Genomic DNA, 57,671 nt, shown 5'->3' with positions numbered 1-57,671 from the left:
TGCGTACCTTCGAGCTGGTGAATCCACACGACGCACCGGCGACGTTCTGGGTATTGAATATCGACTCCATGTTTTTCTCTGTGGTGCTGGGACTGGTGTTCCTGGTGCTGTTTCGTAAAGTTGCGAAGACAGCCACCAGCGGCGTGCCGGGAAAAATGCAGGCCGCGATTGAACTGGTTGTCGGCTTTGTCGATGACAACGTTCGCGACATGTACCATGGTAAAAGCAAAGTAATCGCACCGCTGGCTCTGACGATTTTCGTCTGGGTCTTCCTGATGAACTTCATGGACCTGCTGCCTATCGACTTGCTGCCCTATATCGGTGAGCACTTCTTAGGTTTGCCAGCGTTGCGTGTTGTGCCTTCTGCAGACGTGAACATCACGCTCTCAATGGCACTTGGCGTATTTATTTTGATTCTGTTCTACAGCATCAAGATGAAAGGCATTGGCGGCTTTACTAAAGAGCTGACACTGCAACCCTTCAATCACCCGATTTTTATTCCGATCAACCTGATCCTTGAAGGTGTGAGCCTGTTGTCCAAACCGGTTTCCCTGGGTCTGCGACTGTTCGGAAACATGTATGCGGGTGAATTGATTTTTATCCTGATTGCCGGTCTGTTGCCGTGGTGGTCACAGTGGATTCTGAATGTGCCCTGGGCCATTTTCCACATCCTGATCATTTCGTTGCAGGCTTTCATTTTCATGGTCTTAACGATTGTCTATCTGTCGATGGCATCTGAAGAACATTGATTTTTTTCTCAACACTACTGCGTTTTAACTGAAACAAACTGGAGACTGTCATGGAAAACCTGAATATGGATCTGCTGTACATGGCTGCCGCTGTGATGATGGGCTTAGCGGCAATCGGTGCTGCGATCGGTATCGGCATCCTCGGAGGCAAATTCCTGGAAGGCGCCGCGCGTCAACCGGATCTGATCCCTCTGCTGCGTACGCAGTTCTTTGTTGTAATGGGTCTGGTGGATGCAATCCCAATGATCGCTGTTGGTCTGGGTCTGTACGTGATGTTTGCTGTCGCGTAATAACCGATAGTTCATCGCTGGTCACCTGGCGATGAACCGATTCTTCCGGTTGGCTTGCCGGCCGGAGAAAAAGTTAACTTAACAAGAGGCATTGTGCTGTGAACATTAACGCAACAATCCTCGGCCAGGCTATCGCGTTCATCCTGTTTGTCCTGTTCTGCATGAAGTACGTATGGCCGCCGCTGATGGCCGCTATCGAAAAGCGCCAGAAAGAAGTTGCCGAAGGCCTTGCTTCCGCTGAACGTGCCAAAAAAGATTTGGATCTTGCACAGGCTAATGCGACCGATCAGCTGAAAAAAGCGAAAGAAGAAGCTCAGGTAATCATCGAACAGGCTAACAAGCGTCGTTCGCAGATCCTGGACGAAGCGAAAGCTGAGGCTGAGCAGGAACGTAACAAGATCGTCACCCAGGCGCAGGCTGAAATCGACGCCGAACGCAAACGTGCACGTGAAGAGTTGCGTAAGCAAGTCGCGATGCTGGCTGTGGCTGGCGCCGAAAAAATCATTGAACGTTCCGTGGATGAAGCTGCTAACAGCGACATCGTTGATAAACTGGTCGCTGAACTGTAAGGAGGGAGGGGCTGATGTCTGAATTTACTACTGTAGCTCGCCCCTACGCCAAAGCAGCTTTTGACTTTGCTGTTGAGCATCAAAGTGTCGATCGCTGGCAGCAGATGCTGGCGTTCGCTACCGAGGTAGCCAGCAATGAACAGGTAGCAGAACTTCTTTCCGGCGCGCTTGCGCCGGAAGCGTTGTCTGCACAGTTCATCGCTATCTGTGGTGATCAACTGGACGAAGCCGGTCAAAACCTGATTAAGGTCATGGCCGAAAACAAACGTTTGCCAGCGCTTCCCAGTGTTCTGGCTCAGTTTATCCAGCTACGTGCCGCACATGATGCGACCGCGGACGTTGAGGTAATCTCTTCCACCACACTGAGTGACGAACAGCTGACCAAAATCAGCGCCGCTATGGAAAAACGTCTGTCACGCAAAGTTAAGCTGAATTGCAAAATCGATAAGTCTGTAATGGCAGGCGTAATCATCCGTGCGGGTGATATGGTCATTGACGGCAGCGTACGCGGCCGTCTTGAGCGTCTTGCAGACGTCTTGCAGTCTTAAGGGGACTGGAGCATATGCAACTGAATTCCACCGAAATCAGCGAACTGATCAAGCAGCGCATTGCTCAGTTCAATGTAGTGAGCGAAGCTCACAATGAAGGCACTATTGTTTCCGTCAGTGACGGTATCATCCGCGTAAACGGCCTGGCCGATGTTATGCAGGGTGAGATGATCGCACTGCCGGGCAACCGTTACGCAATCGCACTGAACCTGGAGCGCGACTCTGTTGGTGCAGTAGTGATGGGCCCTTACGCTGACCTTGCCGAAGGCATGAAAGTTAAGTGTACTGGCCGCATTCTTGAAGTCCCGGTTGGCCGTGGCCTGTTAGGTCGCGTGGTGAACACCCTGGGTGCACCAATCGATGGCAAAGGCGCAATCGACAACGATGGCTTCTCGCCAATCGAAGTGATTGCACCAGGCGTTATCGATCGTCAGTCTGTTGACCAGCCTGTACAGACTGGCTACAAGTCAGTCGATGCGATGATTCCAATCGGCCGTGGCCAGCGTGAGCTGATCATCGGTGACCGTCAGACCGGTAAAACCGCGATGGCGATCGATGCCATCATCAACCAGCGTGATTCCGGCATCAAGTGTGTGTACGTCGCTATCGGTCAGAAAGCGTCGACTATCGCTAACGTGGTTCGCAAACTGGAAGAGCACAATGCGCTGGCTAACACCATCGTGGTTGTGGCTACCGCTTCTGAGTCTGCTGCGCTGCAATACCTGGCTCCGTATGCCGGTTGCGCAATGGGTGAATACTTCCGTGACCGCGGTGAAGATGCACTGATCGTATACGATGACCTGTCTAAACAGGCTGTTGCTTACCGTCAGGTTTCTCTGCTGCTGCGTCGTCCACCGGGCCGTGAAGCTTTCCCTGGCGACGTGTTCTATCTCCACTCTCGTCTGCTGGAACGTGCATCACGCGTAAGCGCTGATTATGTTGAGCGTTTCACCAATGGCGCAGTGACAGGTAAAACCGGTTCACTGACCGCGCTGCCAATCATCGAAACTCAGGCTGGCGACGTTTCTGCGTTCGTTCCGACTAACGTAATCTCGATTACCGATGGTCAGATCTTCCTGGAAACGAACCTGTTTAACTCCGGTATTCGTCCGGCAGTTAACCCAGGTATCTCGGTATCCCGTGTGGGTGGTGCAGCTCAGACCAAGATCATCAAGAAACTGTCCGGTGGTATTCGTACCGCGCTGGCACAGTATCGTGAACTGGCAGCGTTCTCTCAGTTCGCTTCCGATCTGGATGAAGCAACCCGTAAACAGCTGAGCCATGGTCAGAAAGTGACCGAGCTGCTGAAACAGAAACAGTATGCGCCGATGTCCGTAGCGCAGCAGGGTCTGGTGCTGTTTGCGGCCGAGCGTGGCTTCCTGAATGACGTCGAACTGGCGAAAATTGGCAGCTTCGAAGCGGCGCTGCTGGCTTTTGCGGATCGCGATCACGCTGAGCTGATGGCTGAAATCAACCAGGCTGGTAACTATAACGGCGAAATCGAAGAGAAGCTGAAAGGCCTCCTCGAAACGTTTAAGAAAACCCAGTCCTGGTAATGTCTGGCGGCTTGCTCCTCAGGGAGCAGGCCGCAAGGCTTTGAGGAGAAGCTTATGGCCGGCGCAAAAGAGATACGTAGTAAGATCGGAAGCGTCCAGAACACGCAAAAGATCACCAAAGCGATGGAAATGGTCGCCGCCTCCAAAATGCGTAAATCGCAAGAACGCATGGCGGCCAGCCGTCCTTATGCAGAGACCATGCGCAAAGTGATTGGTCACATTGCGTTAGGGAATCTGGAGTACAAGCACCCTTACCTGGAAGAGCGTGACGTCAAGCGCGTCGGCTACCTGGTCGTGTCTACCGACCGCGGGCTTTGTGGTGGTTTGAACATTAACCTGTTCAAAAGATTACTGGCAGATATGAAAGGCTGGTCTGATAAAGGCGTCGAGAGCGATCTCGCCATTATCGGCTCTAAAGGCCTGTCGTTCTTCAGCTCTGTTGGTGGCAACGTGGTTGCCCAGGTGACCGGCATGGGAGATAAACCTTCTCTGTCCGATCTGATTGGCCCAGTGAAAGTCATGCTGCAAGCCTATGATGAAGGTCGTCTCGACAAGCTGTTTATCGTCAGCAACAAATTTATCAACACTATGTCCCAGTCACCACAAATCGTCCAGCTGCTGCCGTTACCGCCAGCAGATGAAGACGAAGGCGTTGTGAAGAAGAGTACCTGGGACTATCTGTATGAGCCGGATCCGAAAGCGCTGCTGGATACATTACTGCGTCGCTACGTCGAGTCTCAGGTTTACCAGGGTGTTGTAGAAAACCTGGCCAGCGAGCAGGCCGCGCGTATGGTGGCGATGAAAGCTGCGACCGACAACGGCGGAAACCTGATCAAAGAGCTGCAGTTGGTATACAACAAAGCTCGTCAGGCCAGCATCACCCAGGAACTTACCGAGATTGTCGGTGGGGCCTCCGCGGTTTAACCAGGTATACCCTGCTGAGGCTCAGAGCTGGCGGGGTATAAACGAATTAGGTAGAGGATTCAAGATGGCTACTGGAAAGATTGTCCAGGTAATCGGCGCCGTTGTGGACGTCGAGTTCCCTCAGGACGCAGTACCACAAGTGTACAGCGCCCTTGAGGTTAAAAATGGTGATGCTCGTCTGGTGCTGGAAGTCCAGCAGCAGCTGGGTGGTGGCGTGGTTCGTACCATCGCCATGGGTTCTTCCGACGGCCTGAAGCGCGGTCTGGAAACGGTTGACCTTGAGCACCCAATCGAAGTGCCAGTTGGCACTGCCACACTTGGCCGTATCATGAACGTGCTGGGTGAGCCTATCGATATGAAGGGCGACATCGGCGAAGAAGAGCGCTGGGCCATTCACCGTGCAGCACCTTCTTATGAAGATCAGTCAAACTCGCAAGAGCTGCTGGAAACCGGTATCAAAGTTATCGACCTGATGTGTCCGTTCGCTAAGGGCGGTAAAGTTGGTCTGTTCGGTGGTGCGGGTGTAGGTAAAACCGTAAACATGATGGAGCTGATCCGTAACATTGCGGCTGAGCACTCAGGTTTCTCCGTCTTTGCCGGTGTGGGCGAGCGTACCCGTGAAGGGAACGACTTCTACCACGAGATGACCGACTCTAACGTTATCGATAAAGTTTCTCTGGTTTATGGCCAGATGAATGAGCCACCAGGAAACCGCCTGCGCGTAGCGCTGACCGGCCTGACCATGGCTGAGAAGTTCCGTGACGAAGGTCGTGACGTACTGCTGTTTATCGATAACATCTACCGTTACACCCTGGCCGGTACTGAAGTATCAGCACTGCTGGGTCGTATGCCTTCTGCGGTAGGCTATCAGCCAACGCTGGCGGAAGAGATGGGTGTCTTGCAGGAGCGTATTACCTCCACTAAGACCGGTTCAATCACCTCCGTTCAGGCCGTTTACGTCCCTGCGGATGACTTGACTGACCCATCACCAGCCACCACCTTTGCGCACCTTGACGCAACCGTGGTACTGAGCCGCCAGATCGCTTCTCTGGGTATCTACCCGGCGGTTGACCCACTGGATTCTACCAGCCGTCAGCTGGATCCACTGGTTGTTGGCCAGGAGCACTATGATACCGCTCGTGGCGTTCAGTCCCTGCTGCAACGTTATCAGGAACTGAAAGATATCATCGCCATCCTCGGTATGGACGAACTCTCTGAAGAAGACAAACTGGTGGTAGCACGCTCTCGTAAGATGCAGCGCTTCCTCTCCCAGCCCTTCTTCGTGGCAGAAGTCTTCACCGGTTCTCCAGGCAAGTATGTGTCGCTGAAAGATACCATCCGTGGCTTTAAAGGTATCATGGAAGGTGAATTCGACCATATGCCAGAGCAGGCCTTCTACATGGTTGGTTCCATCGAAGAAGCCGTGGAAAAAGCGAAGAAGCTGTAACAGTTTCTCTGGAGGTTAATCATGGCTATGACTTATCACCTGGACGTTGTCAGCGCAGAACAGCAGATGTTCTCCGGTACAGTACAGAGAATCCAGGTGTCAGGTAGCGAAGGTGAGTTGGGGATTTATCCTGGCCACGCTCCGCTGCTGACCGCCATTAAACCTGGTATGGTTCGCATCGTTAAACAGCAGGGCGACGAAGAGTATATTTATCTCTCCGGCGGCTTGCTGGAAGTGCAGCCGGGCGCGGTTACCGTGCTGGCTGATACAGCGATCCGCGGAACCGACCTCGACGAAGCTCGTGCGATGGAAGCGAAACGCAAAGCCGAAGAGCATATGAACAGCTCTCACGGTGATGTGGACTTTGCTACCGCGTCGGCTGAACTGGCTAAAGCGATCGCCAAACTGCGCGTGATCGAGTTGACCAAAAAAGCGATGTAACTCAGGTTTAAGCAGCCCGAATGCCAGTCAGGAAACTGACTGGCATTTTTTTTGCCGAGAAAAATGTAGTATTTTCACATCGAAACAGTTTTACTTCCGTTTACTTACTGAAATTCAGGATATCTATGTCTAACAGCGCAATGAGCGTGGTGATCCTTGCTGCCGGCAAGGGTACCCGCATGTACTCCGATCTGCCGAAAGTACTGCATCGCCTGGCAGGAAAGCCAATGGTGCAACATGTTATCGATGCGGCGAACAAGCTTGGTGCCGCCCATGTCCATCTGGTTTATGGCCACGGCGGCGAGCTGCTGAAGTCAGCCCTGCCTGAGCCTTCGCTTAACTGGGTATTGCAGGCGGAACAGCTGGGAACAGGCCACGCCATGCAGCAGGCCGCGCCCTACTTTGCCGATGATGAAGATATTCTGATGCTCTATGGGGACGTGCCGCTGATCTCAGTAGAGACGCTGCAACGTTTACAGCAAGCCAAACCTGAAGGCGGTATCGCCCTGCTGACAGTGATGCTGGATAATCCAACCGGCTACGGACGCATCCTGCGTGAGAATGGCTCGGTGGTGGGGATTATCGAACAGAAAGATGCCTCCCCTGCCCAGCTCGCGATCAAAGAAATCAACACCGGCATTCTGATGGCTAACGGAGCCGATCTGAAGCGCTGGTTAAGCAAGCTGACCAATAACAACGCTCAGGGTGAATATTACATCACCGATATTATCGCCCTTGCCCATCAGGAAGGCCGCGTTACCGAAGCAGTGCATCCCGAGCGGACCACCGAAACGGAAGGCGTGAACAACCGCCTGCAACTGTCTCAGCTTGAGCGGGTGTATCAGGCGGAACAGGCTGAGAAACTGCTGTTAGCGGGTGTGATGCTGAAAGATCCCGCCCGTTTCGATCTGCGTGGTGAGCTGACCCACGGAAGAGATGTCGAAATCGATACCAATGTGATTATTGAAGGCCGGGTAGTGCTGGGCAATCGCGTTAAAATTGCCAGCGGCTGTATCCTTAAAAACTGTGTGATTGGCGATGATTGTGAAATCAGCCCCTACAGCGTAGTGGAAGAAGCGGAACTCTCTGCGGCCTGCACCATCGGCCCGTTTGCCCGTCTGCGCCCCGGCTCGCAGCTGGCAGAAGGCGCGCACGTAGGCAACTTTGTCGAAATGAAAAAGGCATCCTTAGGTAAAGGCTCCAAAGCGGGGCATCTGAGCTATCTGGGTGACGCCAAAATCGGCGCAAACGTCAATATCGGTGCCGGCACCATTACCTGTAACTACGATGGCGTTAATAAATCCCTGACGATTATTGGCGATGATGTCTTCGTGGGGTCTGATACCCAGCTGGTAGCGCCGGTCTCGGTCGCCGCTGGCACAACCATTGCGGCTGGCACCACGATAATGAAAGATGTCCTGACCGCCGGGCTGGTTTACAACCGCAAAGAGCAGAATCTGAAAACAGACTGGCAGCGTCCGGCGAAGAAGAAGTAAATCAATCGGGCAGCGCATGCTGCCCCACTATTATTCTTGAGGGACTTATCCCTCACGCAAGTGCAGTTATAAATATAATCCCCACTCTCTACAAAGGCTCGGGGAACCGGTAAAGCCGGACTAATCAGGTCAGAAGACAAAGTTAATGATCCACAGGATCATGACGACAGGAATAACATTATGTGTGGAATTGTAGGTGCAGTTGCCCAGCGTGATATCGCTGAAATCCTGCTTGAAGGGTTACGTCGCCTCGAGTATCGGGGTTATGACTCTGCCGGTGTGGCAGTGGTCACCGCAGAAGGCCAGGTCACGCGTCTGCGTCGTCTGGGAAAGGTCGCTAAGCTGGCCGAAGCTGCGGAAACCAACCCGCTGGTGGGCGGCACGGGTATTGCGCACACGCGCTGGGCTACGCATGGAGAGCCTTCCGAGGCTAATGCGCATCCCCATATCTCTGAACATATTATTATCGTTCATAACGGCATCATTGAAAACCATGAACCCCTGCGTGAACTGCTGACGGAACGGGGCTATATTTTCGCCTCTGAGACCGATACTGAAGTGGTTGCTCACCTGGTTCACTGGGAGCAGAAACAGCAGGGGGGGACGCTGCGTGAAGTGGTACTGCGCGTGATCCCTCAGCTGCGCGGTGCGTATGGCATGGTGATTATGGACAGCCGCGATCCGTCGGTGCTGGTGGCTGCGCGTTCCGGCAGCCCGCTGGTAATTGGCCGTGGCGTGGGCGAGAACTTTATCGCTTCCGATCAGCTGGCCCTGTTGCCGGTGACTCGCCGCTTTATCTACCTGGAAGAGGGCGATATTGCAGAGATTACCCGCCGTGACGTGAAAATTGTTAATCGTCAGGGTGAGTCAGTAGAGCGCAGCGAAATCGAATCTACCGTACAGTATGACGCGGGCGATAAAGGCCAGTTCCGTCACTACATGCAGAAAGAGATTTATGAACAGCCGATGGCGATCAAAAACACGCTGACCGGGCGCTTCAGCCACGGCGAAGTGGATCTCTCTGAGCTGGGTCCCAATGCCAACGAGCTGCTGAAGCAGGTTGAGCATATCCAGATCGTGGCCTGCGGCACCTCTTACAACTCCGGCATGGTATCGCGCTACTGGTTTGAAGCGCTGGCGAACGTCCCTTGTGATGTCGAAATTGCCTCTGAATTCCGCTATCGCAAATCTGCGGTGCGCAAAAACAGCCTGCTGATTACCCTCTCTCAGTCTGGCGAAACGGCGGATACGCTGGCGGCGTTGCGCCTCTCTAAAGAGCTGGGCTATCTGGGGTCGCTTGCCGTCTGTAACGTGGCTGGCTCCTCGCTGGTGCGTGAGTCTGACCTGGCGCTGATGACTAAAGCCGGTACCGAAATTGGCGTGGCTTCAACCAAAGCGTTCACCACCCAGCTGACCGTACTGCTGATGCTGGTGGCCAAAGTGGGCCGGCTGAAAGGCATGGACGCGCAGATCGAGCATGATATCGTGCATGGCTTGCAGGCGCTGCCAAGCCGTATCGAGCAGATGCTTTCCCAGGACAAGCTGATTGAAACGCTGGCTGAAGAGTTCTCTGATAAGCATCATGCGCTGTTCCTGGGCCGTGGCGATCAGTACCCGATTGCGATGGAAGGGGCGCTGAAGCTGAAAGAGATCTCCTATATTCATGCGGAAGCCTATGCGGCAGGTGAACTCAAGCATGGCCCGCTGGCGCTGATCGATGCCGATATGCCGGTGATTGTGGTTGCACCTAATAACGAGCTGCTGGAAAAGCTGAAGTCGAATATTGAAGAGGTTCGCGCGCGCGGTGGCCTGCTCTATGTCTTTGCTGACCAGGATGCCGGTTTCAGCAATTCGGAAGGGATGCGCATTATCCCGCTACCGCACGTTGAGGAGATTATTGCCCCTATCTTCTACACCGTTCCGTTGCAGATGCTCTCCTATCACGTAGCGCTGATCAAGGGCACGGACGTTGACCAGCCGCGTAACCTGGCGAAGTCAGTGACGGTGGAATAGTCCGCTTCTCTGGCAAGGGAGAACAGTGGGATGAGTGACTGATTTTCCCTGAGAAAATCCGGTTATGCCGATTAAAAGGCTGACCGGATTTTTTATTGGTGATGCAGAGAAAAGGATATGGCTGGTTCTTTAAAGAACCCGGTCACAAGGAGTGGGTTAAGAAGGAAATATCGACAGATATTATTGATCTTTTCGCAGACCGGTTTTAATGCCGCCACAGCAGAAAATGCTGTAAGTAATCACATGTTATTAAAAACAGTATTGACTTCGTTTTAAAGATGCGTAGATTATTAGTCAACGGCAGACGAAAGTTGTCTGTCAGTAGTAAGTTCTTAGTTAGTTAGTTAGTTAGTTAGTTAGTTAGTTAGTTAAGTAAGTAAGTAAGTAAGTAAGTAAGTAAGTAAGTAAGTAAGTAAGTAAGTAAGTAAGTAAGTAAGTAAGTAAGTAAGTAAGTAAGTAGTTTGACGCTTAAGAGCGTAAAAGAGTTATCTGCGATAAAGGCCTCGTTATATTGTTGTATGGGGATCATAGTGAGGAGCTGTCAGCCCACATGATGTTTTAAGGCCACGTAGTTGTTATGTTGATCGCAGTGGGGATAAAGTCGCGATGATGTAAGGCAACGCATCAATAAGTGAAGATGTAAAGCCACGCATCAAAAAGTAGATATCGCGAGGGGAATTGTACTGGTTCAGCCTGTCTGGTGTAAGAGTAAAAAGGCAGGTCGTGTTAATTGGTAATAATAGGAGGTATTTATAGAATCAGAACCTAATATTATCTTTGCGAACTTGTACATGCTAAGTTGTACAAACAGCAGTATGTGAAAATTAAGTAATTTAATGCTAATTAATGAAAGTGTAGTACCCTAAAAGCCCTGGCTGTCATAGTCAGGGCTTTTATTATTTTACAGATGAAATATTTATTTACAGCCGTGTTTTCGCGCGATGTACAAAAAAATAAGCTTCCTGCCCCTGATACCCCCTGTTAGCTGCCGCACTAAATCCAGTCCGTTATACCCACCTGGCTGCCGCCCCAACTTTTGTCATAAAACTGTCATATTACGTACACGGTAATGTCATCAAACTGTCCTATTTTGCCTCCAGCAACAATCATTATTCCTGTTAAAACAGCAGACCTGAAATCCCCTGGAGGGAACATGACACTGATGCAAAAAACCCTGGCTCAATGCGTAGCTGTAACCCTCTCATTGAGCGCGGTTTCTGCAATTGCCGCCACTAATCTGACCGGCGCTGGCGGCACCTTCCCGGCGCCTGTTTATAATAAATGGGCTGCTGACTACAACACCGAAACTGGCGCACAGGTTAACTATCAGGGCATCGGTTCTTCCGGCGGTGTAAAACAGATCATTGCCAGGACTGTGGATTTCGGTGCATCTGATGCGCCAATGAAAGATGAAGATTTGCAGAAAAATGGCCTGTTCCAGTTCCCTACCGTGATCGGCGGCGTAGTGCTGGCCGTTAATATTCCGGGTATTAAATCTGGCCAGCTGACGCTGGACGGAAAAACCGTGGGCGACATCTACCTGGGCACCATCAAAAAATGGAACGACCCGGCTATTACCAAACTGAACCCGGGTGTGAAGCTGCCAGACAGCAACATCAACGTGGTTCGCCGCGCTGACGGTTCAGGCACCTCGTTCGTGTTCACCAGCTACCTGGCAAAAGTTAACAGCGACTGGAACAGCAAAATTGGTAAAGGCAACACCGTAAACTGGCCTACCGGTCTTGGCGGTAAGGGTAACGACGGCGTTGCGGCCTTCGTACAGCGCCTGCCTGGCTCTATCGGCTATGTTGAGTACGCCTATGCCAAACAGAACAGCCTGGCTTACACCAAACTGATTGATGCCGACGGCAAAGCCGTGGAGCCAGGCGAGAAGAGTTTCAGCAACGCCGCGAAAGGCGCTAACTGGAGCGAATCTTTCGCACAGGACCTGACTTACCAGAAAGGAGCTGATGCCTGGCCAATCTCCTCCACCACCTTCATTCTGGTGCACAAAGAGCAGGCAAATGCTGAGAAAGGTGCTGCTGTACTGAAGTTCTTTGACTGGGCTTACAAAAACGGTGGCAAAACCACTAACAGCCTGGACTACGCTTCACTGCCGGACTCTGTTGTTGAGCAGATCCGCGCAGCATGGAAAACCAACGTAAAAGACGGCTCGGGTAAAGCGCTTTACTAAGCGGTTGTAGGGGCCGGTTAATCCGGCCTGTTCCATCGGGCGGCATCGTCGTGCCGCCCCTACACTTTCAATATCGGGAATCCTATGGCTGAAACCAAGCCGACATTTAAAGCCCCCGGCAAACAGGGTGACCTCATCTTCGGTGCGCTGGTAAAACTGGCTGCGCTGATTGTGCTGTTTCTGCTCGGCGGCATTATTGTCTCTCTGATCTTCTCCTCCTGGCCCAGCATGCAGAAGTTCGGCTTCTCTTTCCTGTGGACCAAAACCTGGGATGCTCCCAACGAACAATTTGGTGCGCTGGTGCCTATCTATGGCACCGTCGTGACCTCGGTGATTGCGTTAGTTATCGCCGTTCCGGTTAGTTTTGGCATCGCGCTGTTCCTGACAGAACTTGCCCCTGGCTGGTTACGCCGCCCTCTGGGTGTGGCGATTGAGCTGCTGGCCGCAATCCCAAGTATTGTCTATGGCATGTGGGGGCTGTTTATCTTCGCCCCGCTGTTTGCTAACTACTTCCAGACGCCGCTGGGCGACCTGATGGCGAACATTCCCATCGTTGGCGCGCTGTTCTCGGGGCCTGCATTTGGGATAGGCATTCTGGCTGCCGGAATTATTCTGGCCATCATGATCATTCCCTACATCGCTTCAGTGATGCGTGACGTGTTTGAACAGACTCCGGTGATGATGAAAGAGTCGGCGTATGGCATTGGCTGTACCACCTGGGAAGTCATCTGGCGGGTGGTGCTTCCGTTCACCAAAAATGGTGTGATTGGCGGCGTGATGCTGGGCCTGGGCCGTGCTCTGGGTGAAACCATGGCTGTGACCTTTATTATCGGTAACACCTACCAGCTGGATAGTCCTTCACTGTTTATGCCGGGTAACAGTATTACCTCGGCACTGGCAAACGAATTTGCCGAAGCTGAATCCGGTGTGCATACCGCCGCACTGATGGAGCTGGGTCTGATCCTGTTTGTCATCACCTTTATCGTGCTGGCCTGCTCAAAGTTCATGATTTTACGTCTGGCGAAAAGTGAAGGAGCGCGTTCATGACCACCATGGAGATGCAGACTCGTGCTGAGCTGTTAGCGTCACGCCGTAAAATGCAGGCATGGCGTCGGATGAAGAACCGCATTGCTCTGACCCTGTCGCTGCTGACCATGGCGTTTGGGCTGTTCTGGCTGGTGTGGATCCTGTTTGCCACCGTGACGCGCGGCGTGGATGGTATGACGCTGTCGCTGTTTACGGAAAATACGCCGCCGCCCAATACGGCGGGCGGTGGTCTGGCGAACGCTATTGCGGGCAGCGGATTGCTGATCCTCTGGTCCACAGTGATTGGCACCCCGCTCGGGATCATGGCCGGGATCTATCTGGCGGAGTATGGGCGTAAATCCTGGCTTGCAGAAGTGATCCGTTTTATCAACGATATCCTGCTTTCTGCTCCCTCAATTGTGGTTGGCCTGTTTGTTTACACCCTTGTAGTGGCTCAGATGCAACACTTCTCGGGCTGGGCTGGTGTGATTGCTCTGGCGCTTTTGCAGGTCCCCATTGTGATTCGTACCACGGAAAACATGCTGAAACTGGTGCCGGACAGCCTGCGTGAAGCGGCCTATGCGCTGGGTACGCCGAAATGGAAGATGATTTCAGCCATTACGCTCAAGGCTTCTGTCTCCGGCATTCTGACCGGGGTACTGCTGGCGATTGCCCGTATTGCCGGAGAGACCGCTCCGCTGCTGTTTACGTCGCTCTCTAACCAGTTCTGGAGTACCGATATGATGCAGCCGCTGGCTAACCTGCCGGTGACCATCTTTAAATTTGCCATGAGTCCGTTTGCCGAATGGCAGAGTCTGGCCTGGGCGGGGGTGCTGCTGATAACCGTTTGCGTGCTGTTACTCAATATCCTGGCACGCGTTATTTTTGCCCGTAGTAAACATTAATTTCCTGGCGCGGCTGCGGCGGCGCGAATAAGCGAGAAAGAGAATGGCTGACAACACCTCACGTAAGATGATTCAGGTTCGTGATTTGAACTTCTACTACGGTAAATTTCATGCGCTGAAAAACATCAATCTGGATATTGCCAAAAACCAGGTTACCGCCTTTATCGGCCCGTCAGGCTGTGGCAAGTCCACCCTGCTGCGTACTTTTAACAAAATGTTCTCCCTTTATCCGGAGCAGCGCGCCGAAGGCGAAATCATGCTGGATGGGGAAAATATTCTGACCGCCAGCCAGGATATCGCCCTGCTGCGCGCCCGCGTGGGGATGGTATTTCAGAAGCCCACGCCGTTTCCGATGTCCATTTATGACAACATTGCGTTTGGCGTACGTCTGTTTGAAAAGCTCTCGCGTGCTGATATGGATGAGCGCGTACAGTGGGCGCTGACCAAAGCGGCGCTGTGGACGGAAACCAAAGACAAACTGCATCAGAGTGGTTACAGTCTCTCGGGCGGCCAGCAGCAGCGTTTGTGCATTGCGCGGGGAATTGCGATTCGCCCTGAAGTGCTGCTGCTTGATGAACCCTGCTCTGCGCTGGATCCTATCTCTACGGGCAGAATTGAAGAGCTGATCACCGAGCTTAAGCAGGATTACACCGTGGTTATCGTTACGCACAACATGCAGCAGGCTGCACGGTGCTCCGATCACACGGCCTTTATGTATCTGGGCGAACTGATTGAGTTCAGCGACACCGACACGCTGTTCACCAAGCCGCATCAGAAACAAACTGAAGACTACATTACCGGCCGCTACGGTTGAGTTGACTGGAGAATACGATGGATAACCTGAATCTGAACAAACATATCTCCGGGCAGTTTAACGCCGAGCTGGAGCATATCCGTACCCAGGTATTAACCATGGGTGGGATGGTTGAACAGCAGTTGACGGACGCGATTACCGCCATGCATAACCAGGATGGCGAGCTGGCGAAGCAGGTCATCGAGGGCGACCAGAAGGTCAATATGATGGAAGTGTCGATTGATGAAGCCTGTGTGCGCATCATCGCCAAACGTCAGCCAACCGCCAGCGATCTCCGTCTGGTGATGGCGATTATCAAAACCATCTCTGAGCTGGAGCGTATTGGCGATGTGGCCGAAAAAATCAGCCGCACGGCGCTGGAGAAGTTTGGGCAAAGTCATCAGCCGCTGCTGGTGAGCCTGGAGTCCCTTGGCCACCATACTATCCAGATGCTGCACGATGTGCTGGATGCATTTGCGCGCATGGATCTCACTGCGGCGATTGAGATCTACCGGGAAGACAAAAAAGTAGACCAGGAGTATGAGGGCATCGTGCGCCAGCTGATGACCTATATGATGGAAGATCCGCGAACCATTCCAAGCGTGCTGACCGCGCTGTTCTGTGCTCGTGCTATCGAACGCATCGGTGACCGTTGCCAGAACATTTGCGAAATTATCTTCTACTTTGTTAAAGGACAGGATTTCCGCCACGTTGGCGGTGACGAGCTGGATAAGCTGTTAACCGGCGACAGCAATGGCGAGAACAATCCCACCTGATCCCTCCTCAAGCCGGGTTCGCCCGGCCTGCTTTTTTCGTCTGGAATGTAACCGCTGAAAACGTATACTTGCCGCACGACATTCTGGCAAGGAACACTCATGACACAAAAGAGAGCTGTAAAGGGCGCCACTCCGGGTAAAGCGATGCTGGCTGCCATTAGCGGCTACGCCATGGACGGTTTTGATCTGCTGATCCTGGGCTTTATGCTGCCCGCCATCAGCCTTTCACTGGCGCTGAATCCCTCTCAGGCCGGCTCGCTGGTGACCTGGACGCTGATTGGCGCAGTTATGGGTGGCATTATTTTCGGTCATCTCAGCGACCGCTTCGGGCGCATTCGCGTCCTGACGTTTACTATTCTGATGTTCTCTCTCTTTACCGGGCTTTGCGCTATTGCGCAGGGTTACTGGGATCTGTTGCTCTATCGCACGCTGGCGGGCGTTGGCCTGGGCGGAGAGTTTGGCATCGGGATGGCACTGATCGCCGAGGCATGGCCTGCCAACAAGCGTAACCGTGCTTCAGCCTGGGTTGGCATCGGCTGGCAGCTGGGCGTGCTGCTGGCGGCGTTTATCACTCCTTTCCTGCTCGGCTATATTGGCTGGCGCGGCATGTTTCTGGTGGGGCTGTTGCCTGCCCTGGCTTCTTTTGCCATCCGTCGCGGCATGGGCGAGCCGGAAGGCTTCACCCGGCATGTTGACGTGAATCAGGGGCTTTCTTTCTCCGCCCGTATCAGGCTGCTGTTTAAGGATGCCACCACCACCAAAGCCAGCCTGGGGATCTTTATCCTCTGTTCGGTGCAGAACTTTGGCTATTACGGCCTGATGATCTGGATGCCAAGCTATCTCTCCAGCAATTTTGGCTTCTCACTGACTAAATCGGGACTCTGGACCGCGGTGACGGTAGTAGGAATGACCTTTGGTATCTGGCTGTTTGGCGTACTGGCTGACCGCTTCGCCCGTTGGAAAATTTTCCTGCTTTATCAGTTCGGCGCGGTAGTGATGGTGATTGTTTATGCCCAGCTTCGCGATCCCACGGTGATGCTCTTTACCGGCGCGATTATGGGCATGTTTGTGAACGGTATGATTGGCGGCTACGGTGCGCTGATTTCCGACACCTATCCAGCCCAGGTCCGTGCCACCGCGCAGAACGTATTGTTTAACCTTGGCCGCGGCGTGGGCGGCTTTGGGCCGCTGGTTATTGGGCTGCTGGTGGTTAATCTCTCCTTTACGGCAGCAATTACTCTGCTGGCTTTAATTTACCTGCTGGATATTGCGGCCACGCTGTTTCTGCTGCCGAAAAAGCAGGGGAGTGAGGATGTGCTGGGGGCTATTGGCTGAAGCCAGGCAAAGAGCCTGACGCAGCAGCGGCATACTGATGCCGGGGCATTCCCCTTGCCCCGGTTCTTCAGCCCGCGATGTCCCACCCGCGTTCACGCCACAGCGCCGGGAGCTGTGACATCTCCGTAAAAGAGGTGACCAGCGGGTGATCGAGCGGCTTGTTGTGCGCATCCGCACAGAAGTAAAACACCGGGATGCCCGCAGCGATACCGGCTCTGGCTCCCGCTTCTGAATCATCTACCAGAATGCACTGCTCAATCGCCACTCCCATCTGCTCTGCGGCGTGCAGCATAAGCGCCGGATCGGGCTTCCAGCTTGATATATCGTAGCCGCTGTACAACCGGTCATCAAAATGGTGCAGCATACCGGTCAGCCCCAGCGAGTGCTGCATTTTAGGCACGGTGCCGTTAGAGACCACGCACATAGGTACGGTGACCCGATCCAACAGCGTTCTGGCACCAGCAATCGGTTTCAGTTCCAGATCAAAAAGCCGCGCAACCTCTTTACGATAGGCTGGCTCAAACTCTTCTCTGCTCACAGTAAGGTGATGCTCTGCACAGACATCGTCGATGATCTCATAGAGCTTGACGCCTTTGTACTTTTCAAACATCTCCTGTAGCGAAAGCTCGCCGCCAAACCGGGCAAAGGTGTTTACATAGGCTTGAGTACACAGCAGCTCACTGTCTACCAGCGTGCCATCACAATCAAAAAATATGCAGCCAACGGTCATTAAACACTCCCTTCGTTATTTTCTTGTCCTTTCACTTTACTTCACTGGCGAGGGTTTGCGCTTAACAAATGTCAATTCCAGTTAGCGGTTGCGATCTTGCAACAAGATCAGCGCAATCGGTTGCGAAAAATCCCTGCGGTTGGCTACCAAAATAAATTTTATAGGTTAGGATAGCCGTCGTTAACTTTTCTCCGTTTTGGAATCACAAAATGAATAATTCAGGTCTACTACAGCGGATCTTTAAATTGCAGGAGCACGGTACGACAGCACGTACTGAAGTGATTGCTGGTTTCACTACCTTTCTGACGATGGTGTACATCGTGTTCGTTAACCCGCAGATCCTCGGCGTGGCGGGCATGAACACTCAGGCGGTTTTCGTGACCACCTGTCTGATTGCGGCCGGGGGCAGCATCCTGATGGGCCTGGTGGCTAACCTTCCGGTTGCGCTGGCGCCGGCGATGGGCCTGAATGCCTTCTTTGCTTTTGTTGTGGTAGGTGCAATGGGCATCTCCTGGCAGGTAGGCATGGGTGCCATCTTCTGGGGGGCGGTGGGACTGCTCCTATTGACGATTTTCCGCATCCGTTACTGGATGATTGCGAATATCCCGGTCAGCCTGCGCGTGGGGATTACCGCCGGGATTGGTCTGTTTATTGCGATGATCGGCCTGAAAAATGCCGGCATTGTGGTACCCAATAAAGATACGCTGGTGGCAGTAGGCGATTTAACCTCCCACAGCGTCCTGCTGGGCGCGCTGGGTTTCTTTATTATCGCCATCCTGGCCTCCCGTAACATTCATATTGCCGTTCTGATCTCGATTGTGATCACCACCCTGATTGGGCTGGCTATAGGCGATGTGAAATTTGGTGGCGTGTTCTCAGTGCCAACCGGCGTCACTTCCGTAGTGGGTCAGGTCGATCTGGCTGGCTCGTTCAATGTCGGCATGGCTGGCATCATCTTCTCCTTTATGCTGGTTAACCTGTTTGACTCTTCAGGTACGCTGATTGGCGTGACGGATAAAGCGGGCCTGACCGACGAAAAAGGCACTTTCCCACGCATGAAGCAGGCACTTTACGTAGACAGCATCAGCTCCGTAGCGGGTGCTTACATCGGCACCTCTTCCGTAACGGCCTACATTGAAAGCTCTTCCGGCGTCTCCATTGGTGGACGTACAGGCCTGATGGCGGTAGTGACGGGCATTCTGTTCCTGCTGGTGATGTTCCTGTCGCCGCTGGCAGGCATGGTGCCTGCCTATGCAGCCGCCGGTGCGCTGATTTACGTTGGTGTGCTGATGACATCAAGCCTGGCGCGCGTAAAGTGGGATGATTTGACGGAAGCGGTTCCTGCATTTGTTACCACCGCAATGATGCCGTTCAGCTTCTCTATTACTGAAGGTATCGCGCTGGGCTTTATCTCCTATTGCGTGATGAAGCTGGGCACTGGTCGCTGGCGTGAAATCAGCCCTTGCGTGGTGATTGTTGCGCTACTGTTTGTGCTGAAAATTGCTTTTATCGACGCTCACTGATCCCCAGACAGGCCGTGAAAACGGCCTGTTTTTCACCTTTTACTCCCTCTCTTTTTCTTCGCCGGACGCCGGTTATCAACAGCTCCCTATTCTCTCCGCTGGCATGCTGGTCAGACGCAGCACGCGTTCACCCATATTGGCTTTGTTGATCTGAATCTCCTGCAACCGGACCCAGTTCTCCTTCTCATCAAGCTCCCAAAGATGCAGCCGTTCGTTGCCCGGCGAAAAGGCGCAGGACCAGAGCAGCAGGGGTTCAACGTCTGAAACAGCCTGAATATCCGGAAAATTTAGCGCTCTTAATCTGCCTGAGGCGGGGTGTAAACGCAGCGAGTCACGCGGGTTTTCTGCCCGATCCGTCAGCTTCAGCAGGCTTTTGCGCATTGCCCAAAGCTGGGTAGCAGCCTCAGCCGGATCGGTTTGGGCATTGATCCAGGCTCTCTCTCCCGAAGAGAGATCGCGCAGAAAGAGATCCATCGTCTGACGGCTGTGGGCACGCATAATCTCCATTCCCAGCCCGGCTCTGCCACCTTCCTCGGCCAGCAATACGCCAACAATACTCCCGGCATAGCCAATACTGAAGTCAGGCAAATCGCCATCGACAAAACGAGGGCGGCCACAGGGGGAAAGGGTTAATTCAGGAAGTTGCGTAATACCGTAAATCCGCAGCATCAGTTCAGCCAGCAGCGAACGGGCGGCGAGATAGCGTGTTCGGCGTTTTTCAGCCAGGGTGTCGGCAAAATTTATCAGTTTCTGGGGGAGTCTGGGCACCAGCGGGGTGCCGTGGACAAGTGTCCGGCGTGCAAAATGACCTGCCATCTGTCGCTCCATGAAAATGGTCGGAATTTCATCACTGTTATTGTAAGAATTTTCTTAGCAAATATCACCTCTCTTACTCTTTAATTGAAAACTTTCAGATAAAGATCATGTTTTACGGCCTGAGCCATAAAAGTGAGCCTCTCAGATCCTGAAGAGAAAATGTCTGGATGAAAAACAGAAAGATGAAGGTGAGCAACTGAAGCACAACCACAAGCGTGAAGGGAGCCGGGCCGTCAGGTTAAGAACCCTGACGGCCCGGTATGATTCGCGGTGACAAAAACAGAGAAGTAAAAATTGTCAGCCAGCGGCGCAGGCTTATTTACCGATGCAGAAACTGGAGAAGATGCGCCCCAGCAAATCATCAGAGGTAAATTCGCCAGTAATCTCACTTAACGCCTGCTGCGCGACCCGAAGTTCCTCAGCAAGAAGTTCACCAGCACGTGCGCCCAGCAGCTGGTCGCGCCCCTGAAGTAAGTGAGTGGACGCTAACTCAAGCGCCTGAAGATGGCGACGGCGGGCGAGAAAACCGCCTTCCATATTACCGGAAAAGCCCATGCTCTCTTTAAGATGGTTACGCAGCACATCAATGCCATCACCGGTGCGGGCTGAGAGACGAATAAGTGAGTGACCATTCACTTCCGTTAAGCCCTGAAGCTCACCGGTAACATCTGCTTTATTACGTACCACGGTGATCGGTAGCGACTTCGGAAGGCGCGCAATGAAGTCCGGCCAGATTTCAGCGGGTTCTGTCGCGCCCGTTGTGGTGCCGTCGACCATAAACAGCACGCGGTCAGCCTGTTCTATCTCCTTCCAGGCGCGTTCAATACCGATACGCTCCACTTCATCGCTGGCTTCACGCAACCCAGCCGTGTCAATCACATGCAGCGGCATACCGTCGATCTGAATATGCTCGCGCAGGACATCGCGCGTGGTACCGGCAATGTCGGTCACAATGGCAGCTTCACGGCCTGCCAGCGCATTCAGCAGGCTGGATTTGCCGGCATTAGGGCGTCCGGCAATCACCACCTTCATTCCTTCACGCAGCAGGCTACCCTGGCGGGCTTCGTTACGCACCTCGTCGAGATCGCCTATCACCTGATTCAGCTGCGCTTCAATTTTGCCGTCAGAAAGGAAGTCAATCTCCTCATCGGGGAAGTCGATCGCTGCCTCTACATAGATTCGCAGGTGAGTGAGCGCTTCCACAAGGTTGTTTACACGCAGCGAAAAAGCGCCCTGTAGCGAGTTTAAAGCGGAACGCGCCGCCTGCTCTGAACTGGCATCAATCAGATCTGCAATTGCCTCTGCCTGCGCCAGGTCGAGTTTGTCGTTCAGGAATGCACGTTCAGAGAATTCACCAGGACGGGCAATACGTACGCCTGGCAGGGAGACGATCCGCTTTAACAGCATATCGAGGATTACCGGCCCGCCATGCCCCTGAAGCTCCAGCACATCCTCTCCGGTGAAGGAGTTGGGGCCGGGGAACCACAGCGCGATGCCCTGATCCAGCGCGTTGCCTTCGCTGTCGCAAAAAGGCAGGTAATCGGCATAGCGTGGTTTTGGCAGCTTGCCCAGCAGCGCCTGAGCCACCTCTGACGCCTGGCTGCCGGAAACCCGCAGAATGCCCACACCACCGCGGCCTGGCGGGGTCGCCTGAGCGACAATAGTTTCGCTGTGACTCATAGTTAACTCTCTTTTTAAGGCAAAAAATAAGGCGGTCATCTGACCGCCTTATTTTACTGGGTTATTTGCGGTTATTCGCGCAAATTACGCTTTCTTCTTGTCGCGGCTGTGTAAGCCACGCTTTTCCAGGCCGCGATAGATCAGCTGCTGCTGGATAATGGTCACCAGGTTACTGACGATGTAGTACAGCACCAGGCCGGATGGGAACCACAGGAAGAACACGGTAAAGATAACCGGCATAAAGGTCATGATCTTCTGCTGCATCGGGTCGGTCACGGTGGTTGGCGACATCTTCTGAATGAAGAACATCGTCACGCCCATCAGGATCGGCAGGATGTAGTAGGGGTCTTGCGCAGAAAGGTCATGGATCCAGAGCGCAAACGGCGCATGGCGCAGTTCAATCGAACCCATCAGCATGTAATACAGCGCCAGGAAGATAGGCATCTGGATCACCAGAGGCAGACAGCCGCCCAGCGGGTTCACTTTCTCTGCTTTGTAGAGCGCCATCATCTCCTGACTCATGCGCTGCTTATCATCACCCATACGCTCACGCATAGCCTGAATTTTCGGCTGTAGCATGCGCATTTTTGCCATGGAGGTGTACTGCGCTTTGGTCAGCGGGTACATGATGCCACGTACAATAAAGGTGATAACGATAATGGAGAAGCCCCAGTTACCGATAAAGCTGTGCAGGAATTTCAGCAGTTTGAACAGCGGCTGCGAGATAAACCATAACCAACCATAATCTACCGTCAGGTCGAGATGAGGCGCGATAGCGGCCATCTTGTCCTGAATTTCCGGGCCTACCCACAAGGTGGCAGCCAGGTTTTGCTGTGAGCCCGGCGCGACAGAGATCGGGGAAGATTTGTAACCCACAGCAGCAATACCGTTACCCAGATTAGTGGTGTAAAGCGTATTGGTACCGTTGGTACGAGGCACCCAGGCAGTAGCGAAATATTGCTGAAGCATCGCCACCCAACCATTGTTGGTAGTGGTGCTCAGGTTTTCGTTATCGCTGATTTTATCGAATTTGTACTTCTCGTAGTTGGTCTCACTGCTGGAGTAAGCCGCACCACGGAAAGTATGCAGCGCAAAATTATTGCTGCCGGTATCACGGTGTTTAGGCAGGTCGATGGTCTGCTTCAGCTGACCAAACATCGCCACTTCCAGCGGCTGCTGGGTGGTGTTGTTGATCTGGTAGTCCACATTGATGGCAAACTCACCGCGCTTCAGAACGAAGGTTTTGGTGTAAGTTACGCCGTTCTCAGCGGTGTAGGTCATCGGGATACGCAATTCGCTCTGACCGTCCGCCATCTCATAGCTTTCCTGAGTGGTGGTGAACAGAGGACGCGCGCCGTTAGCCGGGTTGTCCGGGCCGTTACGGCCGGTCAGACCGCTTTGCGCCTGATACAGAAAACCTGGGGTAGTTTCCAGCAGCTGGAATGGCTGTGAAGAACCCAGTTTGTCCGGGTAAGTCAGCAGCTGTGCCTGTTCAATATCGCCACCACGGGTGTTGATATGTAAAGACAGGACATCAGTCTTAACGGTGATCGTTTTGCCCTGGCCGCTGGCAGGGACACCCTGGTTTGCGGCATCACCGGTTGCTGTCGTGTTTTGCGTGGTCTGCGTCTGCACAGGCTGCGGAGCATGGTCCGTCTGCCAGGCTTGCCAGATCATAAAAGACACGAACAGAAAAGCGATGAGAAAAAGATTGCGTTGCGAATCCATCGTTAATGTTCTCTGGTATCAATGGTTATGTGGCGGCACCGGATCGTCGCCACCCGGGTTTAAGGGGTGGCATTTTAATACGCGTTTCAGCGTCAACCAACTGCCTTTTACCACCCCAAACCTGCGCAATGCCTCAATTCCATATTGAGAACAGGTGGGGTGGAAACGACAGTGGGGGCCTAGTAGCGGGCTTATCGCGCGTTGGTACACGCGAATGGCCGCTATCAGGAGCCGCGAGCCAGGCGACAGTGACGACGCCATAGTTTCTCCAACGCTTCCGTCAGCGCACGGTTATCCAGGTCAGCCACGCCTTTTTTCGCCACGATCACAAAATCCATTGCTGGAAGTTCATGCTGACGCAGGCGAAAACTCTCGCGGGTCAATCTCTTGATCCGGTTGCGTTCATGCGCGCGTTTGACGTGTTTTTTTGCGACGGTAAGACCGATGCGGGGATGCCCCAGCGAGTTCAGGCGGCCGAGAATAGTAATTTGCGGCGTGCCAGCTCTTTGTGGCTGCTGGAAGACGAAAGTGAAATGAGTGGGAGTTAACAAACGTAACTCCCTGGGAAATGCGAGCTTAACCACTCAGCGGTTAGCTTTTATTACTTAGAAACGGTCAGACGTGAACGGCCTTTAGCACGACGACGTGCCAGAACCTGACGACCATTTTTTGTTGCCATACGAGCACGGAAACCGTGTGAACGGTTACGCTTCAGTACGGACGGTTGAAAAGTGCGTTTCATGGCGATTTCTACCTAAACTTGGAAAATTTTCACTGGGTGACGCGTTTTGATGGTCAGAAAACCGACCGACGCCTCAGTGTGTCTTTAATAAAGAGGCGGGATTGTAATAATTGTACAGTCCGGAGTCAATTTACTTCGCGTTAAAAAGCCGCGCCTGGATATCCCATTCGACCGCAAAACCAGCCGGTTTGGGCCAGAGCGCAATACGCCGGGGCAAGAATTATACGGCGTCTGGGATAAAGCGCAAGGATCGGCCAGGATCTTCTTGCGATCCTCTTACATCACGTTTGCGATAATAACGTGACGGCACCTTTAAAATTCACCGAAAGCAGACGATCCTGAATGCCTTTTATGGCCGAAAGCCTACACTTATCCCCGCGTCTCTGGGCCTGTGGATAAATTGGAACAAAACTGTGTAGAAAGTGAAGATCTCTGCTTCGCTTTACGCTATGATCCGCCCTTCCGTTTGCGATCCTCCGGGTCGAACAGTGGCGGGATAACCGCGGACAGCGGTTCGTATGCGCCTCATCTGCATACGTCAACAATGATGAATTTATCGCTTCAGCGCCTTTTTTCTTATCGAATTTTTTCGAGTGGAGTCCGCCGTGTCACTTACGCTTTGGCAACAGTGTCTTGCCCGTTTGCAGGATGAACTACCTGCCACCGAATTCAGCATGTGGATACGTCCATTGCAGGCCGAATTGAACGACAACACGTTGGCCCTGTATGCACCAAACCGGTTTGTGCTCGATTGGGTTCGGGATAAATACCTTAATAACATTAACGCCCTGCTGAATGATTTCTGCGGTGCAGACACGCCGTTACTGCGTTTTGAAGTAGGCAGTAAGCCGGTGACACGGCAGATCAGCCAGCCGGTTATGGCGAGCGCCGCTCAGGCCAGCCCGCCGATGCAGGGTTCACGTCCGGCGCCTTCGCGCCCAAGCTGGGACAACATGCCGGCACCGGCAGAGCTTTCTTACCGCTCGAACGTTAACACCAAGCACAACTTTGATAACTTCGTTGAAGGTAAATCAAACCAGCTGGCGCGTGCGGCAGCCCGCCAGGTCGCAGACAATCCCGGCGGCGCTTATAATCCTCTGTTCCTTTATGGCGGCACGGGTCTGGGTAAAACTCACCTGTTACATGCGGTAGGCAACGGCATTATGGCGCGTAAGCCAAATGCGAAAGTGGTCTACATGCACTCCGAGCGCTTTGTGCAGGATATGGTGAAGGCGCTACAGAACAATGCCATTGAAGAGTTTAAGCGCTACTACCGTTCGGTAGATGCGCTGTTGATTGATGACATTCAATTCTTTGCCAATAAAGAGCGATCTCAGGAAGAGTTCTTCCACACCTTTAATGCTTTGCTGGAAGGCAATCAGCAGATCATTCTGACTTCGGATCGCTATCCAAAAGAGATCAACGGGGTGGAAGATCGTCTGAAATCCCGCTTTGGCTGGGGATTAACGGTGGCGATCGAGCCGCCTGAACTGGAAACCCGCGTGGCGATCCTGATGAAGAAAGCGGATGAAAACGATATCCGTCTGCCGGGGGAAGTGGCTTTCTTTATTGCTAAACGTCTGCGCTCCAACGTGCGCGAACTGGAAGGCGCGTTGAACCGTGTGATTGCCAATGCCAATTTTACCGGCCGGGCCATCACTATCGATTTTGTGCGGGAAGCCCTGCGCGATCTGCTGGCTCTTCAGGAAAAGTTGGTCACCATCGACAACATCCAGAAAACGGTGGCAGAGTATTACAAAATCAAGGTGGCCGATCTGCTCTCCAAGCGGCGTTCCCGCTCGGTGGCGCGTCCCCGCCAGATGGCGATGGCAATGGCCAAAGAGTTGACCAACCACAGTTTGCCGGAAATCGGTGATGCTTTCGGGGGTCGTGACCATACCACGGTGCTGCATGCCTGTCGTAAAATCGAGCAGCTGCGTGAAGAAAGTCACGATATTAAAGAAGATTTCTCAAATTTAATCAGAACATTATCCTCCTGACGCTATGAAATTTATTGTAGAACGCGAGCATTTACTCAAGCCCTTACAGCAGGTCAGCAGTCCACTGGGCGGCCGGCCAACTTTACCTATCCTCGGCAACCTGCTGCTACAGGTGAATGAAGGCAGCCTGTTGCTGACCGGCACCGATCTGGAAATGGAGATGGTGGCCCGTGTCGCGCTGACACAGGATCACGAACCGGGCGCCACCACGGTACCGGCACGCAAATTCTTTGATATTTGTCGGGGATTGCCGGAAGGCGCAGAGATCACCGTGATGCTGGACGGTGAAAGGATGCTGGTGCGCTCTGGCCGCAGCCGCTTCTCGCTCTCCACGCTGCCTGCCAGCGACTTCCCGAACCTGGATGACTGGCAAAGTGAGGTGGAATTCACCCTTCCTCAGGCCACCATGAAGCGTTTGATTGAAGCCACGCAGTTTTCAATGGCGCATCAGGACGTTCGTTACTATCTGAACGGCATGCTGTTTGAAACCGAAGGGGAAGAGCTGCGTACCGTAGCTACTGACGGTCACCGCCTTGCGGTCTGCTCTATGCCGGTTGGACAGTCGCTGCCAAACCATTCGGTGATCGTGCCGCGTAAAGGGGTGATTGAGCTGGTTCGTCTGCTTGACGGCGGCGAAACGCCTCTCCAGGTGCAGATTGGCAGCAACAACATTCGTGCCCACGTTGGCGACTTTATCTTTACCTCCAAGCTTGTTGATGGCCGTTTCCCGGATTATCGCCGCGTTTTGCCAAAGAACCCCGATAAAACCCTGGATGCGGGCTGCGATATTCTCAAGCAGGCTTTCGCGCGTGCGGCCATTCTCTCTAACGAGAAGTTCCGTGGCGTTCGCCTCTATATCAGCGAAAATCAGCTGAAGATCACGGCGAATAACCCTGAACAGGAAGAAGCGGAAGAGATGCTGGACGTCACTTATGGTGGCACCGATTTAGAGATCGGCTTTAACGTCAGCTACGTGCTTGACGTGCTTAACGCACTGAAATGCGAGAATGTGCGTCTGCTGTTAACGGACTCCGTTTCCAGCGTACAGATCGAGGATGCGGCCAGTCAGAGCGCGGCTTACGTTGTGATGCCAATGAGGTTGTAACCAGAACTTTTGCCCCCATATCTTTGGGGCGCCACGCGAAACGGAGACGGGACGCGAGGCAGAGTTCCAGCTCTGTCGCCAGGCAGCCTGAGTGGCCGTCAGGCGGCAGTTGCGCCTTCTCCCGTTTCTGAGATGCCCCGGATGTGGTTCAAATGGCTTTAACCCGCCTTCTAATCAAAGACTTTCGCAATATTGAAAATGCGGATCTGGCGCTGGCTCCCGGTTTCAATTTTCTGGTGGGCGCTAACGGCAGCGGTAAAACCAGCGTGCTGGAAGCGATCTACACCCTGGGCCATGGTCGCGCATTCCGCAGCCTACAGGCGGGACGGGTTATCCGGCACGATCAGGACGCTTTTGTGCTGCATGGCCGCATCGAAGGTGCCGAAAGAGAAATTTCTGTCGGCCTGACAAAAAACCGTGCCGGAGAGAGCAAGGTACGGATTGATGGCAGCGACGGGCATAAAGTGGCCGAGCTGGCGCAGATGCTGCCGATGCAGCTTATCACCCCGGAAGGCTTTACCCTGTTGAATGGCGGGCCAAAATATCGCCGTGCTTACATCGACTGGGGCTGCTTTCACAATGAACCCGGCTTTTTCACCGCCTGGAGCAATCTCCGGCGGCTGCTGAAACAGCGCAATGCGGCGTTGCGGCAGGTTTCCCGCTATCAGCAAATTCGCGCCTGGGATCAGGAGCTGGCTCCGCTGGCCGAACAGATAAGCACATGGCGTGCAGCCTACAGTGAAGCGATTGCGGCGGATATCAACGCCACCTGCGCACAATTTTTACCGGAATTTCAGCTGAACTTCTCTTTCCAGCGCGGCTGGGATAAAGAGAGCGATTACAGCGAGCTGCTCGAACGCCAGTTTGAACGCGATCGGGCGCTAACCTATACCGCCAGCGGCCCGCACAAAGCGGATTTTCGTATCCGTGCCGACGGGACGCCGGTGGAAGATTTACTCTCACGCGGCCAGTTAAAGCTGCTGATGTGCGCCCTCAGACTGGCGCAGGGTGAGTTTCTTACCCGACAGAACGGGCGACGTTGCCTGTATCTGATAGATGATTTTGCCTCTGAGTTGGATGAAACGCGTCGGCAGCTGTTAGCGGCGCGACTGAAAGCCACTCATGCCCAGGTTTTTGTCAGCGCAATTGGTGCCGAACACGTGTTCGACATGGCTGACGAAAAGGGCAAGATGTTCCACGTAGAACAGGGTAAAATAGCGGTTCAACCTGAAGATTAAACGAGCGAGAAACGTTGATGTCGAATTCTTATGACTCCTCAAGTATCAAAGTTCTGAAAGGGCTTGATGCAGTACGCAAACGCCCTGGTATGTATATCGGCGATACGGATGACGGCACCGGTCTGCACCACATGGTATTCGAGGTCGTGGATAACGCCATCGACGAAGCACTCGCCGGTCACTGTAAAGATATTCTGGTTACTATTCATGCGGATAACTCTGTTTCCGTGCAGGATGATGGCCGTGGTATTCCTACCGGTATCCATGAAGAAGAGGGCATCTCTGCGGCGGAAGTGATCATGACCGTGCTGCACGCAGGCGGTAAGTTCGATGATAACTCCTATAAAGTCTCCGGCGGCCTGCATGGCGTAGGGGTTTCCGTGGTGAATGCTCTGTCGGAAAAACTGGAGCTGACCATTCGCCGTGAAGGCAAAGTTCACCAGCAGATTTACGTGCATGGCGTGCCTCAGGCTCCTCTGAGCGTGACCGGTGAAACGGACCTGACCGGAACGCGCGTGCGTTTCTGGCCAAGCCATCAGACCTTTACCAACGTCACCGATTTCGAATATGAAATCCTGGCCAAGCGTCTGCGTGAGCTTTCATTCCTTAATTCCGGCGTCTCTATCAAGCTGGAAGACAAGCGCGACGGCAAAAACGATCACTATCACTACGAAGGCGGTATTAAGGCGTTCGTGGAGTATCTGAACAAAAACAAAACGCCTATTCACCCTAATGTCTTCTACTTCTCGACGGAAAAAGATGGTATTGGCGTGGAAGTGGCTTTGCAGTGGAACGATGGTTTCCAGGAAAACATCTACTGCTTTACCAACAACATTCCGCAGCGCGATGGCGGCACGCACCTGGTGGGGTTCCGTACCGCGATGACGCGTACCCTGAACGCCTATATGGATAAAGAAGGCTACAGCAAAAAAGCCAAAGTCAGCGCCACCGGTGATGACGCCCGTGAAGGCCTGATCGCTGTGGTTTCCGTGAAGGTGCCGGACCCGAAATTCTCCTCGCAGACCAAAGATAAACTGGTTTCTTCTGAAGTGAAGACGGCGGTTGAGCAGCAGATGAACGAACTGCTGGCAGAATATCTGCTGGAAAATCCGGGTGATGCGAAGATCGTCGTCGGTAAAATTATCGATGCGGCCCGTGCCCGTGAAGCGGCTCGCCGCGCCCGTGAAATGACCCGCCGTAAAGGCGCGCTGGACCTGGCAGGCCTGCCGGGCAAACTGGCGGACTGTCAGGAGCGTGATCCGGCGCTGTCTGAAATCTACCTGGTGGAGGGTGACTCCGCAGGCGGTTCAGCCAAGCAGGGACGTAACCGTAAAAATCAGGCCATTCTGCCGTTGAAGGGGAAAATCCTTAACGTGGAAAAAGCGCGTTTCGACAAGATGCTCGCTTCGCAGGAGGTCGCCACGCTGATTACCGCGCTGGGCTGCGGCATTGGCCGTGACGAATACAACCCGGACAAGCTGCGTTATCACAGCATCATCATCATGACCGATGCGGACGTTGATGGTTCGCACATCCGTACGCTGTTACTGACTTTCTTCTATCGTCAGATGCCGGAAATCATTGAACGTGGTCATGTCTATATTGCCCAGCCGCCGCTCTACAAAGTGAAGAAAGGCAAGCAGGAGCAGTACATTAAAGATGATGACGCGATGGATCAGTACCAGATAGCCATTGCGCTGGACGGTGCCACGCTGCATGCCAACGCAGAAGCGCCACCTCTGGCTGGTGAACCGCTGGAAAACCTGGTGGCGGAGTTCAACAGCACCCGTAAGATGATCAAACGTATGGAGCGCCGTTATCCGGTAGCCCTGCTTAACTCGTTGATCTATCACTCAACGCTGAGCGATCTTTCGGTACAGGAACCGGTGCAGAGCTGGACTGACGGTCTGGTAGCGATGCTGAACGAGAAAGAGCAGCACGGTAGCTCTTACTCCGGGCTGGTACGCGAGAATCTGGAACTCCATATCTTTGAGCCGATTGTTCGTATCCGCACTCATGGTGTAGATACTGACTATGCGCTGGATACTGAATTCGTGACCGGCGGCGAGTATCGCAAGCTTTGTGCACTGGGTGAACAGCTTCGCGGCCTGATTGAAGAAGATGCCTATATCGAACGTGGCGAACGTCGTCAGCCGATTGAAAGCTTTGAGCAGGCGATGGACTGGCTGGTGAAAGAGTCACGCCGTGGTCTCTCTGTACAGCGTTATAAAGGTCTGGGCGAAATGAACCCGGAGCAGCTGTGGGAAACCACCATGGATCCGGACAGCCGCCGCATGCTGCGTGTAACGGTAAAAGATGCCATTGCGGCTGACCAGCTGTTTACCACGCTGATGGGTGATGCGGTAGAACCACGTCGTGCATTTATCGAAGAGAATGCGCTGCGGGCAGCCAACATCGATATCTGATAACAGCGAACAATGAAAAAGGCAGATCTCCGGATCTGCCTTTTTTTTATGCTTTTTTCAGCGTGAGGTGGAGTTCACCAGCGCGTAACGGTAAAAATCACTGTTATTTTTTATGTCCAGCTTGCGCATTAAGGCGCGTTTATGGGTACTGATGGTTTTGATGCTCAGATTGGTGACCCTGGAGATGTCGGTGAGAGAGAGGCCAAGTCGGGTATATTTCACCACCATTGCCTGCTGCCTGCTTAATACAACGGCATTATGATTTTCTTTGGCGTAACCGGGGGTGTTTAAACGTCTGACCAGCTTCTGGAGCTGCCGGACAGAATCCCTCTTTTTAAGCCGAATCAGATGCTGCGAGCAGGATCTTAATTCGTCAGGGCACTGCGCCGCCAGAAAGAAGGAGACGTAACGCTCCCTCACATTATCCTTATCCCGAGCTGGCCCTGACAGCTTTGGATGGAGAGAAATAGCGGTCATTTTGCATACATCGGTGATAACAATATCGGGCACCAGTAATGACCTGTGCTCGTCTGCTATCAGAAATACCGGGCTGTCGATCCCCGGCGACCAGGCCTCCTGAATTAAGCCGATCACTCCTGAAATGAAAAAGCTGTCTTTACTCACGATGACAATATTCATATGTTTCCTCCTTGAATGTCTCGCAACCTGATTCTGTCATAACTGGTTAAACTCTACACACGTAAAACAGCCATTTTTAGTGCCAATTTAATATGGATTTTGCCGCTGTTAACGACAGCGGCAGTGCATCACGCTGGTCAATGTGAGCTGAATCGCGCTAGCATGAGAATAAACCCTGAGCTGACGAGGACGTTATGGCAATAAAATTGATTGCGATTGATATGGACGGCACCCTGCTGAATCCACAACATGAAGTTACCCCAGGCGTGAAGCAGGCGATCAACGCCGCGCGCGAGAAAGGAGTAGCGATTGTTCTGGCCACGGGGCGCCCCTTTATCGGCGTGCAGCGTTATCTGATGGAGCTGGATTTACAGCTGGAGGGGCAGTACTGCATCACCAATAATGGCGCACTGGTACAGAAAGCCGCCACCGGCGACTGCGTGGCAGAAGTGACGCTGACGCATGATGACTATCTCTATTTTGAAAAGCTGGCGCGGGAGCTTGGCGTCCATTTCCAGGCGCTGACCAAATCCCAGCTGTTCACCGCGAACAAAGATATCAGCCCCTACACCGTCCATGAATCTTACCTGACCGGCATTCCTCTGCATTACCGTGCCGTTGAGGAGATGGACCCCGCCATGACTTTCCCAAAAGTAATGATGATCGATCCGCCCGAAGCGCTGGATCAGGCTATTGCGCGTCTGCCGCAGGAGGCCCGCGATCGCTATACCATTATGAAAAGTTCTCCCTATTATCTGGAAATTCTGAACAAGCAGGTCAACAAAGGCGCTGGCGTTAAGGCGCTGGCCGATAAGCTGGGACTTTCCCGCGAGGAAGTGATGGCGATTGGTGACCAGGAGAACGATCTGGCGATGCTGGAATTTGCCGGAACCGGCGTGGCTATGGGGAATGCCATAGAGTCGGTAAAAGCGATAGCGCAGTTTGTTACCAAAACCAATATGGAAGATGGCGTGGCGCACGCCATAGAGAAGTTTACGCTGTAACTGCCTGTCTTACTGCCCTGGCTAAGCCGGGGCAGCCCTCCTCAGTTTTATCTCCTTTTAAGCCCTCCTGAAGAGAAAACATCCTCTGAGACGATTGTCTGTTTTGTGATCTGGATTGTAGTACAACCTGCATTTAAGGTACTACAATGCAGCTGCTGGTTAACAATATCCAAACATCTTTGTAGTGCGATCCCCTTGCGGGCGGCGGTAAAGTACCAGGGACGTTAACTCAACTGCATGGAACATCATGAAAGACGAACTCAGCAAAACGGATCGCATCACGCTGACTCTGGGCGAAGAAATTGTCTCAGGTAAGTACGCTCCCGGAGGTTCGCTCCCGGCAGAGGCCGAACTCTGTGACCAGTTCAGCACCTCGCGCAATATCATCCGTGAAGTGTTCCGGTCGTTGATAGCGAAGCGGCTGGTGGAGATGAAGCGTTACCGTGGCGCCTTTGTCACGCAGCGGAGCCAGTGGAATTTTCTGGACAGTGATGTGCTCCAGTGGTCCCTGAAGCATGACCAGGATCCCCGGTTGATTGCCGCCATGAGCGAGGTACGTAACCTGGTGGAACCGCAAATTGCCCGCTGGTCTGCACAACGCGCTACCTCCAGCGATTTAGCGAAGATTGAAGCGGCGCTGAACGACATGGTTACGCACCACAATGACCGCGATGCGTTTAACCAGGCTGATATTCGCTATCACGAGGCGGTGCTGGAGTCTGTACACAACCCGGTGCTCCAGCAGCTCAGCGTGGCGATCAGCTCTTTGCAGCGGGCCGTGTTTGAACGCACCTATATGCCCGACAGCGGCAATATGCCCGCGACATTACAGGAGCATAAAGCGCTGTTTGACGCCATTCGTCACCAGAAGCCAGACGAGGCGGAGCAGGCGGCGCTGACGATGATAGCCAGCTCAACCCGAAGACTTAAGGACATTACGTGACAAGTTATATCGCACTCGACTGGGGTTCCACCAATCTTCGCGCCTGGTATTACCGCGAAGGCATCTGTCAGGAAGAGCGTCGCTCTGAATCGGGCATTACCCGGCTTGAGGGCAGAACGCCACCAGAAGTTTTTGCTGCCGTCACGCAAGGCTGGCCGGTAAATGAGCTGCCCGTGGTGATGGCAGGCATGGTAGGCAGCAATGCGGGCTGGATGAGCGTTCCCTATCTCTCCTGCCCGGTGTCGCTTAATGAAGTTGCCTCACGCCTGACCCGCGTCGATAACCGGGCCTGGATTGTGCCTGGCCTCAGTATAGAGAACGACGACAACCATAACGTGATGCGCGGCGAAGAAACCCAGCTGTTGGGTGCCGTAAAGCTTGCTCCCGCCACACATTATGTGATGCCGGGTACGCACTGCAAATGGGTGCGTGAAGAAGGCGGCCAGATCGTGGATTTTCGCACCGTGATGACCGGGGAGTTACACCATATTCTGATGAAGCATTCGCTGATAGGGGCCGGTTTGCCTGAACAGCAGGCGGATGCCGGCGCCTTTCATCAGGGAGTGGAAACCGGGGCAAACGACCGCACTATTCTGAGCCGGTTATTTGAAGTCCGTGCCGCTCATCTGTTGGGAACCCGCCCGCGTGAAACCATTGGTGAGTTCCTCTCCGGCCTGCTGATTGGCCATGAAGTGGCGCAGATGGCAGGCACATTTATCCAGGGGGATAACGCCCCGTTAACCCTTATTGCAGGTAATTCTCTGGCCGACCGCTACCAAAAAGCGATGGCTTTTACCGGGCTGACCGCCCAACTGCTGGAGGGCGATCGGGCCTTCCAGCAAGGAATCAGGAGTATCGTCAATGAACTGGTCCACTAAGCTGCCGCTGATCGCTATCTTACGCGGCATTCGTCCTGAAGAAGCTGAAGAGCATGTCGCCGCGCTGATTGAAGCTGGCTTTGAGGCCATTGAGATCCCGCTTAACTCCCCGGAGTGGCAGAAAAGTATCGCCAGCATGGTCGCCACGTTTGGTCACAAAGCGCTGATTGGCGCGGGTACGGTGCTGGAACCTGAGCAGGTTGACCTGCTTGCAACCATGAACAGCCAGCTGGTGGTGACCCCCAACAGTGACAGTGCGGTGATCCGCCGCGCGGTTGAAAAGGGGATGACGGTGGCAGCAGGATGCGCCACGGCTTCTGAAGCCTTTGCCGCGCTGAAAGCGGGCGCGCAGGCGCTGAAAATCTTTCCTGCCTCTGCCTTTGGCCCAGACTATATCCGGGCGTTGAAAGCCGTGCTGCCAGCGGACGTACCGGTGTTCGCCGTGGGCGGCGTCACCCCTGAAAATCTCCATGCGTTTCTGGCCGCAGGCTGCATTGGTGCCGGTCTGGGTAGCGATCTCTACCGTGCCGGGCAGCCCGTTTCACGCACCGTTGAACAGGCACGCGCCTTCGTTGCCGCTTATAAGGACGCCGTACAATGAAAATCACAAAACTGACCACTTATCGCCTGCCGCCGCGCTGGATGTTTCTGAAGATAGAGACGGACGAAGGTGTGGTGGGCTGGGGTGAGCCGGTGATTGAAGGGCGGGCCAAAAGTGTGGAAGCCGCTGTTCATGAACTTTCAGACTACCTTATCGGCCAGGACCCTGCGCGCATCAATGACCTCTGGCAGGTCATGTACCGGGGTGGATTCTATCGCGGCGGGCCAATCCTGATGAGCGCTATCGCCGGTATCGATCAGGCGTTGTGGGATATCAAAGGCAAAGTGCTGGGCGTGCCTGTCTGGCAACTGTTGGGCGGTCTGGTGCGTGACAGCATTAAGGCTTACAGCTGGGTGGGGGGCGATCGTCCTGCGGAAGTGATTGAGGGCATCAGGAAACTGCGCGAAATCGGCGTGGATACTTTCAAGCTCAACGGCTGTGAAGAGATGGGGCTTATCGACAGCTCGCGCAGAGTGGATGCGGCGGTGAACACCGTAGCGCAGATCCGTGAAGCCTTCGGCAATGAGATTGAGTTCGGCCTGGATTTCCACGGTCGCGTCAGTGCACCGATGGCAAAAATCCTGATCAAAGAGCTGGAGCCATACCGCCCGCTGTTTATTGAAGAACCGGTGCTGGCGGAGCAGGCGGAATATTATCCTCGTCTTGCTGCGCAAACGCACATCCCGATTGCGGCCGGTGAACGGATGTACTCCCGCTTTGAATTTAAGCGCGTCCTGGAAGCGGGCGGGCTGGCTATCCTGCAACCGGATCTCTCCCACGCCGGGGGCATCACCGAATGCTACAAGATTGCCGCAATGGCCGAAGCTTATGATGTAGCGCTGGCACCGCACTGTCCGCTGGGGCCGATTGCGCTGGCCTCCTGCCTGCACGTGGATTTTGTCTCACGCAATGCAGTATTCCAGGAGCAGAGCATGGGCATTCACTACAACAGGGGCGCGGAGCTGCTGGATTATGTGGTGAACAAAGAGGACTTCGCTATGCAGGGCGGGCATTTTGCGCCGCTGAGCAAGCCTGGCCTGGGCGTGGAGATCAACGAAGCATTGGTGATCGAACGGAGTCAGAGCGTGCAGGATTGGCGCAATCCGTTGTGGCGGTTCAGCGATGGCACCGTAGCAGAATGGTAAATCTTCGGCGTCTTTGACGCTGTAGCTGCGTTAGCAGCGAGAGTTCACCCAAATCACTTACCTGAGTAAGCTCATTGGGATTCACTCTCTTGCTGCCTTGCCACAGCGCCAAATACTTGAAGATTAACTTTGGTGACAGCTAAAGCAATTCGTTAAAGCAAGAGCAGTAATAATAAAACAGACACCCTAAAATCCCTGCGTACGGCGTGGGCTGGCTTCGTGCTGCCTGAATCTGGCCGTAACGCCCCATGAGGTTGTTATTATGAACACCGATCTCTGTACCTCTACAATAAAGCAGTTAAACAGCAAAATTATTCCGTTTATCGTCATCTGCTATTTTGTCGCTAACCTGGATAAAACCAATATTTCGATCGCCGCGCTGCAAATGAATGCGGACCTGGGGCTTTCTGCCAGCATGTACGGCCTGGGCGTTGGCATGTTTTATATCTCTTACATCCTGTTTGAGATCCCCAGCAACGTCATCATGACAAAGGTTGGCGCACGCCGCTGGATTGCCCGCATCATGATTACCTGGGGCATTGTCAGCACCGGCATGGCGTTTGTGCACAGTGCTAACCAACTCTACGTGATGCGCTTTTTGCTGGGCATGGCGGAAGCTGGCTTCGCGCCGGGTATCATCTACTACATCTCGTGCTGGTTCCCGAAGAGCAATCGCGCCCGCGCCATGTCCTTCTTCTATATGGGATCGGTAGCCGCCTCCATTATCGGTTTGCCCGTCTCTGGCGCTATTTTAAATATGCATGGCATTGCGGATGTGGCGGGCTGGCGCTGGCTGTTTGGCCTGGAAGGGATCCCCGCCGTGGTGCTGGGTTGCCTGGTATTATGGCGCCTGCCGGATACGCCAGATCACGCACCCTGGTTAAGCCCTGAACAAAAATCCTGGCTGCGCGATCGTCTGCAACAGGAGAACGCAGGCGTGGAAATTGGCAAAAATCATAGCTGGCTGAGCGCGTTAAAAGATAAAACCGTGCTGTTGCTGAGCCTGGTTTGGTTTCTACAGGCGTTTGGATCTATCGGCATCACGCTATTTATGCCGCTGATTATCAAAAGCATGGCGGCGGAGCAGAGCAACGTCGTGATCGGCCTGCTCTCTGCCGTACCCTTTGTGCTGGCCTGTCTGTTTATGTACCTGAATGGTCGCCATTCTGATAAGTCTGGTGAGCGCTCCTGGCACCTGGGCCTGCCGCTGATCTTCTCCGGCCTCTCGCTGGCGGCGGCGATCTGGTCCGGCAATCTGGTGCTCTCCTACATTCTGCTGGTGCTGACCGTAGGCTTCAACTTTGCACTGACGCCAATCTTCTGGGCCGTGACTACCGAAAAGCTGGCCGGGGTGGCTGCTGCTGCCTCTATCGCTTTTATCAATACCGTCGCCAACTTTGTGGGGCTGGGTTTACCGCCCATTCTGGGAAAAATCAAAGATATGACCAACAGCTATCACTACGGGCTGCTGATCGTTGCCGTGGCGCTGATCCTCGGAGGCGTGATTGGGATCATCATCTCCCGCCCCTCGCGTGATGCGTTGAAAACGTTACCCCATCCTCATGCAGGTAATTGAAATGAAAATGAAAGTGCTGAAGCAGGCCGCGCTGCCTGCTCCTCTGCTCACTGCGTTGCAGGCCCGCTATGAGATTGTGGAACTTGTTACGCTCACCGAAGCCGATTTCAGCGGCATGGCGGGTGATTTTCGGGCACTGCTGACCAATGGTGAAGCCGTGGTGACCCGCGAACTGATCGCCTCGCTGCCCAATCTGGCACTGATCGCCGTATTCGGCGTGGGCTATGACGGGGTGGATATCCAGGCCGCCACGGAACAGGGCGTAGCCGTGACGCATACGCCAGATGTGCTGACCGAGGACGTGGCCGATCTGGCGCTTGGCCTGATGCTGGCAACGTCCAGGCAGATCCCTGCCGCACAGACGTTTATTCAGCAGGGAAAATGGCCGCAGGGTAGCTATCCGTGGACACGAAAAATGTCAGGTTCATCGCTGGGGATTGTCGGGCTGGGAAGGATAGGGCTGGCTGCGGCTAAACGTGCACAGGCCTTTAATATGTCGGTTGCCTACTGCAACCGCAGGCCGCTTGATAACCTGGCCTACCGTTACGAGCCTGATATCGTGGCGCTGGCGGAAAGCTGCGATTTTCTGTTGATCTGCGCTCCGGGCACCGCCAGTAACCGGCATCTGATTAACCGCGAAGTACTGGAGGCGCTGGGCAGCGAAGGTATCCTGATTAACGTGGGGCGCGGAAGCCTGGTGGATGAGCAGGCGCTGATCGCTGCGCTCAATGCCGGAACGCTGGGTGGCGCAGGGCTGGATGTCTTTAGTCTGGAACCAGAGGTGCCGGAAGCGCTCTTTAACCGGCCCAATGTGGTGATCACGCCGCATATGGCCAGCGCAACCTGGTCAACGCGCCGGGCCATGTCGCAGCTGGTGCTGGATAACGTCGAGGCGTTTTTTGCGGGGTTGCCACTGGTGACGCCAGTACCCGAATGCCGCTGATTGCAGTACCCTTAGCTGTAGAGACGGCCAGGGGTAAGCATTATGGAAACACAGCTGACATTTGATCCACGCAATCATCAACTCACCAATATCAATATCTGGACCGCAGACAGCCAGTGGCTGGTTTATGACGTGCGGCCCAACGGATCCACCTTCAGCAGCCTGACCGTTGAGCGGGTCAACCTCAGCGGGCAAACGGAAGTGCTTTATCAGGCTAAAGAGGGCGCCCATGTTGGTGTGGTTACCGCCAGCCCCGATTTGCCGCCCCGCTATGTCTGTATCCACGGACCGGAACATCCGGACAGCCAGTGGAAGTACGATTTTCATCATCGCCGTGGCGTAATTATTCAGCACGGTCATGCCGAAAATCTGGATGCCTGCGACATCACCCCGCCTTTTACCGCTGGCGCGCTGCGCGGCGGTTCCCATGTTCATGTTTTCAGCCCGGACGGCTCCCGGCTGAGCTTTACCTATAACGATCATGTGATGCATGAGCTGGACGTAAAAGAAGATCTGCGGAACGTCGGCGTCGCCGTGCCTCTGCATGCTGTCTGTCCGGTTAAACATCACCCCCGCGAAGTCGATGGCAGCCATTTCTGCGTGCTGGTGAGCCAGACGACCTCTGCCCCGACGCCGGGCAGTGATGAGATCAACCGCGCTTATGAAGAGGGTTGGGTGGGTAAAGAGGGATATCTGCGGCATGATGGTCACCGTCAGCGCTGGGCGCTGGCCTTTATTGGCGATACGCTGTCTGAAAAGGGCGAAAAGGTGCCGGAGGTGTTTCTCGTCGATCTGCCGGCGAAGATGGCAGACTACGCGCTGGAAGGCGACGCGCCACTTGCCGGAACAGAAACTCGCTTACCCGCTCCGCCAGCAGGCGTGGCGCAGCGCAGGCTAACCTTTACGCATCAGCGAGCTTTTCCGGGGCTGGCGACAACGCCGCGACACTGGTTACGCAGCTCGCCAGACGGGCGGGCCATCGCCTTTCTGATGAAGGATGATAACGGGGTGGTTCAGCTCTGGACGGTCTCGCCAACCGGCGGTGAACCGCATCAGATTACCCGCTCAGCCAGCGATATTCAGTCGGCATTCAGCTGGCATCCATCGGGGCGCCAGGTGGCATTGATCAACGACAACAGCGTGATGCTGTGCGAAGTGGCAACAGGGAAAATGCGCCGACTGACCGCAAGGACAGACGAAGCGCCGCTGGCTGATGCGGTGGTCTGCTCTCCCGACGGCCTGCATGTGGCTTATCTGCGCAATGTCGGGGGCTGGCAACAAATCTTTATCGTCGGCGTCGATACGCTCTCCGCTTAAGGAGAGGGGCGGGAAGGAGGGCTGGCGGGCATCGGCGCGGCCTGGGCCAGACTTTCGTTAGTGTGATTTTGCTGCTCGCTGCGCAGTACCCGCTCCCGTGGGGAGTCGCCCGGACTGTCACTGCCTTTTCGGTAGTAATCCCACGGCAGGAACAGCGTGTCCACTACCGCAGAAAAGGGCAAATCAAGCGCAGCCAGCGGGCGCATCACCCAGCCGCTGTCGCTGTCTGCGACCACGGCTGCACCAGCCCGCGTGCCGGAATAGTAGCCCTGTTCAGGGCCGGAATGGGTCATAAAGCTGGAGCACCCGGCGGTGCCAGCAAGTGACAGGCAGGCCAGCAGGCCAGCAAAACGACACTTGTTCATTACTATCATAGTCATCATCCCTTCAGTCACGGCAAAGCCGTCCTGATTGTTATCGTCGCATGCCGGGAATGTCCCGCTCGCTCTGTGGCGATTCCTGCACTGGTCCGACGAATGCTTCCCTGAGTGTATGACATTCACAAGGCAAGGGTTAAAAAAATTGCGTTTTTAGCCCTTGAAAGCCTCGTCAGCGTCACCATTTTACTATCAGGGTCACAGAGCGTACGCCGTCAGGGTATGGCTCAGGGCCTGCGGCCTGTCCATTGTGGAAGGTCTGACTTCTCACTCGCTGATAATCAGGAGTAATAAAATGCGTAACTTCGATCTGGCTCCACTCTACCGTTCTTCTATTGGTTTTGACCGTCTGATCAACCTGCTGGAATCTAACCAGGGTCAGAGTAATGGCGGCTACCCTCCCTATAATGTGGAGCTGGTGGCAGAAAACAAATATCGTATAACCATTGCCGTGGCAGGGTTCGCGCAGAGCGAACTGGATATTACTGCCCATGACAACATGCTTACCGTTCGCGGTGCTCACCCTGAAGAACAGCAGGAGCGTACCTACCTGTACCAGGGGATTGCCGAGCGTAATTTTGAACGTAAATTCCAGCTGGCGGAACACGTCAACGTGCGTGACGCTAAATTAGAAAATGGCCTGCTCTATATCGATCTGGAGCGCGTAGTGCCTGAAGCTAATCAGCCTCGCCGCATTGAAATTATGAAATAATTACGCTTCAGACGGGAAAAGGGCCGCATCGCGCGGCCCTTTTTGTTTTTATCCTTCCCTGTGCGCCCGCTCTATCTCTTCGGCGAGTATCGCTACGCCGCGTTCAATCTTGTCGCTCTCCGGCACGTAGTTCATGCGCATGCACTGATGCGTATGGGGCCACTCATGCTCCAGACCGGGGAAGAAGAAGTGGCCTGGTACCATCAGCACGCCACGCTTTTTCAGGCGTTGATACAGCACTTCGGTGGAGATCGGCAGGTCTTTAAACCACAGCCAGAGGAAAATTGCCCCTTCCGGTTTGTGGATCAGGCAGCGATCTTCCGATAAATAGCGGCGAATGACCGTTATTGTCTGCTCAACCCGCGCTTTATAGAATGGCTTGATCACCTCTTCAGATAACCGCAGCAGATCGCCGCGCTGGATCATCTCATGGGCGATAGCCGGCCCGATGCCGCCCGGCGCCAGGCTGATAATGCCGTTCATATTGCTGACAGCGGAAATCACCTTCTCATCGGCAATAATGATGCCGCAGCGTGCGCCTGGCAGACCGAGTTTCGACAGACTCATGCAGAGAATGATGTTCGGGTTCCACAGCGGACGCGCCTCGCTGAAGATAATGCCGGGGAAAGGAACACCATAAGCATTATCAATCAGCAGCGGGATCTCATGCTGCTGTGCCAGCACATCCAGCTTCAGCAGCTCTTCATCCGTAATGACGTTACCGGTGGGATTGGTTGGGCGGGAAACGCAGATCAGCCCGGTCTCTTCGGTTATCTGCAAATGTTCAAAATCGACATGATATTTGAACTGCCCCTCTGGCAGCATCTCAATATTTGGGCGAGTGGAGACAAACAGCTCCTCATCCAGCCCGGCATCGGCATAGCCCAGATATTCCGGTGCCAGCGGGAACAGTACCCGTTTTTTACTGCCGTCCGCACGGCGTCCGGCGTAGAGGTTAAACAGGTAGAAGAATGCACTCTGGCTGCCGTTGGTCAGGGCAATGTTTTGCGGCCCTATCTGCCAGCCGAGCTGCTCACGCAGCAGTGTGGAAAGCGATTCCAGCAGCGTAGTTTTACCGCGCGGGCCGTCGTAGTTGCAGAGCGCTTCAGCCAGCTTGCCCTGGTCGTGCATCTCTTGCAGCAGCTGCTGAAAGTAGTCGTTCATCGCAGGGATCTGCGCGGGATTGCCGCCGCCCAGCATCACCGCACCCGGCGTGCGTAATCCTTCACCCATATCTTCCATCAGACGGGCTATGCCTGAGTGTTGTGTAAATTTGTCACCGAAGGCGGAAAAGCTCATAACGTGTTAACTACTTTTTAAATTCGTGGGGGTTTACCTTAACGTCAGCCCTGACGGAGTGCAATGTTCCGATCGCCCCCCTTCCCGCGTCAACAGATCAGAGCGTGCCGGGTGTGATCAAAGCCAGCGGCAAGCTATTAATACGCCATCCTTACTAACAATGTTTTAAAATTTAATCTGCGTATTTAACATTACCGATTTTTAAAATGAAACAGCGTTTTATTTTAAGGGGAATATTGTATCAATAATAATTAAATTCGACATCGATCACAGTTATCATTTTCGTCCTCTGGCTATAGTAAGCCATCGGGGCAGACAGCGATAAGCCTGCCCTTTCATTTATAATGGAAATGAACAGAATGATAGCAACGAATATCCATGACTATTCTGAAATGCCATGCTTTCCTGAACACCTTAAGAAATTAATTAACTGTGCGCTGGATATTGTCAGGGAAACGCCTGCGGACGGACGCCATACTATTCACGGCGATGACGCTTTTTTGCTGATTTCCAGCCCGGAAACAGAGCCTGAGGAACAACGTCAGGCAGAGTATCATTGCCGCTATCTGGATGTGCAAATCCTGCTGGAGGGCCGGGAAAAGCTGGGATATGGTTTACAGCTCGCCGCCGGGGAAGCTGGAGGTGATTTTATTGAAAAACAGGATGTTGCCTTCTGTAAAACTATCAGCAATGAGCAGTTTCTGACATTTCACCCCGGAGATTTAGCGGTGTTCTTTCCGCGCGAATATCACCGCCCCCAGTGCGCCACGGAAGGAAAAGGAGAAAGAATAAAAAAAGCAGTATTAAAAGTAAAAATGGATTTCCTCAGATAACTGACACCCGGCATTACGCTTTATTAGTTAACCATCCGAATCTCGGCGGCTTTTATTCGCACTTAAAAAATAAGGTTGAATAAAGTAAAGATGAAAATCAAATGCGCAATTGAAAAAATCCCCGGTGGGATGATGCTGGTGCCGCTGTTTATTGGGGCAATTATCCATACACTCGCACCGGCGTCCGGGAAATACTTTGGTTCATTCACTAATGGGCTGATGACCGGCACGATACCGATTCTGGCCGTCTGGTTTTTATGTATGGGGGCCTCAATCAAGCTTAACGCGACCGGCACTGTTTTGCGCAAGTCGGGTACGCTGGTAGTCACTAAAATCGTCGTTGCCTGGTTCGTCGCAGCGATAGCGTCGCGAATTATTCCTGAGCATGGCGTGGAAGTGGGCTTCTTTGCCGGTATGTCCACGCTGGCCCTGGTGGCGGCAATGGATATGACCAACGGCGGACTTTACGCCTCGCTGATGCAGCAATATGGCAGCAAGGAAGAAGCCGGGGCCTTTGTGCTGATGTCAGTTGAATCCGGGCCGTTGATGACCATGGTTATCCTCGGAACGGCGGGTATCGCCTCGTTTGAACCCCATGTTTTCCTCGGTGCAGTGCTCCCCTTTTTGATTGGTTTTGCCCTCGGCAATCTGGATCCCGACCTGCGGACATTTTTCAGCAATGCGGTCCATACGCTCATTCCCTTTTTCGGCTTTGCGCTGGGCAACACCATCAACCTGAATGTGATTCTGGAGACGGGCCTGCTGGGCTGTCTGTTGGGGCTTAGCGTGATTGTGGTCACCGGCATTCCGCTGATGATTGCCGATAAATTTATTGGAGGAGGTAACGGTACTGCGGGGCTTGCCGCCTCCAGTTCAGCCGGTGCGGCCGTTGCCACCCCGGTATTAATTGCGGAAATGGTGCCACATTTTCAGCCAATGGCCCCCGCAGCCACGGCGCTGGTAGCTACTTCCGTCATCGTCACATCCATAGGGGTACCGATCCTCACTGCTCTGTGGGCGAGGCGGCATACCACGTTAGCCGCAGGAACCGTCTCTGTCCCGGCGATAACGCCTGTAACACCGGTAGCGATGCCGCCCATCAAACGTCACTGATATTTCACTTAAGCAAAGGGCGATCTGTGACTTTTATCGCTCGCAGAACAGAAGGTTAAATCATGCAAGTACGCCAAAGTATTCACAGCGATCATGCCAGACAGTTAGATACCGCCGGCCTGCGTCGCGAGTTTTTGATCGAATCCATTTTTGAGGCCGATAGCTACACCATGACCTACAGCCATATTGACCGCATCGTGATTGGCGGCGTGATGCCGGTCAGCCAGAGCGTGGCCTTTGCGGCGGAAGTGGGTAAACAGTTTGGCGTCAGCTATTTTCTTGAGCGCCGTGAGTTGGGGGTGATCAATATTGGTGAGGCGGGAACGATCACGGTTGATGGCCACTGCTTTGAGGTGGGTAACAAAGAGGCGCTCTATATCGGGCAGGGAGCCAGAAACATCGAGTTCCGCAGCATCAGCGCATCCGCTCCTGCAAAGTTTTACTACAACAGTGCTCCGGCACACACCGCCTACCCTCATCAACTGGTGACGCGCGACAGCGTTTCCCGCCAGACGCTTGGCAGCCCTGAAACCAGCAATGTACGGACCATCAATAAGTACCTGGTACCGGATGTGCTGACCACCTGCCAGTTAACCATGGGCCTGACAGAACTGGCCGAGGGCAACCTCTGGAACACCATGCCGTGCCACACGCACGATCGCCGGATGGAAGTGTACTTCTATTTCAATATGGATGAAGAAACGGCGGTGTTTCATATGATGGGCGAGCCTCAGGAGACCCGCCATCTTCTGGTGCATAACGAGCAGGCGGTTATCTCACCAAGCTGGTCAATTCATTCCGGCGTTGGTACTAAAAGCTACACCTTTATCTGGGGAATGGTGGGGGAAAACCAGGTCTTTGACGACATGGATCACGTCAAAGTCAGCGAGCTTCGCTAAAGCTGTTTTTCGTTATATCTGTCACAGGGATCGCCCGAATTGCGGGCCAAAGGAGAATTGTAATGATTTTAGATATGTTTAGTTTGCAGGGCAAAGTTGCACTGGTTACCGGCTGCGATACCGGTCTTGGGCAGGGCATGGCGGTGGGGCTGGCAGAGGCTGGTTGCGATATTGTGGGGATCAATATTGTAGAGCCAGCGGAGACAATCGAACGCATCACTGCCCTGGGGCGGCGTTTTCTCAGCCTGACGGCCGATCTTAGCGACACCCATCGCTTTGCAAGCCTGCTGGAAACCGCCGTGGCGGAGTTCGGTAAAATCGATATTCTTGTCAATAATGCCGGCATTATTCGCCGCGCTGATGCCATAGACTTCAGCGAGAAAGACTGGGATGAGGTGATGAACCTGAATATAAAATCGGTGTTCTTTATGTCTCAGGCGGTAGCCCGTCAGTTTATTAAGCAGGGCAACGGTGGCAAGATCATTAATATTGCCTCAATGCTTTCTTATCAGGGCGGGATCCGGGTGCCTTCCTACACCGCGTCCAAAAGTGCCGTGATGGGCGTTACCCGGCTGCTGGCCAATGAATGGGCGCAACACAATATTAATGTAAACGCCATTGCGCCGGGGTATATGGCTACCAACAATACGCAGCAACTGCGCGCCGATGAAGAGCGTAGCAGTGAAATCCTTAAACGTATTCCGGCTGGTCGCTGGGGTGTACCAGAAGATATGAAGGGACCGGTGGTCTTTCTGGCCTCTCAGGCTTCTGATTATGTTAATGGTTATACGCTGGCGGTGGATGGAGGCTGGCTGGCACGTTAGTCACGCGCTGTCCCGCTGATTCAGCGATAAATCTCCGGGGCCAGCAGACAAAAAGGCCACCTGTTTAAGCGCCCATTATCGGGGGGCATGCCAGACAGGTGGCCTTTCTTTTCGTTATTTAACGATGGATCGTTACTGAATAATCTGCGGGTTAACGCAGTTCTTTTCCACTTTTCCCGTCAGCGCAGCGATCAGGTTATCTACCGCGTCACGCGCCATACCATATCGCGTTTCATGCGTAGCCGAACCGATATGGGGTAAAGCCACCACGTTTGGCAGCTTCAGCAGCGGAGACTCTTTTGGCAGCGGCTCTTTTTCAAACACATCCAGCCCTGCGGCATGAATTGTCCCGTCCTGTAGTGCCGCAATCAGCGCCTCTTCATCCACCACAGGCCCGCGTCCGGCATTGATCAATATTGCGCCCGGCTTCATTTTTGCCAACTGCTCGCGGCCAATCAGGTGATGGGTCTCTTTGGTCAGCGGCAGGCTGATGCAGAGGAAGTCAGACTCTTTCAGCAGCGTATCCAGATCGCAATAGGTGGCACCGAAGCGCTGCTCAGCCTCTTCATGGTGTTTACGTGCGTTGTAGAGAATGGGCATGCTGAAGCCGAGGTTAGCGCGCTGAGCCAGCGCCAGGCCAATACGACCCATTCCCAGAATGCCGAGCTTTTTGTGGTGAACGTCTGTGCCAAACCACTCTGCGCCGATGTTACTCTGCCACTCTCCCGCCTTGACGCGTTCAGCCACTTCCGTCACGCGGCGTGCGGTCGTCAGCACCAGCGCCATCATGGTATCGGCCACGGTTTCGGTCAGTACGGTTGGCGTATGCATCAGGATCACGCCACGGTCGTTCAGGGCGGCAATATCAAAATTATCCACGCCAACGGAGACGCTGGAAGCAGCACGCAGCTTAGGGGCTTTAGTCAGGAAGTCCGCATCAACTTTACCGCCCGAACCCAACATCCCTTCCGCCTGTTGAAACGCCCCGGCATGCTGGCTCACTGTGTCAGGGGTAAGACCGTTAATTTCCGTCACGGTAAAATGCTCATCGAGTTTTGCGCGCAGATCTTCCGGTAATTTCTTATACAGCACCACAGAAGGTTTCATTCTCGTCTCCCTTTGAATTGATGAACGGGCCAGCTGGCCCGTCAGGCATTTTTAAGCGTGTTTAGCGCCGCGAGGCACTGGGGGCTGATTGTTCTCCGCTGGCTTTACGATAAGCGTGAGCCAGACCGAAATCAGCAGGGATCCCCCCATAAAGATATACGAAGCTGAAGGGCTACCGGTCGCACCGTTCAGGTAACCTACCACCCAGGAGCCAAGGAATGAACCCAGCGCACCCATCGCATTGATCAGTGCCATCGCGCCGCCAGCCACGTTCCGCGGCAGCATTTCCGGAATGATGGCGAAGAAAGGCCCGTAAGGGGCATACATGGCGGCACCTGCAATCACCAGCAGCGTAAAGGAGAGCCAGAAATGATTCGCGCCTACCAGATAAGAGCCTAAAAACGCCAGGGCGCCAACCAGCAGCAGCGGCCAGACAAACAGCTTGCGGTTCTGTAACTTATCCGATGCCCAGGAGACCACAATCATCGCCACGGTAGCCGCCAGATAAGGCACCGCAGAGAGCCAGCCCGCTTCTACCATGCCCATCTGCGAGCCGCCGCGTAAAATCGAAGGCAGCCACAGCACAAAACCGTATACACCAATGCTCCAGGTGAAATACTGAACGCACAAGATGATGACATTGCGGGACTTAAATGCCTCGCTGTAGTTTCGTACCGCTTTGATATTTTCCTGCTCTTTCTCCAGCTGGGCCTGTAGCGCCGCTTTCTCATCGTTGCTCAGCCATTTCGCCTGTGCCGGTTTATCCTGCACCATAAACCACCAGGCAACCGCCCAGATAACCGCCGGGATCCCTTCAAAAATAAACATTTCACGCCAGCCAAAGGCTTCTATCAGGTAGCCAGAAACCACTGACATCCAGAGTACGGTGACCGGATTACCCAGGATCAGGAAGGTGTTCGCTCTGGAGCGCTCCGACTTGGTAAACCAGTTACTGATGTAAATCAGCATAGCGGGCATCACCGCAGCTTCAACCACCCCCAGGACAAAGCGGATGGCGGCCAGCATCGGAATATTGCTGACCATGCCGGTCAGCGAAGCGCAGACGCCCCAGAGTATCAGGCAGACAAACACCAGTTTCTTTACGCTGCGGCGTTCAGCATAGATAGCGCCAGGGATCTGGAAAAAGAAGTAGCCGAGGAAGAACAGGGCGCCCAGCAGCGAGGACATACCTTTAGTAATGCCGAGATCGTCGTTAATGCCGGCTGCGGAGGCGAAGCTGAAGTTCGCCCTGTCCAGATACGCCAGACTGTAAGTGATAAACACGATGGGCATAATATACCACCAGCGTTTAGGCGCGATTGTCTGCTTGTTCATAGATGTATCCTCTGTTGAGGCTGTAGGAGTATCGGGATTTTTTTATTATGAGTGGGTCAGAAATCGCCCAGTTCAGCGCGCGTTGGCAGCCCTTCGCTGTCGCCGATGACCTGTATGGCCAGTGAACCAATTTTATTGCCGCGCCGGATAGCGTCGGGCAGCGTTTTGCCTTCCAGCAGCGCACTGATCACGCCAACGGCAAAGCCATCGCCAGCACCAACCGTGTCCACCACGTTGTTGGTTTTAATCGCTTCCACCTGGCCTTTTTCGCCCTCAGCGGTTTTATACCAGGCACCGTCGCAGCCGGTTTTCACAATTACCGCTTTCACGCCTCTTTCCAGATAGAAATCAGCAATGGCTTCAGGCTGATCGTGCCCGGTTAATATTTTCCCTTCGCTGATACCGGGTAAAACCCAGTCCGCAAAGCTGGCCAGCGTATTCAGCTGTTTCACCATCTCACGCTCGTTTGGCCACAGTACCGGGCGAAGATTGGGATCGAAGGAGATTGTTTTCCCCATCACCTTCATCTCTTTTGCCGCATGTTTAGAGAGCGCAAGGGAGGTTTCGGAGAGGGCGGCGGCTACGCCGCTCAGGTGCAGATGGCGTGCTGAGCCAAAATAGTCACGGTTGAAGTCATCGGGCGAAAGGTGGCTGGCGGCCGAGCCTTTACGAAAATACTCCACCAGCGGATCGGAACCGTCATCCACCTTGGATTTCAGCTGAAAGCCGGTGGCGTAGCGTTGATCGGTGGTCACCTGACGATGATCGACCTGCTCTTTTTCCAGCTGTTGCAGGGTAAAGCGGCCAAAGGAATCATCGCCTACGCGGCTGACCCAGCCTACCTTCAGGCCCAGTCTGGCCAGTCCTATAGCCACATTCAGCTCGGCCCCGGCAATACGCTTTACAAACTGTTCCGCCGCTGCCAGATCGCCCGGCTGGGTGGCGACAAACATCGCCATCGCTTCGCCTATGGTGATGGCGTCCAGCGTGCCGTTTTCATGCAGACTCATGGTTTTTCCTCTCGCAACAGTTCAACGTAATGGCGGGTCACCGCAACCAGGTCGTCACCTTCCAGCGGAAATTCGATTCCGCGTGGCACGCCAGCAGGCAGCAGCGCCAGCGTTTGCCGCCACAGGTTATCAGCCTCGTCCAGGGCAACAGCATGCCAGCCATTTCCCTCGCGCCTGGCCGCTTTCACGTGGATATAACTGACGTACGGAGTAAGACATTCTGCGGCTGCAATCGGGTCGTCGCCCACCCACAGCCAGTTGCCCATATCGAACGTCATGCTGGTTCCTGTTTCGCCGCCGTCCTGGAAGTAATGCTTCAGCGCGCTGAGTTTGCCGCATTCAGTCTGATCGTTCTCTACCACCAGCTGAAAGGGCTGCCCGGTCAGTTTTTCGCGCAGGCCGGCACTATCAAAGCCGGGACGGTAATGTCCCAGAGAATATTTTAGTCGCTGGGCCAGTAATTGTCCGGCTTCGGCAAGGTGGCGATCGAGGTCAGGGTTGAGTTCACCCGCTTCGGTAAACAGCGCTTCCGGAATGGAATAGAACGCCACCAGCCCCGCTTCCGCGATGGTTTTACCCAGCCCGGAAAGGTTTTCCAGCTCTTTCTCATTAAAGAGTTCACGACGGATCTCCACGCCATCCGCGCCAGCTGCGGACACTGTCGGTATCACCGCCTGCTGGCCGCCCAGCGCGGCAATCTGCTCGCGGCCATAGGCCGCCGTTACCACTATCACTTCACTTTTCATGGGGTCCTCCAGGCTCGGGGTGGCCTCGACGTTATAAAAACGTTAAATGGAACCGGTTCCAATGCAAAGGGGCAGAGTGTGAATTTATGATCGCGCTCACGATGTGAACAATTAATTCCAGGGGATGGTCTGAAAAAGGGGGGAAGTGAGCCAGCGGAAAGCGTTTTAGTGGTGAAAGGGTCAGGCATACTGGTGAAGGGTGAAGGGTGAAGGGTGAAGGGTGAAGGGTGAAGGGTGACAAGTGACGGGTGACAAGTGACGGGTGACAAGTGACGGGTAACAGGTGACGGGTGACAAGTGACGGGTAACAGGTGACAAGTGACGGATGACTGGTAACGGGTAACATCCGGAATGGCTAAAAGAAACAGGCTCTGACCGCAGGCGATTGCTCCGCTATCAAGCTGGCATTCTGCCTGCTGTTTTTCGCGAAAAAGCCGTAAAAGGCCTCCCTACTGGTGAAAGGCGCCAGGGTAATCTCAGGGAGCGACATTTCAGGGATGTTGATTAACAGGTTGCCCCAGGCACGCCATAACCGACTATTTTTTTACGTGCTTTGTGGAGCCACGAACAATCAGCTCGCCGGAAAATGTGCGCTCAACGGGCGGCGTGGTCTCTCCTTCAATACGGCGGATAACCTGTTCCAGCGCGGCGTAACCCATATTCCAGGTGGGCTGCTTTAGGGTTGTGATCCCCACACCTGCCAGTTCAGACCACTCCAGCTCATCAAAGCCCAGCAGACCGATCTGCTCGCCCCACGCCAGCTCAAGCCTTTTCAGCGAACGCGCCACCTGTAGCGTTAATGCGCCATTCACCACAATTATCGCGCAGCGTTGATCGCGGTGCTGCTGGTAAAATGCGTGCAGCACGCTGTCCATCATCGCTGCATCATTAAGTGCGACTTCTGCCTGTCCGGCAAAGCGTTCAGGATGCTGTGCCATGGTGTTTTTAAAAGCCTGGAGGCGTTCATGACGCGTATTGACCAGCCCCAGCGGTTCAGTAACAAACAGTACCGCCTGAAAATCCTGCTCAATCAGATGAGTGGTAACCTGAATGCTCGCTTCACTGTTATCCAGACCCACGACGTCGCAGGGAAAATCCGGGATTTTGCGGTCGATCAGCACCATCGGCAGTAATGATTGCTGAAGATAACTCAGCGCTTCTTCGCGCATACCAACCGCATTAACCACAATACCTTCCACCTGATAACTGCTCAGCAGATTGAGGTAGTGCTGTTCCTGATCCACTTCGTTATTGGTGTTACACATCAGCAGGGTGAAGCCCCTGGCGCGGCAGGCTGCTTCAATGCCACTCATCACATCTACAGAGTAAGGATTGGTGATGTCTGCAATGATCAGACCGATTAAGCGGGTGCGGCCTCGCTTCAGGCCCCGCGCCATCTGGCTTGGACGGTAGTTGAGTTCGGCAATAGCGGTTTCAATCCGCTGCTTTAAATCAGCTGAAAGGGCGTGCTGCTCGCCGTTCAGGTAACGCGAGACGCTGGTTTTACCGGTTTTTGCCGCTCTGGCAACGTCGCTGATGGTGGCTCGTGCAGCCTGACGGTTCATAGCGATCCTCAAAACATTAAAAGTCAGGAAAAGCGTAGCTTCAGCCTGTTCTGGCCTGAATACCCTGAGATAGCCATGGTTCGCTGAGAGCCGGTCGGGCCATCATAAAGCATAAGTGTCAGTCAGCCCACCTTTGAACAAGGAGACGCGGAAGATAAAGCGATTCAGAAGAGGGGGGAAGCAACCGGGCCACGTCAGCGGCCCGGCAGAAGAGATTACTGTAAAGGGCTGAGGGTAATTTCCACGCGGCGGTTCTGCGCTTTACCTTCAGTAGTGCTGTTAGAGGCAATCGGGTTATCCGGGCCCATACCGGTAGTGCGGATGCGGTTAGCCGCAACGCCCTGGCTAATCAGGGAGCTGCCCACGCTATCTGCACGCTGTTGCGACAGCGTCATGTTGAGCTGGCGCGTGCCGGTACTGTCGGTATAGCCCGCCACGTTAACAGCTGTTTTAGGGTACTCTTTCAGTACCATTGCCACGCCAGTCAGCGTATTGGCGCCCGCCGGTTTCAGCGTACTGCTGCTGCTGTCGAAGGTCACATTGTTCGGCATGTTCAGCACGATATTATTGCCTTCACGCGTAACGCTAACGCCGGTTCCCTTCATTTTGTCGCGCAGCTTGGCTTCCTGCACATCCATATAATAACCGGCACTGCCGCCCAGGGCCGCACCGGCCGCTGCACCGATCAGCGCCCCTTTACCGCGATCTTTCTTCGAGGAAGAGAGCACGCCTACGCCAGCGCCCAGCGCGGCGCCCAGACCGGCACCGATGCCGGATTTGCCAGCTTCACGCTCGCCGGTATAAGGGTTGGTGGTACAGCCTGACAGGGCAAGTGTGCCGCTCAAAACCAGAGCAAGGGTGATATAACGCTTTTTCATTGGGGTTCCTTTTCATCCACAACGGCGGGTAAAATTACCCGTAAAACCCCGATTATGCCGATGAACTGTGGAAAAAAAACGGTGCTTTGCTCTTAAAGTGTAAAGAGACGCTACTTCAGATTATCAGGATGGCGAAAGCAGCCGGTCACATGGTCGTTGATCAGCCCACAAGCCTGCATAAATGAATAACAGGTGGTTGTACCAACAAATTTAAAACCCCGCTTTTTTAACGCCTTAGAAAGGGCGTCTGATACCGCGCTAAAGGTTGGTGCCGTTCGATAATCCTCATGTTGGTGGATTTGCTGTTCATTACCGACAAAATCCCAAATCCAGCTGTTAAAGGTTTCGCCATTCTCTTCCATGGCCAGCAGGGCGCGGGCATTAGAGATAATGGCTGAAATTTTTCCACGATGACGAATGATCCCGCTCTCCTGCATCAGTCTGTCCACATCGGCATCGTTCATTAACGCCACGCTCTGTGGTTCAAAATGATGGAAGGCATTACGATAGTTTTCACGCTTTTTCAGTACCGTAAACCAGGAAAGCCCCGCCATTTGCCCCTCCAGACACATCATTTCAAACAGCTCCCGTCTGTCGGTTACCGCAACGCCCCACTCATTATCGTGATAGGCGAGATAGAGCGGGTCCTGGGTAACCCAGCCGCATCGCTGCATAGTCAATCTCCTTTATCTGATTCGCTGAAAAAATAAGCAAGCCTGCCTTGACGTTATCGCTATCCAGGCAATAGTTAACTCACATTAAGAACTGAAAATAAATTCAATAATAACCGTTCGCCGCTTTCAGGCTCTATTCCGGAGTCATTTTATGTCTGAGAAACGCACTGGCATCCGTCGCCTGACCTTTGGGGCGGCGTGGATGGCCTGTTACCTCTGTAGCACCAGCCCGGCATTAAGCTGGGATCGGCTCTATGTATTTGGCGACAGCCTGAGTGACAGCGGCAACAATGGCCGCTACACCTGGGACGGCAGTCAGCATCCCCTGTATGACGATATTCTGGCAGCCAAAATAAATTACGCTTTACGCCCTTCTGACCAGGGCGGCACCAATTACGCCGCAGGCGATGCGGTGGCCGTGCCGCAGCTCAATCCTGTTGATAATAGTGCTGACCAGGTCAGCGACTATCTGACCGCGAACGGTGGTCGGGCAGACGCAGAGGGACTCTATGTTCACTGGATTGGCGGAAATGACCTGGCCGCAGCGGCGCTTAATCCCCTTGCCGCAAACGATATTGTCAGCAACAGCGCTTTTGCCGCGGCCAGACAGGTACAGGCTTTGCTGGCGGCGGGCGCCGAGACCGTTATTGTCCCCACGGTACCCAACATTGGTTCCACGCCAGCCTTACTCGAAGCGGTCATTCAGGCAGGTCTGGCACCGGTTGCCAACGCCGCCCTTGCAGCGGCTTTCTCCTCTCTTAACAGCCAGACCACACTCAGCCAGGATGCCCGCCACCAGGCGATCAGAGAAGCGTTGTCTGCCGCTGCCGGGCAGCTGACAACGGTCACCGCTTTGCGGGAGGCTATCGCCAGCCAGCTCTATGAAGCCTGGCAAACGCTGAGTGCTCAGGCCGGCGCGCTGACAAACAGCTATAACCAGCAGGAAGATACCCTGCTGGCGCAGCGGGGCGGCAATATCGTGCGTGTGGATATCAATGGCCTGTTTAACGAAGTACTTAGCGATCCGGCCCGTTACGGGCTGACCAATACGGCGGGAATGGCCTGTCCGCCGGGCGTTTCGGCAGCAGCCTGCTCCTCCACCACAACGCCGGGCTTTTCAGGCCAGCAGGCCTTTCTGTTTGCTGACCGTTTGCATCCCAGCCCGGCAACCCACTTACTGATTGCAGATTATATCCAGTCGGTGCTGGATGCCCCGGCGCAGGTTGTCGCGCTGAATCAGGCCACGCTGGCGATGTCACGTGATGCCCGCGCAACGCTGGACAGCCGCCTACAGCAGCAGCGTCACGCTGACAACCCGCAGGGTTCACTCAGCGTTTACGGCGGCTATGCTGGTCAGCACTATGAATATAGCGGCAATCTTGCTGCCGGAGAGGGTGACGCCACCACTCACAACCTGACGCTGGGCGTCGACTATCAGCTTACCGATAGCTGGCTGGTGGGCGCGCTGGTCTCCGGCTCCAGGGATAATCAGCAGCCCACGCCGCATTATGACTATAAGATGCGCGGCTGGCTGGCCGCCGCTTACAGCGAAATAGCGTTCTTCGATGGCGGCTGGGTGAATACCGATGTGCATTACGCTTCTGCCAGTTACGACAGCATTAAACGCAGCGTGACGCTTGGCCCCGCCACCCGTACTGAAAGTGGCGAAACCGACGGCACGCAGTGGGGCGCACGTATCACGACAGGGTGGGATTTCCCCATTAACGCCGCGCTTACCACCGGCCCGATGGCGCAATATGCACTGGATTACAGTTCGGTGGAGGGGTATCAGGAGCAGGGTAACAGCAGCACCGCTATGCGCTTTGACGATCAGAATTATCACTCCCGGATTGGCGCGCTGGGCTGGCGGATGGATTCACAGCTGGGCTGGATCAACCCCTGGGCAGAGGTCAGCTATAACCATCAGTTTGGCGATAACGTCTGGCGGGCAGGAGGTGGACTGAAATCCACGCAAACCTCTTTCAGCCGCGACTCGGCAGAGCAGGACACCAACTGGGTAGACGTCACCCTGGGGGCGCACGTTCCGCTTGGCGACAGCGTGGCAGCCTTTGCCTCGGTTTCGCAAACCGGTGGGTTAAGCTCGGGCGAGCAGTTTATGTATAACCTGGGCGTCAGCGCACGTTTCTGAACGCAGGTGAAAAACAGCGCCACCGGCTTTCCGGGCGGTGGCGCTGAGGTCTGTATGACGTTTCCCGTCAACTTTTATCACCCTGCATCCATCACCAGCAGTGAAAAGAGAATAGTTTTCTACAAATCAGGCGGTTGGGGGAACGGTACGGGCGAAGCTTTCCCGTTCAAACATCTTTTCAGCCAGTTTGATCAGCGCCGGACGCTCCACGCACCAGCCCGGCACAATACGGCGGAAATTCAGGAAGCCAATCAGGCAGGCGGTGGCGATATCCGCCAGATTCAGCGTATCGCTGTTCAGCACGGTACCCTTCGCCGCCTCTTTTTCCAGCGCATCCAGCCCGCGCTGAATTTTCTCGCGCTGGCGCAGCAGCTGCGCTTCCATCTGCAACTCAGGCGGACGCATCTGTTCACGCAGTAGGATCACTGCCGCATCGCCAATACCATCCGCCAGCGCTTCCAGTTGCAGGACTTTCAACGCCGCCATTTTTTCGGTCGGAAGCAGCGCAGGGGCAATATCCAGCTGCTCAAGGTAAGCGGCAATGATATGGGAGTCATACCAGGTCTCTTCCGGGCCGGTTACCAGCGCCGGAATTTTACCCAGCGGATTATAGCCGGGAACGTGGCTCTCCTCACCCCAGGGATTCTCGTTTATAAACTCAAAAGTAATGCCTTTTTCCAGCATGATGACGGAAATTTTACGAACAAAAGGGCTGGTATAGGTGCCAATTAATTTCATGCTGCATTCCCCTGTTTTGACCGATCGTTATCGATCTTATCTGCAAGATGGTAGCACCAGACAGGCATGTCCGGCGAAAGAGCGCCTCATTCTCCCGGAAACAGGAAGGGGTTCAGGCTGCTACGGGCAAACCCTTCCTGTTCCATGCGGGCGTCCAGGATCAGGGATGCCAGATCGTCCGCTACCGGCTCCACCGCCGGGTCCTTTTCCTGATAGAGCAGCTTCAGATAGGTGCCGCAGTCGCCACAGCTTTCCGCTTTGATCGATGCCAGCTCACTCTCCAGCGACCAGTAGTGCAGATCGCCCGTCTGTTCGCAGTTACTGCATTTTGAGCGCACCACATACCATTCGCTTTCGCAAAGGTTGCAGTGCAGGTAGCGCAGACCCTCCTGGCTGCCCATATGCACCACGCTGGCGACCGGTACGCTGGCGCAAACGGGACAGAACTGCCGCTGTTCGCCATATTCAGCCCGCGCTTTTCCGGGGATCAGTGCGGCCATCTGCGCCCAGTATATCGACAGCGCGGCCCAGATAAACGGCGATTTATCACTGCTGATCTGCGCAAAATCATTGGCAAACAGCGCGCTGGCCAGGGTTTCCAGCTCGGCAGCCGAGGCTTTTTCCAGGTTTTCCAGCGAAGCTAATGCCTGGCCAGTCATCTCCGGTTTCATCTCAGCAATCAGCGAGCTAAGAAGACGCTGCCAGTGCGGATCCCGCGGCAGCGTATGGATATCCAGCGGCGGCTTGCCGGTGGCAGCCGTTTCTACCAGTCTGGCATAGAGATCCATCTGCAAAGGATGATCGTACAGCACGATTTCCTGCGCGCTGGCGACCACGGCGGCAAAGCGCAGATAGTCACCCAGCGGATTTTTCTCTGCCAGCTGCCTCAGCCTTGCAGCACGGCGGCTGTATAAATTTTTCAGCCTGGGGAAAAGTAACGGCGGGATCTGCTCCGCCGTTTTCTGGTCGCTTTTTTCCAACTGGTTCTGCGGGATTATGCGAATACTCATCAGGGACGTTTTTCCTGTGGTTTTGGGTGCCGCGCGCGTACGGCACGATACCAGCGCGGATGATGCTTTTTCGCCCAGGCGGGGGTAACCCAGCCTTCAACCATCGCAGTAATCGTCCCTTTTATCCACAGTGCAGCATAGATATGCACCATGATCACGATAATTAAAGCCACTGCCGAAACGGAGTGCACCACCAGAGCGAAGCGAATAACAGGGATGGCAAAGGCACCCGCAAAGTAAGGCCGCCAGATCACCACACCGCTTGCCAGTAACAGCACTAAGCTAAGGATAGCAGCCCAAAATACG

The 57,671-nt window shown here is 54.1% G+C and carries 54 protein-coding genes and 1 pseudogene (2 of these 55 running past the window's edge); 35 read left to right on the top strand and 20 right to left on the bottom strand.

The genetic code is table 11. The features are described 5' to 3' along the window. The 16 genes from atpB to AAH450_RS16775 all read left to right on the top strand — a co-directional run. On the top strand, nt 1–749 hold the 3' portion of the coding sequence (gene atpB / locus AAH450_RS16850; RefSeq protein WP_306209243.1) for a F0F1 ATP synthase subunit A. Its footprint begins 70 nt before the window's first position; only the last 749 of its 819 coding nucleotides appear in the window; its start codon lies off the left edge, out of view; its stop codon occupies nt 747–749. Between the two features lie 50 nt (nt 750–799). Continuing rightward, on the top strand, nt 800–1,039 hold the full coding sequence (gene atpE / locus AAH450_RS16845; protein WP_003849523.1) for a F0F1 ATP synthase subunit C: 240 nt from the start codon (nt 800–802) through the stop codon (nt 1,037–1,039). A 98-nt stretch (nt 1,040–1,137) separates the two neighbouring features. Beyond that, nucleotides 1,138–1,608 (top strand): F0F1 ATP synthase subunit B, encoded by a 471-nt coding sequence (gene atpF / locus AAH450_RS16840; protein ID WP_034918222.1) that lies wholly within the window; start codon nt 1,138–1,140, stop codon nt 1,606–1,608. 14 nt (nt 1,609–1,622) lie between these two features. After that, nucleotides 1,623–2,156, top strand: a complete 534-nt coding sequence (gene atpH / locus AAH450_RS16835; protein WP_306209245.1) for a F0F1 ATP synthase subunit delta — start codon at nt 1,623–1,625, stop codon at nt 2,154–2,156. A gap of 14 nt (nt 2,157–2,170) precedes the next feature. Next, complete coding sequence (gene atpA / locus AAH450_RS16830; protein WP_342911228.1) at nt 2,171–3,712, top strand: F0F1 ATP synthase subunit alpha; 1,542 nt, start codon at nt 2,171–2,173, stop codon at nt 3,710–3,712. A 54-nt stretch (nt 3,713–3,766) separates the two neighbouring features. After that, entirely contained in the window at nt 3,767–4,636 is an 870-nt protein-coding gene (atpG, locus tag AAH450_RS16825) for a F0F1 ATP synthase subunit gamma (protein ID WP_318788960.1), read from the top strand. 64 nt (nt 4,637–4,700) lie between these two features. Further along, nucleotides 4,701–6,083: a F0F1 ATP synthase subunit beta gene (gene atpD / locus AAH450_RS16820; RefSeq protein WP_306209250.1), complete on the top strand. Its 1,383-nt coding sequence runs from the start codon at nt 4,701–4,703 to the stop codon at nt 6,081–6,083. Between the two features lie 21 nt (nt 6,084–6,104). Then, a complete protein-coding gene (locus AAH450_RS16815; protein ID WP_342911227.1) occupies nt 6,105–6,524 on the top strand; it encodes a F0F1 ATP synthase subunit epsilon in 420 nt (139 codons plus the stop codon). Nucleotides 6,525–6,649: 125 nt separating this feature from the next. Next, a complete protein-coding gene (gene glmU, locus AAH450_RS16810) occupies nt 6,650–8,020 on the top strand; it encodes a bifunctional UDP-N-acetylglucosamine diphosphorylase/glucosamine-1-phosphate N-acetyltransferase GlmU (protein WP_342911226.1) in 1,371 nt (456 codons plus the stop codon). A 180-nt stretch (nt 8,021–8,200) separates the two neighbouring features. Next, entirely contained in the window at nt 8,201–10,033 is a 1,833-nt protein-coding gene (gene glmS, locus AAH450_RS16805; RefSeq protein ID WP_342911225.1) for a glutamine--fructose-6-phosphate transaminase (isomerizing), read from the top strand. A 1,153-nt stretch (nt 10,034–11,186) separates the two neighbouring features. Next, on the top strand, nt 11,187–12,227 hold the full coding sequence (pstS, locus tag AAH450_RS16800; RefSeq protein ID WP_342911224.1) for a phosphate ABC transporter substrate-binding protein PstS: 1,041 nt from the start codon (nt 11,187–11,189) through the stop codon (nt 12,225–12,227). A gap of 84 nt (nt 12,228–12,311) precedes the next feature. Beyond that, nucleotides 12,312–13,274 carry a phosphate ABC transporter permease PstC gene (pstC, locus tag AAH450_RS16795; protein ID WP_318788965.1) on the top strand — a complete coding sequence of 321 codons (963 nt, stop codon included), beginning with the start codon at nt 12,312–12,314 and terminating at the stop codon, nt 13,272–13,274. Further along, nucleotides 13,271–14,158 (top strand): phosphate ABC transporter permease PstA, encoded by an 888-nt coding sequence (gene pstA / locus AAH450_RS16790; protein WP_342911223.1) that lies wholly within the window; start codon nt 13,271–13,273, stop codon nt 14,156–14,158. The genes pstC and pstA overlap by 4 nt, the downstream gene beginning before the upstream one ends. A 43-nt stretch (nt 14,159–14,201) precedes the next feature. Then, complete coding sequence (pstB, locus tag AAH450_RS16785) at nt 14,202–14,972, top strand: phosphate ABC transporter ATP-binding protein PstB (RefSeq protein WP_306209263.1); 771 nt, start codon at nt 14,202–14,204, stop codon at nt 14,970–14,972. Between the two features lie 17 nt (nt 14,973–14,989). Then, on the top strand, nt 14,990–15,727 hold the full coding sequence (gene phoU / locus AAH450_RS16780; protein WP_342911222.1) for a phosphate signaling complex protein PhoU: 738 nt from the start codon (nt 14,990–14,992) through the stop codon (nt 15,725–15,727). A gap of 99 nt (nt 15,728–15,826) precedes the next feature. Next, the gene (locus AAH450_RS16775; protein WP_342911221.1) at nt 15,827–17,062 is read left to right on the top strand and encodes an MFS transporter; all 1,236 of its coding nucleotides are present in this window, start codon (nt 15,827–15,829) and stop codon (nt 17,060–17,062) included. Between the two features lie 67 nt (nt 17,063–17,129). Here AAH450_RS16775 and yieH read toward each other — a convergent pair whose 3' ends face one another. Beyond that, entirely contained in the window at nt 17,130–17,792 is a 663-nt protein-coding gene (gene yieH / locus AAH450_RS16770; RefSeq protein WP_342911220.1) for a 6-phosphogluconate phosphatase, read from the bottom strand. 209 nt (nt 17,793–18,001) lie between these two features. Here yieH and AAH450_RS16765 point away from each other — a divergent pair, with 209 nt between their 5' ends. Beyond that, the gene (locus AAH450_RS16765) at nt 18,002–19,315 is read left to right on the top strand and encodes an NCS2 family permease (RefSeq protein WP_342911219.1); all 1,314 of its coding nucleotides are present in this window, start codon (nt 18,002–18,004) and stop codon (nt 19,313–19,315) included. Nucleotides 19,316–19,390: 75 nt separating this feature from the next. On the opposite strand, the gene AAH450_RS16760 is transcribed toward AAH450_RS16765, so the two are convergent. The 6 genes and pseudogenes from AAH450_RS16760 to rpmH all read right to left on the bottom strand — a co-directional run bounded on the left by AAH450_RS16760 (nt 19,391) and on the right by rpmH (nt 24,281). Beyond that, entirely contained in the window at nt 19,391–20,131 is a 741-nt protein-coding gene (locus tag AAH450_RS16760) for a 4'-phosphopantetheinyl transferase family protein (RefSeq protein WP_342911218.1), read from the bottom strand. A 315-nt stretch (nt 20,132–20,446) separates the two neighbouring features. Beyond that, a complete protein-coding gene (gene mnmE / locus AAH450_RS16755; protein WP_342911217.1) occupies nt 20,447–21,811 on the bottom strand; it encodes a tRNA uridine-5-carboxymethylaminomethyl(34) synthesis GTPase MnmE in 1,365 nt (454 codons plus the stop codon). Between the two features lie 84 nt (nt 21,812–21,895). Continuing rightward, complete coding sequence (gene yidC / locus AAH450_RS16750) at nt 21,896–23,539, bottom strand: membrane protein insertase YidC (protein WP_318788973.1); 1,644 nt, start codon at nt 23,537–23,539, stop codon at nt 21,896–21,898. Between the two features lie 2 nt (nt 23,540–23,541). After that, nucleotides 23,542–23,800: pseudogene (yidD, locus tag AAH450_RS16745) on the bottom strand (membrane protein insertion efficiency factor YidD). Beyond that, a complete protein-coding gene (rnpA, locus tag AAH450_RS16740) occupies nt 23,764–24,123 on the bottom strand; it encodes a ribonuclease P protein component (RefSeq protein ID WP_034889333.1) in 360 nt (119 codons plus the stop codon). Before rnpA ends, yidD begins: the two are co-directional and overlap by 37 nt. Nucleotides 24,124–24,140: 17 nt before the next feature. After that, nucleotides 24,141–24,281, bottom strand: a complete 141-nt coding sequence (gene rpmH / locus AAH450_RS16735) for a 50S ribosomal protein L34 (protein WP_003849659.1) — start codon at nt 24,279–24,281, stop codon at nt 24,141–24,143. Between the two features lie 605 nt (nt 24,282–24,886). Here rpmH and dnaA point away from each other — a divergent pair. From dnaA to gyrB, 4 genes are all read left to right on the top strand, one after another. Beyond that, entirely contained in the window at nt 24,887–26,281 is a 1,395-nt protein-coding gene (gene dnaA, locus AAH450_RS16730) for a chromosomal replication initiator protein DnaA (protein ID WP_342911216.1), read from the top strand. A 4-nt stretch (nt 26,282–26,285) separates the two neighbouring features. Continuing rightward, nucleotides 26,286–27,386 (top strand): DNA polymerase III subunit beta, encoded by a 1,101-nt coding sequence (gene dnaN / locus AAH450_RS16725; protein WP_318788975.1) that lies wholly within the window; start codon nt 26,286–26,288, stop codon nt 27,384–27,386. A 152-nt stretch (nt 27,387–27,538) separates the two neighbouring features. After that, nucleotides 27,539–28,624 (top strand): DNA replication/repair protein RecF, encoded by a 1,086-nt coding sequence (recF, locus tag AAH450_RS16720; protein ID WP_342911215.1) that lies wholly within the window; start codon nt 27,539–27,541, stop codon nt 28,622–28,624. 17 nt (nt 28,625–28,641) lie between these two features. Next, nucleotides 28,642–31,050 carry a DNA topoisomerase (ATP-hydrolyzing) subunit B gene (gene gyrB, locus AAH450_RS16715; protein ID WP_342911214.1) on the top strand — a complete coding sequence of 803 codons (2,409 nt, stop codon included), beginning with the start codon at nt 28,642–28,644 and terminating at the stop codon, nt 31,048–31,050. 57 nt (nt 31,051–31,107) lie between these two features. Here gyrB and AAH450_RS16710 read toward each other — a convergent pair whose 3' ends face one another. Further along, nucleotides 31,108–31,689, bottom strand: coding sequence for a helix-turn-helix domain-containing protein (locus tag AAH450_RS16710; protein ID WP_342911213.1), 582 nt, complete (start codon nt 31,687–31,689; stop codon nt 31,108–31,110). A 194-nt stretch (nt 31,690–31,883) separates the two neighbouring features. Here AAH450_RS16710 and yidA point away from each other — a divergent pair, with 194 nt between their 5' ends. From yidA to AAH450_RS16670, 8 genes are all read left to right on the top strand, one after another. Then, entirely contained in the window at nt 31,884–32,693 is an 810-nt protein-coding gene (gene yidA, locus AAH450_RS16705) for a sugar-phosphatase (RefSeq protein ID WP_342911212.1), read from the top strand. 247 nt (nt 32,694–32,940) lie between these two features. After that, nucleotides 32,941–33,636, top strand: a complete 696-nt coding sequence (locus AAH450_RS16700; protein ID WP_342911211.1) for a FadR/GntR family transcriptional regulator — start codon at nt 32,941–32,943, stop codon at nt 33,634–33,636. After that, nucleotides 33,633–34,514, top strand: coding sequence for a 2-dehydro-3-deoxygalactonokinase (locus AAH450_RS16695; protein ID WP_342911210.1), 882 nt, complete (start codon nt 33,633–33,635; stop codon nt 34,512–34,514). The genes AAH450_RS16700 and AAH450_RS16695 overlap by 4 nt, the downstream gene beginning before the upstream one ends. Next, on the top strand, nt 34,498–35,115 hold the full coding sequence (locus tag AAH450_RS16690; RefSeq protein WP_342911209.1) for a 2-dehydro-3-deoxy-6-phosphogalactonate aldolase: 618 nt from the start codon (nt 34,498–34,500) through the stop codon (nt 35,113–35,115). The genes AAH450_RS16695 and AAH450_RS16690 overlap by 17 nt, the downstream gene beginning before the upstream one ends. Continuing rightward, nucleotides 35,112–36,260 (top strand): galactonate dehydratase, encoded by a 1,149-nt coding sequence (gene dgoD / locus AAH450_RS16685; RefSeq protein WP_342911208.1) that lies wholly within the window; start codon nt 35,112–35,114, stop codon nt 36,258–36,260. The genes AAH450_RS16690 and dgoD overlap by 4 nt, the downstream gene beginning before the upstream one ends. 262 nt (nt 36,261–36,522) lie before the next feature. Beyond that, complete coding sequence (locus AAH450_RS16680; RefSeq protein ID WP_342911207.1) at nt 36,523–37,836, top strand: MFS transporter; 1,314 nt, start codon at nt 36,523–36,525, stop codon at nt 37,834–37,836. Nucleotide 37,837: 1 nt separating this feature from the next. Then, a complete protein-coding gene (locus AAH450_RS16675; protein WP_342911206.1) occupies nt 37,838–38,779 on the top strand; it encodes a 2-hydroxyacid dehydrogenase in 942 nt (313 codons plus the stop codon). A 39-nt stretch (nt 38,780–38,818) separates the two neighbouring features. Beyond that, nucleotides 38,819–40,096: a DUF3748 domain-containing protein gene (locus AAH450_RS16670; protein ID WP_342911265.1), complete on the top strand. Its 1,278-nt coding sequence runs from the start codon at nt 38,819–38,821 to the stop codon at nt 40,094–40,096. On the opposite strand, the gene AAH450_RS16665 is transcribed toward AAH450_RS16670, so the two are convergent. Beyond that, complete coding sequence (locus AAH450_RS16665) at nt 40,093–40,470, bottom strand: YceK/YidQ family lipoprotein (protein ID WP_342911205.1); 378 nt, start codon at nt 40,468–40,470, stop codon at nt 40,093–40,095. The two genes, AAH450_RS16670 and AAH450_RS16665, sit on opposite strands and share 4 nt — an antisense overlap. 298 nt (nt 40,471–40,768) lie before the next feature. Between AAH450_RS16665 and ibpA the strand changes: the two genes are divergently transcribed. Next, entirely contained in the window at nt 40,769–41,185 is a 417-nt protein-coding gene (gene ibpA / locus AAH450_RS16660) for a small heat shock chaperone IbpA (RefSeq protein ID WP_342911204.1), read from the top strand. 48 nt (nt 41,186–41,233) lie between these two features. On the opposite strand, the gene AAH450_RS16655 is transcribed toward ibpA, so the two are convergent. Beyond that, nucleotides 41,234–42,484 carry a valine--pyruvate transaminase gene (locus AAH450_RS16655; protein WP_342911203.1) on the bottom strand — a complete coding sequence of 417 codons (1,251 nt, stop codon included), beginning with the start codon at nt 42,482–42,484 and terminating at the stop codon, nt 41,234–41,236. Nucleotides 42,485–42,843: 359 nt separating this feature from the next. Between AAH450_RS16655 and AAH450_RS16650 the strand changes: the two genes are divergently transcribed. The 4 genes from AAH450_RS16650 to kduD all read left to right on the top strand — a co-directional run bounded on the left by AAH450_RS16650 (nt 42,844) and on the right by kduD (nt 46,153). Continuing rightward, entirely contained in the window at nt 42,844–43,317 is a 474-nt protein-coding gene (locus tag AAH450_RS16650) for a NanQ anomerase/TabA/YiaL family protein (RefSeq protein ID WP_342911202.1), read from the top strand. A gap of 90 nt (nt 43,318–43,407) precedes the next feature. Beyond that, the gene (gene kdgT / locus AAH450_RS16645; RefSeq protein WP_342911201.1) at nt 43,408–44,430 is read left to right on the top strand and encodes a 2-keto-3-deoxygluconate transporter; all 1,023 of its coding nucleotides are present in this window, start codon (nt 43,408–43,410) and stop codon (nt 44,428–44,430) included. Between the two features lie 62 nt (nt 44,431–44,492). Continuing rightward, complete coding sequence (gene kduI, locus AAH450_RS16640) at nt 44,493–45,329, top strand: 5-dehydro-4-deoxy-D-glucuronate isomerase (RefSeq protein WP_342911200.1); 837 nt, start codon at nt 44,493–44,495, stop codon at nt 45,327–45,329. A 62-nt stretch (nt 45,330–45,391) separates the two neighbouring features. After that, nucleotides 45,392–46,153 carry a 2-dehydro-3-deoxy-D-gluconate 5-dehydrogenase KduD gene (gene kduD, locus AAH450_RS16635; protein ID WP_342911199.1) on the top strand — a complete coding sequence of 254 codons (762 nt, stop codon included), beginning with the start codon at nt 45,392–45,394 and terminating at the stop codon, nt 46,151–46,153. 132 nt (nt 46,154–46,285) lie between these two features. Here kduD and ghrB read toward each other — a convergent pair whose 3' ends face one another. From ghrB to AAH450_RS16600, 7 genes are all read right to left on the bottom strand, one after another. Then, nucleotides 46,286–47,260 carry a glyoxylate/hydroxypyruvate reductase GhrB gene (ghrB, locus tag AAH450_RS16630; protein ID WP_342911198.1) on the bottom strand — a complete coding sequence of 325 codons (975 nt, stop codon included), beginning with the start codon at nt 47,258–47,260 and terminating at the stop codon, nt 46,286–46,288. A 51-nt stretch (nt 47,261–47,311) separates the two neighbouring features. Continuing rightward, complete coding sequence (locus tag AAH450_RS16625; RefSeq protein ID WP_342911197.1) at nt 47,312–48,595, bottom strand: MFS transporter; 1,284 nt, start codon at nt 48,593–48,595, stop codon at nt 47,312–47,314. A 56-nt stretch (nt 48,596–48,651) separates the two neighbouring features. Then, nucleotides 48,652–49,605, bottom strand: coding sequence for a sugar kinase (locus AAH450_RS16620; RefSeq protein WP_342911196.1), 954 nt, complete (start codon nt 49,603–49,605; stop codon nt 48,652–48,654). Further along, the gene (locus AAH450_RS16615; protein ID WP_342911195.1) at nt 49,602–50,351 is read right to left on the bottom strand and encodes a sugar phosphate isomerase/epimerase family protein; all 750 of its coding nucleotides are present in this window, start codon (nt 50,349–50,351) and stop codon (nt 49,602–49,604) included. The genes AAH450_RS16620 and AAH450_RS16615 overlap by 4 nt, the downstream gene beginning before the upstream one ends. Before the next feature lie 536 nt (nt 50,352–50,887). After that, nucleotides 50,888–51,916, bottom strand: a complete 1,029-nt coding sequence (locus tag AAH450_RS16610) for a LacI family DNA-binding transcriptional regulator (protein WP_342911194.1) — start codon at nt 51,914–51,916, stop codon at nt 50,888–50,890. 215 nt (nt 51,917–52,131) lie between these two features. After that, nucleotides 52,132–52,794 (bottom strand): OmpA family lipoprotein, encoded by a 663-nt coding sequence (locus AAH450_RS16605; RefSeq protein WP_342911193.1) that lies wholly within the window; start codon nt 52,792–52,794, stop codon nt 52,132–52,134. A 110-nt stretch (nt 52,795–52,904) separates the two neighbouring features. Further along, on the bottom strand, nt 52,905–53,468 hold the full coding sequence (locus AAH450_RS16600; protein WP_342911192.1) for a DNA-3-methyladenine glycosylase I: 564 nt from the start codon (nt 53,466–53,468) through the stop codon (nt 52,905–52,907). 151 nt (nt 53,469–53,619) lie between these two features. Between AAH450_RS16600 and AAH450_RS16595 the strand changes: the two genes are divergently transcribed. Then, nucleotides 53,620–55,617, top strand: coding sequence for an autotransporter outer membrane beta-barrel domain-containing protein (locus tag AAH450_RS16595; RefSeq protein WP_463322739.1), 1,998 nt, complete (start codon nt 53,620–53,622; stop codon nt 55,615–55,617). Between the two features lie 126 nt (nt 55,618–55,743). On the opposite strand, the gene AAH450_RS16590 is transcribed toward AAH450_RS16595, so the two are convergent. From AAH450_RS16590 to fdoI, 3 genes are all read right to left on the bottom strand, one after another. Then, nucleotides 55,744–56,355, bottom strand: a complete 612-nt coding sequence (locus tag AAH450_RS16590) for a glutathione S-transferase (RefSeq protein ID WP_318788997.1) — start codon at nt 56,353–56,355, stop codon at nt 55,744–55,746. An 86-nt stretch (nt 56,356–56,441) separates the two neighbouring features. Then, nucleotides 56,442–57,365 (bottom strand): formate dehydrogenase accessory protein FdhE, encoded by a 924-nt coding sequence (gene fdhE / locus AAH450_RS16585; protein WP_342911191.1) that lies wholly within the window; start codon nt 57,363–57,365, stop codon nt 56,442–56,444. Further along, a protein-coding gene (gene fdoI, locus AAH450_RS16580) for a formate dehydrogenase cytochrome b556 subunit (protein ID WP_342911190.1) crosses the window boundary here: on the bottom strand, nt 57,365–57,671 show its final stretch. 335 nt of this gene lie beyond the right edge of the window; only the last 307 of its 642 coding nucleotides appear in the window; its start codon lies off the right edge, out of view; its stop codon occupies nt 57,365–57,367. Before fdoI ends, fdhE begins: the two co-directional genes overlap by 1 nt.

Source organism: Erwinia magellanica, assembly GCF_039023495.1.
GTDB lineage: Bacteria > Pseudomonadota > Gammaproteobacteria > Enterobacterales > Enterobacteriaceae > Erwinia.
Note: the sequence above shows the minus strand (reverse complement) of the source record. Positions and strands in the feature narration are given on the sequence as shown.

Excerpts from the sequence above, each read along its gene's own strand:
- glmU (WP_342911226.1), top strand. The coding sequence starts at position 6,650 with ATGTCTAACAGCGCAATGAGCGTGGTGATCCTTGCTGCCGGCAAGGGT.
- AAH450_RS16650 (WP_342911202.1), top strand. The coding sequence starts at position 42,844 with ATGATAGCAACGAATATCCATGACTATTCTGAAATGCCATGCTTTCCT.
- AAH450_RS16665 (WP_342911205.1), bottom strand. The coding sequence starts at position 40,470 with ATGATAGTAATGAACAAGTGTCGTTTTGCTGGCCTGCTGGCCTGCCTG.
- AAH450_RS16620 (WP_342911196.1), bottom strand. The coding sequence starts at position 49,605 with ATGAGTCTGCATGAAAACGGCACGCTGGACGCCATCACCATAGGCGAA.
- AAH450_RS16760 (WP_342911218.1), bottom strand. The coding sequence starts at position 20,131 with ATGGCAGGTCATTTTGCACGCCGGACACTTGTCCACGGCACCCCGCTG.
- atpE (WP_003849523.1), top strand. The coding sequence starts at position 800 with ATGGAAAACCTGAATATGGATCTGCTGTACATGGCTGCCGCTGTGATG.
- glmS (WP_342911225.1), top strand. The coding sequence starts at position 8,201 with ATGTGTGGAATTGTAGGTGCAGTTGCCCAGCGTGATATCGCTGAAATC.
- AAH450_RS16655 (WP_342911203.1), bottom strand. The coding sequence starts at position 42,484 with ATGAGCTTTTCCGCCTTCGGTGACAAATTTACACAACACTCAGGCATA.
- atpH (WP_306209245.1), top strand. The coding sequence starts at position 1,623 with ATGTCTGAATTTACTACTGTAGCTCGCCCCTACGCCAAAGCAGCTTTT.
- AAH450_RS16765 (WP_342911219.1), top strand. The coding sequence starts at position 18,002 with ATGAATAATTCAGGTCTACTACAGCGGATCTTTAAATTGCAGGAGCAC.
- AAH450_RS16710 (WP_342911213.1), bottom strand. The coding sequence starts at position 31,689 with ATGAATATTGTCATCGTGAGTAAAGACAGCTTTTTCATTTCAGGAGTG.
- atpA (WP_342911228.1), top strand. The coding sequence starts at position 2,171 with ATGCAACTGAATTCCACCGAAATCAGCGAACTGATCAAGCAGCGCATT.
- AAH450_RS16615 (WP_342911195.1), bottom strand. The coding sequence starts at position 50,351 with ATGAAAAGTGAAGTGATAGTGGTAACGGCGGCCTATGGCCGCGAGCAG.
- AAH450_RS16590 (WP_318788997.1), bottom strand. The coding sequence starts at position 56,355 with ATGAAATTAATTGGCACCTATACCAGCCCTTTTGTTCGTAAAATTTCC.
- AAH450_RS16815 (WP_342911227.1), top strand. The coding sequence starts at position 6,105 with ATGGCTATGACTTATCACCTGGACGTTGTCAGCGCAGAACAGCAGATG.
- phoU (WP_342911222.1), top strand. The coding sequence starts at position 14,990 with ATGGATAACCTGAATCTGAACAAACATATCTCCGGGCAGTTTAACGCC.
- gyrB (WP_342911214.1), top strand. The coding sequence starts at position 28,642 with ATGTCGAATTCTTATGACTCCTCAAGTATCAAAGTTCTGAAAGGGCTT.
- yidA (WP_342911212.1), top strand. The coding sequence starts at position 31,884 with ATGGCAATAAAATTGATTGCGATTGATATGGACGGCACCCTGCTGAAT.
- AAH450_RS16675 (WP_342911206.1), top strand. The coding sequence starts at position 37,838 with ATGAAAATGAAAGTGCTGAAGCAGGCCGCGCTGCCTGCTCCTCTGCTC.
- AAH450_RS16600 (WP_342911192.1), bottom strand. The coding sequence starts at position 53,468 with ATGCAGCGATGCGGCTGGGTTACCCAGGACCCGCTCTATCTCGCCTAT.
- AAH450_RS16775 (WP_342911221.1), top strand. The coding sequence starts at position 15,827 with ATGACACAAAAGAGAGCTGTAAAGGGCGCCACTCCGGGTAAAGCGATG.
- pstC (WP_318788965.1), top strand. The coding sequence starts at position 12,312 with ATGGCTGAAACCAAGCCGACATTTAAAGCCCCCGGCAAACAGGGTGAC.
- pstS (WP_342911224.1), top strand. The coding sequence starts at position 11,187 with ATGACACTGATGCAAAAAACCCTGGCTCAATGCGTAGCTGTAACCCTC.
- recF (WP_342911215.1), top strand. The coding sequence starts at position 27,539 with ATGGCTTTAACCCGCCTTCTAATCAAAGACTTTCGCAATATTGAAAAT.
- dnaN (WP_318788975.1), top strand. The coding sequence starts at position 26,286 with ATGAAATTTATTGTAGAACGCGAGCATTTACTCAAGCCCTTACAGCAG.
- yidC (WP_318788973.1), bottom strand. The coding sequence starts at position 23,539 with ATGGATTCGCAACGCAATCTTTTTCTCATCGCTTTTCTGTTCGTGTCT.
- AAH450_RS16625 (WP_342911197.1), bottom strand. The coding sequence starts at position 48,595 with ATGAACAAGCAGACAATCGCGCCTAAACGCTGGTGGTATATTATGCCC.
- AAH450_RS16700 (WP_342911211.1), top strand. The coding sequence starts at position 32,941 with ATGAAAGACGAACTCAGCAAAACGGATCGCATCACGCTGACTCTGGGC.
- AAH450_RS16610 (WP_342911194.1), bottom strand. The coding sequence starts at position 51,916 with ATGAACCGTCAGGCTGCACGAGCCACCATCAGCGACGTTGCCAGAGCG.
- mnmE (WP_342911217.1), bottom strand. The coding sequence starts at position 21,811 with ATGAGTCACAGCGAAACTATTGTCGCTCAGGCGACCCCGCCAGGCCGC.
- kdgT (WP_342911201.1), top strand. The coding sequence starts at position 43,408 with ATGAAAATCAAATGCGCAATTGAAAAAATCCCCGGTGGGATGATGCTG.
- AAH450_RS16605 (WP_342911193.1), bottom strand. The coding sequence starts at position 52,794 with ATGAAAAAGCGTTATATCACCCTTGCTCTGGTTTTGAGCGGCACACTT.
- yieH (WP_342911220.1), bottom strand. The coding sequence starts at position 17,792 with ATGACCGTTGGCTGCATATTTTTTGATTGTGATGGCACGCTGGTAGAC.
- dgoD (WP_342911208.1), top strand. The coding sequence starts at position 35,112 with ATGAAAATCACAAAACTGACCACTTATCGCCTGCCGCCGCGCTGGATG.
- rpmH (WP_003849659.1), bottom strand. The coding sequence starts at position 24,281 with ATGAAACGCACTTTTCAACCGTCCGTACTGAAGCGTAACCGTTCACAC.
- atpD (WP_306209250.1), top strand. The coding sequence starts at position 4,701 with ATGGCTACTGGAAAGATTGTCCAGGTAATCGGCGCCGTTGTGGACGTC.
- fdhE (WP_342911191.1), bottom strand. The coding sequence starts at position 57,365 with ATGAGTATTCGCATAATCCCGCAGAACCAGTTGGAAAAAAGCGACCAG.
- ghrB (WP_342911198.1), bottom strand. The coding sequence starts at position 47,260 with ATGAAACCTTCTGTGGTGCTGTATAAGAAATTACCGGAAGATCTGCGC.
- kduD (WP_342911199.1), top strand. The coding sequence starts at position 45,392 with ATGATTTTAGATATGTTTAGTTTGCAGGGCAAAGTTGCACTGGTTACC.
- AAH450_RS16595 (WP_463322739.1), top strand. The coding sequence starts at position 53,620 with ATGTCTGAGAAACGCACTGGCATCCGTCGCCTGACCTTTGGGGCGGCG.
- kduI (WP_342911200.1), top strand. The coding sequence starts at position 44,493 with ATGCAAGTACGCCAAAGTATTCACAGCGATCATGCCAGACAGTTAGAT.
- atpG (WP_318788960.1), top strand. The coding sequence starts at position 3,767 with ATGGCCGGCGCAAAAGAGATACGTAGTAAGATCGGAAGCGTCCAGAAC.
- pstA (WP_342911223.1), top strand. The coding sequence starts at position 13,271 with ATGACCACCATGGAGATGCAGACTCGTGCTGAGCTGTTAGCGTCACGC.
- AAH450_RS16680 (WP_342911207.1), top strand. The coding sequence starts at position 36,523 with ATGAACACCGATCTCTGTACCTCTACAATAAAGCAGTTAAACAGCAAA.
- AAH450_RS16690 (WP_342911209.1), top strand. The coding sequence starts at position 34,498 with ATGAACTGGTCCACTAAGCTGCCGCTGATCGCTATCTTACGCGGCATT.
- pstB (WP_306209263.1), top strand. The coding sequence starts at position 14,202 with ATGGCTGACAACACCTCACGTAAGATGATTCAGGTTCGTGATTTGAAC.
- ibpA (WP_342911204.1), top strand. The coding sequence starts at position 40,769 with ATGCGTAACTTCGATCTGGCTCCACTCTACCGTTCTTCTATTGGTTTT.